At 61.6% G+C, this 56,385-nt stretch carries 55 protein-coding genes (2 of these 55 cut by a window edge); 27 read left to right on the top strand and 28 right to left on the bottom strand.

Going from position 1 to position 56,385, the window contains the following annotated elements:
* Positions 1-261: the 5' end (the start) of a TonB-dependent receptor gene (locus KW842_RS13150; RefSeq protein ID WP_218304547.1), read on the bottom strand. The gene continues 2,487 nt to the left of window position 1, outside the view; the window shows 261 of its 2,748 coding nt (coding positions 1-261); it begins with the start codon at positions 259-261; its stop codon lies off the left edge, out of view.
* A 240-nt stretch (positions 262-501) separates the two neighbouring features.
* Here KW842_RS13150 and KW842_RS13145 point away from each other — a divergent pair, with 240 nt between their 5' ends.
* From KW842_RS13145 to KW842_RS13135, 3 genes are read left to right on the top strand one after another with little or no spacing between them, the layout of a single operon-like run.
* Complete coding sequence (locus tag KW842_RS13145) at positions 502-1,269, top strand: DeoR family transcriptional regulator (RefSeq protein WP_218304546.1); 768 nt, start codon at positions 502-504, stop codon at positions 1,267-1,269.
* A gap of 4 nt (positions 1,270-1,273) precedes the next feature.
* Positions 1,274-2,371: an N-acetylglucosamine-6-phosphate deacetylase gene (nagA, locus tag KW842_RS13140; RefSeq protein ID WP_218304545.1), complete on the top strand. Its 1,098-nt coding sequence runs from the start codon at positions 1,274-1,276 to the stop codon at positions 2,369-2,371.
* Between the two features lie 11 nt (positions 2,372-2,382).
* Positions 2,383-4,173: an MFS transporter gene (locus KW842_RS13135; RefSeq protein ID WP_229223664.1), complete on the top strand. Its 1,791-nt coding sequence runs from the start codon at positions 2,383-2,385 to the stop codon at positions 4,171-4,173.
* Here the strand turns inward: KW842_RS13135 and KW842_RS13130 are convergent.
* Positions 4,170-4,958 carry an alpha/beta fold hydrolase gene (locus KW842_RS13130; RefSeq protein WP_229223663.1) on the bottom strand — a complete coding sequence of 263 codons (789 nt, stop codon included), beginning with the start codon at positions 4,956-4,958 and terminating at the stop codon, positions 4,170-4,172. The two genes, KW842_RS13135 and KW842_RS13130, sit on opposite strands and share 4 nt — an antisense overlap.
* A gap of 40 nt (positions 4,959-4,998) precedes the next feature.
* On the opposite strand from KW842_RS13130, the gene KW842_RS13125 reads away from it, so the two are divergent.
* Both KW842_RS13125 and KW842_RS13120 read left to right on the top strand, forming a co-directional pair.
* Complete coding sequence (locus tag KW842_RS13125) at positions 4,999-6,303, top strand: M24 family metallopeptidase (protein WP_218304544.1); 1,305 nt, start codon at positions 4,999-5,001, stop codon at positions 6,301-6,303.
* Between the two features lie 132 nt (positions 6,304-6,435).
* On the top strand, positions 6,436-6,927 hold the full coding sequence (locus tag KW842_RS13120; protein ID WP_218304543.1) for a phasin family protein: 492 nt from the start codon (positions 6,436-6,438) through the stop codon (positions 6,925-6,927).
* A 31-nt stretch (positions 6,928-6,958) separates the two neighbouring features.
* Here the strand turns inward: KW842_RS13120 and KW842_RS13115 are convergent, their stop codons facing one another.
* Positions 6,959-7,627 carry a glutathione S-transferase family protein gene (locus KW842_RS13115; protein WP_218304542.1) on the bottom strand — a complete coding sequence of 223 codons (669 nt, stop codon included), beginning with the start codon at positions 7,625-7,627 and terminating at the stop codon, positions 6,959-6,961.
* Positions 7,628-7,804: 177 nt separating this feature from the next.
* Between KW842_RS13115 and KW842_RS13110 the strand changes: the two genes are divergently transcribed.
* The 7 genes from KW842_RS13110 (at position 7,805) to KW842_RS13080 (ending at position 12,917) form a co-directional block, all read left to right on the top strand.
* Positions 7,805-8,590: a MipA/OmpV family protein gene (locus tag KW842_RS13110; protein ID WP_229223662.1), complete on the top strand. Its 786-nt coding sequence runs from the start codon at positions 7,805-7,807 to the stop codon at positions 8,588-8,590.
* Between the two features lie 42 nt (positions 8,591-8,632).
* Positions 8,633-9,481 carry a CPBP family intramembrane glutamic endopeptidase gene (locus KW842_RS13105; protein WP_218304541.1) on the top strand — a complete coding sequence of 283 codons (849 nt, stop codon included), beginning with the start codon at positions 8,633-8,635 and terminating at the stop codon, positions 9,479-9,481.
* The gene (locus tag KW842_RS13100; protein ID WP_373925178.1) at positions 9,474-11,345 is read left to right on the top strand and encodes an AI-2E family transporter; all 1,872 of its coding nucleotides are present in this window, start codon (positions 9,474-9,476) and stop codon (positions 11,343-11,345) included. The genes KW842_RS13105 and KW842_RS13100 overlap by 8 nt, the downstream gene beginning before the upstream one ends.
* Positions 11,346-11,353: 8 nt before the next feature.
* Positions 11,354-11,716: a lysozyme inhibitor LprI family protein gene (locus KW842_RS13095; protein WP_218304539.1), complete on the top strand. Its 363-nt coding sequence runs from the start codon at positions 11,354-11,356 to the stop codon at positions 11,714-11,716.
* Positions 11,716-12,246 carry a lipopolysaccharide transport periplasmic protein LptA gene (gene lptA, locus KW842_RS13090; RefSeq protein ID WP_218304538.1) on the top strand — a complete coding sequence of 177 codons (531 nt, stop codon included), beginning with the start codon at positions 11,716-11,718 and terminating at the stop codon, positions 12,244-12,246. The genes KW842_RS13095 and lptA overlap by 1 nt, the downstream gene beginning before the upstream one ends.
* Positions 12,247-12,315: 69 nt before the next feature.
* On the top strand, positions 12,316-12,609 hold the full coding sequence (locus KW842_RS13085; RefSeq protein ID WP_218304537.1) for a hypothetical protein: 294 nt from the start codon (positions 12,316-12,318) through the stop codon (positions 12,607-12,609).
* Positions 12,606-12,917, top strand: a complete 312-nt coding sequence (locus KW842_RS13080; protein WP_229223661.1) for a DUF3597 domain-containing protein — start codon at positions 12,606-12,608, stop codon at positions 12,915-12,917. The genes KW842_RS13085 and KW842_RS13080 overlap by 4 nt, the downstream gene beginning before the upstream one ends.
* A gap of 70 nt (positions 12,918-12,987) precedes the next feature.
* On the opposite strand, the gene phoR is transcribed toward KW842_RS13080, so the two are convergent.
* From phoR to pstS, 7 genes are all read right to left on the bottom strand, one after another.
* Positions 12,988-14,301 (bottom strand): phosphate regulon sensor histidine kinase PhoR, encoded by a 1,314-nt coding sequence (phoR, locus tag KW842_RS13075; protein ID WP_218304536.1) that lies wholly within the window; start codon positions 14,299-14,301, stop codon positions 12,988-12,990.
* 7 nt (positions 14,302-14,308) lie between these two features.
* Entirely contained in the window at positions 14,309-15,001 is a 693-nt protein-coding gene (locus tag KW842_RS13070) for a response regulator (RefSeq protein WP_218304535.1), read from the bottom strand.
* Between the two features lie 7 nt (positions 15,002-15,008).
* The gene (phoU, locus tag KW842_RS13065; protein WP_218304534.1) at positions 15,009-15,725 is read right to left on the bottom strand and encodes a phosphate signaling complex protein PhoU; all 717 of its coding nucleotides are present in this window, start codon (positions 15,723-15,725) and stop codon (positions 15,009-15,011) included.
* 37 nt (positions 15,726-15,762) lie between these two features.
* Positions 15,763-16,566: a phosphate ABC transporter ATP-binding protein PstB gene (pstB, locus tag KW842_RS13060; protein ID WP_229223660.1), complete on the bottom strand. Its 804-nt coding sequence runs from the start codon at positions 16,564-16,566 to the stop codon at positions 15,763-15,765.
* Positions 16,567-16,587: 21 nt separating this feature from the next.
* A complete protein-coding gene (gene pstA / locus KW842_RS13055; protein WP_218304533.1) occupies positions 16,588-17,460 on the bottom strand; it encodes a phosphate ABC transporter permease PstA in 873 nt (290 codons plus the stop codon).
* Entirely contained in the window at positions 17,460-18,458 is a 999-nt protein-coding gene (pstC, locus tag KW842_RS13050; protein WP_218304532.1) for a phosphate ABC transporter permease subunit PstC, read from the bottom strand. The genes pstA and pstC overlap by 1 nt, the downstream gene beginning before the upstream one ends.
* A gap of 149 nt (positions 18,459-18,607) precedes the next feature.
* Positions 18,608-19,654 (bottom strand): phosphate ABC transporter substrate-binding protein PstS, encoded by a 1,047-nt coding sequence (pstS, locus tag KW842_RS13045; RefSeq protein WP_218304531.1) that lies wholly within the window; start codon positions 19,652-19,654, stop codon positions 18,608-18,610.
* Positions 19,655-19,936: 282 nt separating this feature from the next.
* On the opposite strand from pstS, the gene ppk1 reads away from it, so the two are divergent.
* Positions 19,937-22,033: a polyphosphate kinase 1 gene (gene ppk1, locus KW842_RS13040; RefSeq protein ID WP_218304530.1), complete on the top strand. Its 2,097-nt coding sequence runs from the start codon at positions 19,937-19,939 to the stop codon at positions 22,031-22,033.
* Between the two features lie 36 nt (positions 22,034-22,069).
* Positions 22,070-22,537, top strand: a complete 468-nt coding sequence (locus KW842_RS13035; protein ID WP_218304529.1) for a histidine phosphatase family protein — start codon at positions 22,070-22,072, stop codon at positions 22,535-22,537.
* Between the two features lie 228 nt (positions 22,538-22,765).
* On the opposite strand, the gene KW842_RS13030 is transcribed toward KW842_RS13035, so the two are convergent.
* The 3 genes from KW842_RS13030 to KW842_RS13020 all read right to left on the bottom strand — a co-directional run bounded on the left by KW842_RS13030 (position 22,766) and on the right by KW842_RS13020 (position 26,785).
* Positions 22,766-23,875, bottom strand: coding sequence for a polyamine ABC transporter substrate-binding protein (locus KW842_RS13030; RefSeq protein ID WP_218304528.1), 1,110 nt, complete (start codon positions 23,873-23,875; stop codon positions 22,766-22,768).
* Between the two features lie 82 nt (positions 23,876-23,957).
* Positions 23,958-25,343, bottom strand: coding sequence for a flagellar filament capping protein FliD (gene fliD / locus KW842_RS13025; protein ID WP_218304527.1), 1,386 nt, complete (start codon positions 25,341-25,343; stop codon positions 23,958-23,960).
* A gap of 86 nt (positions 25,344-25,429) precedes the next feature.
* A complete protein-coding gene (locus KW842_RS13020) occupies positions 25,430-26,785 on the bottom strand; it encodes a CoA transferase (RefSeq protein WP_218304526.1) in 1,356 nt (451 codons plus the stop codon).
* A gap of 93 nt (positions 26,786-26,878) precedes the next feature.
* On the opposite strand from KW842_RS13020, the gene KW842_RS13015 reads away from it, so the two are divergent.
* Positions 26,879-28,102 carry a citrate synthase family protein gene (locus KW842_RS13015; RefSeq protein WP_218304525.1) on the top strand — a complete coding sequence of 408 codons (1,224 nt, stop codon included), beginning with the start codon at positions 26,879-26,881 and terminating at the stop codon, positions 28,100-28,102.
* Here KW842_RS13015 and KW842_RS13010 read toward each other — a convergent pair.
* The 3 genes from KW842_RS13010 to alr form a co-directional block, all read right to left on the bottom strand.
* Entirely contained in the window at positions 28,083-28,403 is a 321-nt protein-coding gene (locus tag KW842_RS13010; RefSeq protein WP_218304524.1) for a PilZ domain-containing protein, read from the bottom strand. The two genes, KW842_RS13015 and KW842_RS13010, sit on opposite strands and share 20 nt — an antisense overlap.
* Before the next feature lie 73 nt (positions 28,404-28,476).
* Positions 28,477-29,853: a DNA repair protein RadA gene (radA, locus tag KW842_RS13005; protein WP_218304523.1), complete on the bottom strand. Its 1,377-nt coding sequence runs from the start codon at positions 29,851-29,853 to the stop codon at positions 28,477-28,479.
* Positions 29,854-29,856: 3 nt separating this feature from the next.
* Positions 29,857-30,948 (bottom strand): alanine racemase, encoded by a 1,092-nt coding sequence (gene alr, locus KW842_RS13000; RefSeq protein ID WP_218304522.1) that lies wholly within the window; start codon positions 30,946-30,948, stop codon positions 29,857-29,859.
* A 132-nt stretch (positions 30,949-31,080) separates the two neighbouring features.
* Between alr and lplT the strand changes: the two genes are divergently transcribed.
* The gene (lplT, locus tag KW842_RS12995; RefSeq protein ID WP_218304521.1) at positions 31,081-32,343 is read left to right on the top strand and encodes a lysophospholipid transporter LplT; all 1,263 of its coding nucleotides are present in this window, start codon (positions 31,081-31,083) and stop codon (positions 32,341-32,343) included.
* 4 nt (positions 32,344-32,347) lie between these two features.
* On the opposite strand, the gene KW842_RS12990 is transcribed toward lplT, so the two are convergent.
* Genes KW842_RS12990 through tsaB form a run of 4 tightly spaced genes read right to left on the bottom strand, consistent with a single transcriptional unit; the run spans position 32,348 to position 35,508 of the window.
* Positions 32,348-33,286: a DUF1853 family protein gene (locus KW842_RS12990; protein ID WP_218304520.1), complete on the bottom strand. Its 939-nt coding sequence runs from the start codon at positions 33,284-33,286 to the stop codon at positions 32,348-32,350.
* Positions 33,279-34,349: a uracil-DNA glycosylase gene (locus KW842_RS27715; RefSeq protein ID WP_218304519.1), complete on the bottom strand. Its 1,071-nt coding sequence runs from the start codon at positions 34,347-34,349 to the stop codon at positions 33,279-33,281. Before KW842_RS27715 ends, KW842_RS12990 begins: the two co-directional genes overlap by 8 nt.
* Positions 34,346-34,819: a ribosomal protein S18-alanine N-acetyltransferase gene (rimI, locus tag KW842_RS12980; protein ID WP_218304518.1), complete on the bottom strand. Its 474-nt coding sequence runs from the start codon at positions 34,817-34,819 to the stop codon at positions 34,346-34,348. The genes KW842_RS27715 and rimI overlap by 4 nt, the downstream gene beginning before the upstream one ends.
* The gene (tsaB, locus tag KW842_RS12975; protein WP_218304517.1) at positions 34,816-35,508 is read right to left on the bottom strand and encodes a tRNA (adenosine(37)-N6)-threonylcarbamoyltransferase complex dimerization subunit type 1 TsaB; all 693 of its coding nucleotides are present in this window, start codon (positions 35,506-35,508) and stop codon (positions 34,816-34,818) included. The genes rimI and tsaB overlap by 4 nt, the downstream gene beginning before the upstream one ends.
* Positions 35,509-35,603: 95 nt before the next feature.
* On the opposite strand from tsaB, the gene KW842_RS12970 reads away from it, so the two are divergent.
* The gene (locus tag KW842_RS12970) at positions 35,604-36,029 is read left to right on the top strand and encodes a thioredoxin family protein (protein ID WP_218304516.1); all 426 of its coding nucleotides are present in this window, start codon (positions 35,604-35,606) and stop codon (positions 36,027-36,029) included.
* On the opposite strand, the gene KW842_RS12965 is transcribed toward KW842_RS12970, so the two are convergent.
* Together KW842_RS12965 and KW842_RS12960 are read right to left on the bottom strand one after the other, a co-directional pair.
* On the bottom strand, positions 36,024-38,297 hold the full coding sequence (locus KW842_RS12965) for a xanthine dehydrogenase family protein molybdopterin-binding subunit (RefSeq protein WP_218304515.1): 2,274 nt from the start codon (positions 38,295-38,297) through the stop codon (positions 36,024-36,026). The genes KW842_RS12970 and KW842_RS12965 overlap by 6 nt on opposite strands.
* 20 nt (positions 38,298-38,317) lie before the next feature.
* Complete coding sequence (locus KW842_RS12960) at positions 38,318-41,437, bottom strand: EAL domain-containing protein (RefSeq protein WP_218304514.1); 3,120 nt, start codon at positions 41,435-41,437, stop codon at positions 38,318-38,320.
* A gap of 157 nt (positions 41,438-41,594) precedes the next feature.
* Between KW842_RS12960 and KW842_RS12955 the strand changes: the two genes are divergently transcribed.
* Positions 41,595-42,104, top strand: a complete 510-nt coding sequence (locus KW842_RS12955; protein WP_218304513.1) for a DUF1993 family protein — start codon at positions 41,595-41,597, stop codon at positions 42,102-42,104.
* 9 nt (positions 42,105-42,113) lie between these two features.
* Here the strand turns inward: KW842_RS12955 and KW842_RS12950 are convergent, their stop codons facing one another.
* Positions 42,114-42,302, bottom strand: a complete 189-nt coding sequence (locus KW842_RS12950) for a DUF1289 domain-containing protein (protein ID WP_218304512.1) — start codon at positions 42,300-42,302, stop codon at positions 42,114-42,116.
* A complete protein-coding gene (locus tag KW842_RS12945) occupies positions 42,299-42,856 on the bottom strand; it encodes a DUF1415 domain-containing protein (protein ID WP_218304511.1) in 558 nt (185 codons plus the stop codon). The genes KW842_RS12950 and KW842_RS12945 overlap by 4 nt, the downstream gene beginning before the upstream one ends.
* A gap of 227 nt (positions 42,857-43,083) precedes the next feature.
* Here KW842_RS12945 and KW842_RS12940 point away from each other — a divergent pair, with 227 nt between their 5' ends.
* From KW842_RS12940 to KW842_RS12930, 3 genes are all read left to right on the top strand, one after another.
* A complete protein-coding gene (locus KW842_RS12940) occupies positions 43,084-44,472 on the top strand; it encodes a transglycosylase SLT domain-containing protein (RefSeq protein ID WP_218304510.1) in 1,389 nt (462 codons plus the stop codon).
* A gap of 185 nt (positions 44,473-44,657) precedes the next feature.
* Entirely contained in the window at positions 44,658-45,449 is a 792-nt protein-coding gene (gene fabI / locus KW842_RS12935) for an enoyl-ACP reductase FabI (RefSeq protein WP_218304509.1), read from the top strand.
* A gap of 361 nt (positions 45,450-45,810) precedes the next feature.
* Entirely contained in the window at positions 45,811-47,241 is a 1,431-nt protein-coding gene (locus tag KW842_RS12930; RefSeq protein ID WP_218304508.1) for a DEAD/DEAH box helicase, read from the top strand.
* A gap of 75 nt (positions 47,242-47,316) precedes the next feature.
* Here the strand turns inward: KW842_RS12930 and KW842_RS12925 are convergent, their stop codons facing one another.
* On the bottom strand, positions 47,317-48,300 hold the full coding sequence (locus KW842_RS12925) for an alpha/beta fold hydrolase (protein ID WP_218304507.1): 984 nt from the start codon (positions 48,298-48,300) through the stop codon (positions 47,317-47,319).
* A gap of 251 nt (positions 48,301-48,551) precedes the next feature.
* Here KW842_RS12925 and KW842_RS12920 point away from each other — a divergent pair, with 251 nt between their 5' ends.
* On the top strand, positions 48,552-50,654 hold the full coding sequence (locus tag KW842_RS12920) for a phosphocholine-specific phospholipase C (protein WP_218304506.1): 2,103 nt from the start codon (positions 48,552-48,554) through the stop codon (positions 50,652-50,654).
* Here KW842_RS12920 and KW842_RS12915 read toward each other — a convergent pair.
* Positions 50,629-51,669 (bottom strand): DUF5694 domain-containing protein, encoded by a 1,041-nt coding sequence (locus tag KW842_RS12915; RefSeq protein ID WP_229223683.1) that lies wholly within the window; start codon positions 51,667-51,669, stop codon positions 50,629-50,631. The two genes, KW842_RS12920 and KW842_RS12915, sit on opposite strands and share 26 nt — an antisense overlap.
* 214 nt (positions 51,670-51,883) lie before the next feature.
* Here KW842_RS12915 and KW842_RS12910 point away from each other — a divergent pair, with 214 nt between their 5' ends.
* The 5 genes from KW842_RS12910 (at position 51,884) to KW842_RS12890 (ending at position 55,047) form a co-directional block, all read left to right on the top strand.
* Entirely contained in the window at positions 51,884-52,459 is a 576-nt protein-coding gene (locus tag KW842_RS12910) for a hypothetical protein (protein ID WP_218304504.1), read from the top strand.
* Positions 52,460-52,542: 83 nt separating this feature from the next.
* A complete protein-coding gene (locus tag KW842_RS12905; RefSeq protein WP_218304503.1) occupies positions 52,543-53,100 on the top strand; it encodes an RNA polymerase sigma factor in 558 nt (185 codons plus the stop codon).
* Positions 53,101-53,114: 14 nt separating this feature from the next.
* A complete protein-coding gene (locus KW842_RS12900; RefSeq protein WP_373925177.1) occupies positions 53,115-53,471 on the top strand; it encodes a hypothetical protein in 357 nt (118 codons plus the stop codon).
* Positions 53,468-54,706 carry an MFS transporter gene (locus tag KW842_RS12895; RefSeq protein WP_218304502.1) on the top strand — a complete coding sequence of 413 codons (1,239 nt, stop codon included), beginning with the start codon at positions 53,468-53,470 and terminating at the stop codon, positions 54,704-54,706. The genes KW842_RS12900 and KW842_RS12895 overlap by 4 nt, the downstream gene beginning before the upstream one ends.
* 134 nt (positions 54,707-54,840) lie before the next feature.
* Positions 54,841-55,047 (top strand): hypothetical protein, encoded by a 207-nt coding sequence (locus KW842_RS12890; RefSeq protein WP_229223659.1) that lies wholly within the window; start codon positions 54,841-54,843, stop codon positions 55,045-55,047.
* Between the two features lie 71 nt (positions 55,048-55,118).
* On the opposite strand, the gene KW842_RS12885 is transcribed toward KW842_RS12890, so the two are convergent.
* Together KW842_RS12885 and KW842_RS12880 are read right to left on the bottom strand one after the other, a co-directional pair.
* Entirely contained in the window at positions 55,119-55,367 is a 249-nt protein-coding gene (locus KW842_RS12885; RefSeq protein WP_218304501.1) for a DUF3297 family protein, read from the bottom strand.
* Between the two features lie 12 nt (positions 55,368-55,379).
* A protein-coding gene (locus tag KW842_RS12880; RefSeq protein WP_218304500.1) for a cation:proton antiporter crosses the window boundary here: on the bottom strand, positions 55,380-56,385 show its 3' portion. The gene runs 200 nt beyond the window's last position; only the last 1,006 of its 1,206 coding nucleotides appear in the window; the start codon falls outside the window, past its right edge; its stop codon occupies positions 55,380-55,382.

Raw genomic sequence — 56,385 nt, 5'->3', positions numbered from 1 at the left:
GTGGGTCAGCGAATCGGCGACGTTATCGTCGGGGAAGCGCCCCAGCTCCGTGGCCGAAATTGAATCCTGAATCACATCCGCATTGCGCTTCAACTCAAGCGACTTGGCCAGCGCGGCACGCGCGCCGGTCACCACCACTTTCGGCGCTTCCACTTCCGACGGCGGCTCGGCCTGCGCAAACGCCGTGCCGCACACTGCCATTTCCACCGCTACCGCGATCAGGCTTCGACGCAATCCCTTTTCCATTCCGCTACCACTCATGGCAAATCTCCCTGGTTGTCCGTGTGTTGTTGTTACTTATGTTTAGGATAGTAATAAGCAAAGAATCAAAATACAAGAAACTTTCGATTGATTTCGTTTTGATGTTGTTTTTACGTTTTCTTTCGTTTCACCACGAAACATCTTTCTTTTTATTTCGAAAGAAAAATACCTGTAAAGCTTGCTTTCACTCACCCTGTGATCTGTTAAGCTGGCATTTTTGACATAACAACAGCACAAGCCATGCGACATACCAGTCAACGCCGCGCCGCGATTCTGCAGGCGCTCACCCAACACGGCTCGGTGCAGGTCAACGCGCTGGTGGAGCAGTTGGGCGTTTCCGCGGTGACCATCCGTTCCGACCTGAGCACCCTTGAATCCCAGGGACTTGCCACCCGCAGCCACGGCGGCGCCACGCTGGCGCGCACGCCGCCGCCTGAGCAGACCGTGCCGCAGAAGGACGCCATCAACCATGAGCAGAAGGAGCGCATCGGCGCGCACGCCGCGCGCATGGTGCAGCCGGGCGATAACATCATCATCGACTCCGGCACCACCACCATTTCGCTGGCGCGCCATCTGCGCGAGGCGCAAAGCGTGACGGTGATGACCAATGGCCTGAATATCGCCTGGGAGCTGGCCGACGCGCCGGGGGTGGACCTGATCCTGACCGGCGGCTTGCTGCGCAAGCAGTCGCTGTCGATCCAGGGTACGCAGGCCGAGGCTTGCTTACAGGCCTACAGCTTCGACAAACTGTTCCTTGGTGTCGATGGATTCGACTTGCAGTTCGGCGTGACCACCCACCACGAGGCAGAAGCCAGCCTGAATCACAAGATGGTGGAGCGCGCCAAGAAGATTATTGTGCTGGCCGACGCTTCCAAGTTTGGCCGCGTCAGCCTGCACCGCATCGTGCAGCTGGACCGCGTGGATACGGTGATCACCGATGCCGGCCTGAGTCCCGAATATCGCGACGGCCTGCTGGAAGCCGGCATCGAGCTGCTGATTGCGGAGTAACGCCGTGCTGAGTGGACGTATTCTGACCCCGAACGGCTGGATCAATGGCAGCATCGCCTTCGACCAGCGCATCCAGCATATTCGCGAAGACAATGGCGCGGACAGCACGCTGACCATCGTGCCCGGCTTTATCGACCTGCATGTGCATGGCGCCGCCGGCGTCGACATCATGCAGGGCGGCGACGCCGGCGCCACCGTGGCGCGTGCCCATGCGAAGCACGGCACCACCGCCATGCTGGGCACCACCATGACCGCCACCGACAATTCGATCCGCCGCGCGCTGCGCGGCCTGGCGCCGGTGATCGCGCAACGCCCGACCGGCGGCGCGCGCATGCTGGGCGTGCATCTGGAAGGTCCCTTCCTCAGCATTCACCGTCTGGGCGCGCAGCCTGCCGACGCGGTGGTCACCGGCAGCATGGACCTGGTGCGCAGCTATCACGAGCTGGCGCCGGTGCGGGCGATGACCATCGCCACCGAAGTTGCCGGCCATCTGGCGCTGATCCCGCAACTGAATGAACTCGGCATCCGCGTGCAGATCGGCCATAGCAACGGCACCTACGAAGACGGCGTAGCGGCACTGAAGGCTGGCGCAGCCGGCTTCACGCATCTGTACAACGGCATGACGGGACTGAATCATTACAAGCCGGGCATCGTTGGCGCGGCGCTGGCGCATGCCGAATATGCCGAGATCATTCCCGATTTGCAGCACGTCGCGCCGGGCGCGATACGCGCCGCGCTGCGCGCCATTCCGCGCCTGTATGGCGTGACCGACGCGACCTCCGCCACCGGCATGCCGGATGGCGAGTATGGGCTGGGTAGCCAGCGCGTCTACAAATGCCTGGGCTGCGTGCGGCTGGCAACCGGCTCCCTGGCCGGCAGCGTGCTGACCATGGATCAGGCCTTGCGCAATTTCGTCGATCTCGGACTGGACCTGGCCGATGCGTCGAATCGCCTGTCGCTGTACCCGGCCGATTATCTGGGCGAGGCCGAGCGCGGCCGCCTGGCGCATGGCGCATGGGCGGATATTGTGGTGCTGAATGCGGAATTACAACCGGTGGCTGTCTTCGTGGAGGGCGAAGCCATCAACTTATCGACCGACTAGACGGAGACTCAATGCAAGCTCGCGCCATGGGATATTTGTTGTTCATTGCCGGACTCGGTGGACTGCTTTACGGGATTGATGTCGGCATCATTGCCGGCGCGCTGCCGTATCTGGAGTCCACCGCTTCGGTGGCGTGGCGCTTGAGCGCACAGCAGCTGAGTTTTATCGTGGCGGCGGTTCTGCTGGGTTCCGTGCTGTCGTCGCTATTTGCCGGCGCACTGGCGGACTGGATCGGCCGGCGCTGGGCGATGATGCTGTCCGGCGTGCTGTTCACGCTAAGTATTCCGCTGATCGCGCTATCGGACGGCTATGTGCCGCTGCTGCTGGGCCGCTTGCTGCAAGGGGTCAGCGGCGGCCTGATCGGTGTGATCGTGCCGCTGTACCTGGCCGAGTGCCTGCACGCGCGCCAGCGCGGGCGTGGCGCGGCCTTGTTCCAACTGCTGCTGACGGTTGGCCTGGTGGCGGCTGCGCTGATTGGCCTGATGCAGGCGCACTCCGTCGAAACCGCGACCGTCGCCGCGCAGTCGCTGGGCGACGCCGAGCGCGCCGCAGCGGTGTTCACGGCCAAGGATCATGCATGGCGCAGCATCTTCTGGTGGTGCTTGACGCCGGGCGTGGTGTTCACCGCTGGCTGCCTGTTGCTGGCCGAGTCGCCGCGCTGGCTGGCGCAGCGTGGCCGCATCGAGGAAGCGCGCACCGCCCTGCTTCGCACCCGCCCGGCAGACGAAGCCGAAGCAGAGCTGCGCGAGATTCAGCAGGCGCTGGCGCCGGTCGCCGATACCGGCGCCGCCGCAACGCGCGAGCCGGCCGCAGATGCACTTCTCAGCCGCCGCTACGTGCTGCCCTTCCTGCTGGCCTGCCTGATCCTGGCGCTGAACCAGGCCACCGGCATCAACTCCGTACTGGCCTACGTGGTCAACATCCTCAACCAGGCCGGCCTGCCCGGCACCACCGCCAACGCTGGCGACGTGGTGCTGAAAGTGCTGAATGCGCTGATGACCGTGGTGGCCGTGATCCTGGTCGACCGCAAAGGCCGGAAATTCCTGCTGATGCTCGGCACCGCCGGCATCGTCACCGCGCTGGTGGCGGCCGGGCTGCTGTTCCGCAGCGCCGAAGCCGGCCAGCAAGACGTACGCCCAGCCTTGCAGGCGCGCATCCAGTCCGACAGCCTGGCGCTGCAACTCGACGCCGCCACACTGCAATCCTTCGGCACAGCAGCCAGCGCCGATGGCGCGCCAGTCCAGCTGACGGTGGCTTATTCCTACGGCCCGTTCACCAACGTGCAAACCCGCCGCAGCGACGATGCCGCTTTGCCAGTGCTGCGCATGAGCCGTGAAGATACGGTGCAGCCGGACAGCGTGATCGGGGTATTCTTCCGCAAACTGCATCTGAATCCCTTCGCCGATCCGGCCGAGGGCTTGAACGCGCCGCTGCATATCGAGCGCGCCGACCTGGCCGCCGTGCCATCGGCCGCGCATGGCTGGAAGGTAGCGCTGGCCATGTGCCTGTTCGTGGCGGGCTTCGCGGTGGGACCGGGTGTGTGCGTGTGGCTGGCGCTGTCGGAGCTGATGCCTACCCGCATCCGCTCCAACGGCATGAGCATTGCGCTGCTGATCAACCAGTTTGTCTCGACCATGATCGCCGCCACCTTCCTGCCGACGGTGGGCCAGTACGGCTATGCGACCATGTTCTTCTGGTGGGCCGGCGCCACGCTGCTCTACTTCCTCACCGCCGCCTTCCTGCTACCGGAAACCAAGGGCAAGACGCTGGAAGAAATCGAAGCGCATTTCGCTGGCCGTTAGGCCGGCGAGAGGCACGCCTCAAGGGTCAGTTCCAGCAATGGGAAGTGACCCGTTTCCACTTTAAAGAACGCCGCCTGCGGGAAAATCACTTCCCACACGGCGCGATCCTGCTCCGCGTCGATCATCGGATCGTAGGCGCCGAACAGCACCGACACCGGGCCTTCAAAAGCGCTGCGCACCGGCGTGTGATCCAGCGCCGAGAAATCGTCCGAGGTCGCCACCGAGGTCGGGCCATCGAAAGCGCCTGGTTGCTGGATCAACTCAGCAAACGAACGCGCTGCTTCTGGGCCGCCATGCGGTCCAAAGTACAGCTCTGTCACGTCCGGCAGCAACGATAGCGCGCCGAAGACATCCCAGAAGCGCGGACGGCCCGGATCGTCCTCGTACATCGCCAGCGCGGTGGCCAGCTTGCCGGCGTGCTGGTGGCCGGTATGCACGCGGAAGGCGCGCCGCGCCAGCCGCAGCGCCGCCTGCTCCGGATTGAAAGTAGGCCCCAGCAGCACGATGTTCTTGATCAGCTCCGGCACATGGCGCGCCAGATGCACTGCCAGGTGCGCGCCAAAGGAACTGGCCATCACCGTCAGCGGCTGGCCGGCGTCGGCTGCCACGCGGCGGAATTCGGTCAAGGTCGCTTCCTGCAAATCCAGGTAAGGCCGCGCCGCGCATGGCTTGGCCAGCGGCTGATGCCACCAGTGGACATGCGTTGCGTCCGGATAGCGTGCGCGCTCAAACACCGGACCAAGCGCCGGACCGCCGTGCAGATAAAAAACCGAAGGTGCTGCCATGTTCTCTCCTTTGCAAATGCAACAGCATTATAATCTGCTGATGAAAAAATTCCTCCTTGTCCTCTGGCTGATGCTGAGTGCAGCAGCCCATGCCCAGGTGCTGTCTGTGCGCGACCAGGCGACTGTCGTCAACCAGCTGCTGGCCGAGCGTTTCGATAGCGTGCTGCCGGCCGCCATGCAGCAGACCGGCATCGATATGTGGATCGTGGTCTCGCGCGAGTACAACGAGGACCCGGTCATCAAGACCATGCTGCCGGCGGAATGGCTGAACGCGCGCCGCCGCACCATCCTGGTGTTCTACCGCGACGCCAGCAGCGGCAAGGTCGAACGGCTGGCGGTGGCGCGCTACAACGTCGGCAACAGCATCAAGGCGGCGTGGGACATGAAGAAGTTCCCGAAACAGTGGGACGCGCTGGCCGACATCGTCAAAACCCGCAACCCGGCCAAAATCGGTCTGAATACCTCCACCCACTTCGGCCACGCCGACGGCATCGACCATACCGACTACAACGAGTTGCTGGCCGCGCTGCCGGCGCCATTCAAGAACCGCGTGGTGTCCGCCGAGCCGCTGGCCATCCGCTGGCTGGAAACGCGCAGCGCGCGCGAGATGCAGATCTACCCGCAACTGGTCAACGCCACCCACAAGATTATCGAGGAAGGTTTTTCCGAGCGCGTGATCACGCCCGGCATCACCACTACCCAGGATGTGGTGTGGTGGTTCCGCCAGAAGATCCGTGATCTCGGCTACGATACCTGGTTCCATCCAACGGTGGAAATCCAGCGTCAGGATACGGAGCGCGCTAATCCGGACGTGATCACGCCCGGCGATCTGCTGCACGTCGATATCGGCATCAGCTACCTGCGCCTGAATACCGATATCCAGCAGCACGCCTATGTGCTGAAACCCGGCGAAAGCAGCGCCCCGGCCGCGCTGAACCAGGCCTTCGCCAGCGCCAACCGCCTGCAAGACATCCTGACCGCCAACTTCAAGCAGGGACGTAGCGGCAACGAAGTACTGGCGGCATCGTTGAAGCAGGCCATCGCCGAAGGCATCCGCCCGACCATCTACACCCATCCGATTGGCTACCACGGCCATGCGGCCGGTCCGGCTATCGGCATGTGGGATGCACAAGGCGGCGTACCTGGCACCGGCGACGAGCTACTGCGCCACAAAACCGCCTATTCGATCGAACTCAACGCGGCCAGCGAAATTCCCGGTTGGCGCGAGCCGGTGCGCATCATGCTGGAAGAGGATGCCTACTTTGATGAAAGCGGCGTACGCTACATCGACGGTCGCCAGAAACAGCTGCTGCTCCTGCCACGGCGCACGCCTTCTATTGAGTAGGAAGAACAAATAGTTCCGACAAGCTCGGGAGTGCCATAAAGCGGCGACATTTGCGATGATATGGGGCGGACGTCAGGCCAAAACGTCCGCCCCTCTCCTTTTTTGGCCCCTTATCCCAACAGGAGCACGCTCATGAACACGTTTGTGGAAACGCTGACCCCGGCAGCCCGAAATCATGCGGAAACCCGCATCGACTATTACACCGACCTGACGCAAGCAGTGCTGCAATCGCTGCGCCAGTTGACCGAGCTGAATGTGCAATTCAGCCGCGACTTGCTGGACGACTCGTCCGCCTCGCTACGCTACAACCTGCTGACGCCGCCGTCGGAACGCCAGGCGGAGAACACGCCACAGCAGGCGGGCGCGCTGCTGCAACGGCTGCAGGCCTACCATCAGCAACTGGCCAAGGTGGCGACCGAATTCCAGTCCGAGATCAACAAGGTGGCGCAGGAGCATGTGCCCGAAGCGACCCGCACCGCCACCGAACTGGCCGACGCAGGCCGCAAGGCAGCGGGCCAGCACTTCAGCGATGAAGCCAGCCGCTTTGCCAATGTCGCCGCGCAAAACCAGGCCTTCCCGCAAGCTGCCTCGGTGCAGAGCGGCGACGAAGGCAACAAGAACTGATTACAGCGCCATGGTGCCGCCAGGTGCGGCACTACGCTGACAGGAAGCGGTCGGGAATATCCTGCGCAAACGGATACATCGAGAAATACGGCTTGGCCTCTTCCAGCACCTGCTGCACCGATGGCCGAGTCACCAGCCGCTCAAAGTAGCTCTGCAGGTGGTGATACTCTTCCGGGAACGGCAGCAAAGTGGCGGCATAGAACAGCGCCGGTGCGGCTGCGCAGTCGGCCATGCTGAAAGCTTCGCCGCACAGCCAGCTGCGCGTGGCCATGCGCTTCTCGATCATTTTGTAGGCCGTCTTCAGCTTGGTGCGTTCCTTGGTCTGATCGCAGCTCAGCCCGGTCAGATGCGCGCTGACAATGGTTTGCACCGGTCCTTGCACATAATTATCAAAGAAACGGTCCCACAGCCGCACATCGAGCGCGGCGTCCCAGTCAGCCGGGATCATCGGCTGCGCGCCTGGATAGTGGCGGTCCAGGTATTCGATGATGATGGAGGTTTCCGGCACGTCTCGCCGCTGTGCCTGGTCGCGCAGCACCGGGAATTTGCACAGCGGCCAGATCGCTTCCAGCTCCGCGCGGTCGGCGTCATCGCCGAGATTGATGATGCGCTTGTCGAAATCGACACCGTTCTCGTATAGCGCAATCAGCACCTTGTGACAGAACGAAGCCAGCGGGTGGTAATACAAGGTCAGGGACATGGCAACTCCAAGTGGCGTGTGACGATACCAAAGATTTCAGCACATGATACTTCAGCGGCAACGATGGCGTCATAAGGTATTTAAAGAGAAACTTCCGCGCGTCTAAAGCCGGGCAATCACGCACCGGCGGACCACTGAACGGGACCTATAACGATGACTATGCGCCACGCCATTACCTTGACCCTCCTCTCCCTATGCGCCTTCAGCGCCAAGAGCTTTGCCGAAGAAGCCGCGCCGGCCAACACCTCCGCCGCCAAAGGCGACAGCATGATGGCCGGCATCGGCCTGGCTTATGTGCCGGAATACGCCGGCGCCGACAAGAGCCGCGTGCTGCCGCTGCCCTTCCTGGAAAAGACCTATAGCAATGGCGTGTTCCTCAGCACCCGCCGCGGCCTGGGCTACGAAACGGCGCTCGGCGATTTCCATGTCAGCGCCGCGCTGGGCTATGACGGTGGCCGCGAGGACCACAAGAAAAGCTATCTTTCAGGCTCCGATGATCTGCGCGGCATGGGCAAGATCAGCGGTTCAGCACTGGCAGTGCTGAGCGTTGGCTACAAAGTGGGCAGCGTCGGCCTCAATCTGACCACCAAGCAAAACCTGTCGCACCGGGAATACGGCAACACCTATACCCTGGGCATGGAGACGCCGATTTACACCACGGCCAGTGACCAGTTCGGCTTTGGCGCGTCGGCCGAATTCGCGGACCGCAAACATATGCAAACCTATTTCGGCGTGACCGCGCAACAAGTTGCCGGCACAGGCAACCGTTACGGGCTGTACACGCCGAAAGCAGGTTTCACCAACGTGTCGGCCGGCGTCAACTGGACCCACGTCATCGACAGCAACTGGGCGGTGCGCAGCGCGGTGGGTGTCAACCGCTTGACCGGAGATGCGGCTGACAGCCCGCTGACCAAGCGCAAGACGACGCCGGTATTGATGACCGCGCTGGTCTATAAATTCTAAGCGGCCATGGGGTATCATTGCTAAAAATCAACGATTGAGTCAATGATACTTTCTGCTTTCCTCTTCCTCGCGTTTGCCATCGGCGCTGCCTGGGTCCGGCCATGGTGGTGGCTGACGTTGTTTGCCATGGCGTCGGCCTGGGGGCTGGCCGGCGGCGTGCTGGCGCCGGTGGCGATCGTTGCGTTGGCAGCGCTGACGGCGGCAGCCTATGGTTGCGCATCGGCGCCGCATCGCTGGCAGCGGCTGGTGTGTGGATTGCTCGCCGGCCTGCTATCCTTGGCGCTGGCCATGCACAAGCTGCCGGGCTTTCATAATCCGCTGCTGCTCGACCGCGTCGTGCTGTCGGCGGGGGCCGCGCCGTTCACCCAGTACGCCAATTTCGACAAAGGTGCAGTCGGGCTGATTCTGCTGGCCCTGCTGTGCCGCCGCGTGACCTCCTGGAGCGAACTCGGCGCCGTGCTGCGCCGGACCGCGCCGGTGCTGGCGCTCACGCTGCTGGCCACGCTGGGCTTTGCGGTGGCGGCTGGCGTGGTTGGCGTTGACTTCAAGCTATCATCGCAGACTGCCAGCTTCATCGCGGTCAACCTGTTGTTCACGGTGATCGCAGAGGAAGCATTCTTCCGTGGCTTCCTGCAAGCGCGGCTGGCCTTGGCGCTGTCGCGTTTTTCCTGGGGAGCGGGTCTGGCCATGGCCGTTTCGGCGCTGCTGTTTGGCGCCGCGCACCTCGGCGGCGGAGTGCTGTATGGCATACTCGCCACCATCGCCGGCTTCGGCTACGCCTGGGCCTACCAGCGCACGCAACGCATCGAGGCCGCCATCCTGGTCCACATCGCATTGAATGCGGTCCATTTTATTGCTTTCACTTATCCAGCCAGGTTACCCGGTGTCTGACTCTCTCGCCTCCCGCAATTTGCCCAGCGCCGTCGCCGGCCTGGTCGGCACCGCTACGGTGCTCGCCCTGCTCTACTTCGGCCGCGATGTGCTGATTCCGATCACGCTGGCCTTCATTTTCAGTTTCCTGATCGCGCCGTTTGTGCGCGCGCTGCGCCACCTTGGGCTGGGACAGACGATGTCGGTGTGCACCGGGGTGCTGGTCGTGACCGTGACCTTGCTGGCGGTTGGCGCTGTGATCGTGCAGCAGGTCGGCATGATGGGCGCCAGCTTGCCGCAGTACCAGGACACCATTGCCAGCAAGGTCGAGAAACTTGACGAGCTGACGCGCGGCACGCTGGGCAGCCTGGGTGGCCCGGCTGGCCAATTGATCGAACACTTCACGCAGGATGCGCCAGGTGGCGCGCAGCCGGTGCTGCAAAGCGATGGCAGCGTCAAGACGCCTGTGCTGGTCGAAATCCACGAGCCAGCGCTGAAGCCTTTCCAGTTGCTCGGCAAAATCGTCGCCTCGGTGTGGCCGCCGCTGGAAACGGCCGGCATTGTGTTTGTGGTGCTGATCTTTGTATTGCTGGAGCATGAATCGCTGCGCGACCGTTTCATTCGCCTGGCCGGTGGCGGCGATTTGCGCGCCACCACCATCGCCGTCAACGACGCCGGCGAGCGCCTGTCGCGCTTCTTTATCTCGCAGTTTTTGGTGAATATCGCCACCGGCCTGGCGGTATGGCTGGGCCTCAGCCTGATCGGGCTCGGCCAGGCACTGCTGTGGGGCACGATGACCGCCGTGCTGCGCTTCATTCCCTACGTCGGCGTGTGGATGGCGGCATTCTGCGCCACGCTGCTGGCGGCCGCCATCGATCCCGGCTGGTCGATGGCCTTGATGACGCTCGGCCTGTTCCTGGCGGTCGAGATCATTGTTGCGCAAACCATCGAACCCAAGCTGTACGGGCATACCACCGGGCTGTCGCCGCTGTCGGTGGTAGTGTCGGCAATTTTCTGGAGCTGGATCTGGGGACCGGTCGGACTGGTGCTGTCGACGCCGCTGACCCTGTGCCTGGTGGTGGCGGGCCGCTACATCCGCGCCCTGAAGGTGCTGGAAATTATGTTCGGCGAACTGCCGGCGCTGACCATGCCGCAGAATTTCTACCAGCGCGCACTATCAGGCGACGCCCACGAAATCATCACCAGCGCCAAGCGCTATATGCAGCATAAATCGCTGGCCGAATATTGCGACGGCGTGCTGCTGCCGGCGCTGCACCTGGCCGCGTTCGATCTGAAAGACCGTTCCATCACGCCGGATGAGCAGGAGAAGGTCAGCACTTCGATCATTGCGGTGATCGAAGCGCTGAGCGGCAATCCGAAGTGGTGGAAGAAGCGCAAGCGCAGCTCGGTACTGGCCGACGGCGGCATCGGCCGCCAGCTGCGCGAGCGGCGCATCTCTGACACCGGCGAATGGCAAGGTTCGCTGGACGTGCCGGCGGGCAGCCTGGTGCTCAGCATCGGCCTGGGCTCGCAGTACGCGGAGCTGGCGACCGAGCTGCTGGTGCGCGTGCTGCGCGAGCAGAAAATCGATGCGCGCAGCATGAGCTTTGAAGACCTCGACCAGCCGGCGCCGGCGGAAGCCTCGCCGGACCTGGTGGCGATTGTCTGCCTGGTCAGCGTCGATCCGCTAAACGATTGCGAACTGATGACGCAAACGCTGGAGCGCATGCGCAATGAACTGCCCCACTGCAAGCAGTTCGCCTTGCTGCTGCCTAGCCCGTTTGAAAATCCGGACTTGAAAACCTGTGTCTTCCCCAGCGCGGACCATGTGGCGCGCTCGTTTGACGACGTGCTGCACAGCTGCCAGCGGGCCATGAAAGGATGAAGCACCTTATGAAATTCCTGATTTCCCTGCTGCTGGCGGCCAGCGCCAGCAGTGTCTATGCACTCGATTGCAAGACCGCCTCCGCCACGCCCGAGCTTAACGAATGCGCTGCGATAGAGCAGAAAAAGGTCGAGGACCAGCTGAACCAGATCTACCAGCGCAGCATCAAAGCCATTGATGAGCCGGACACCAAAAAGGCGCTGATCGCAGCCCAGCGCGCCTGGATCAAATTCCGCGAGGCTGACTGCAAAGCGGTCTACGAGCGATACAAGCAAGGCACTGCCCGCACCATGATGTTTATCGGCTGCATGCGCGGCCACGCGGAAAACCGCATCAAGGATCTGGCGGACTTTCAATACGGAGGGAGCTGATGAAGACTTTGCTCACGCTGGCCGCGCTGTGCCTGCCGCTCTGTGCTTCGGCCGAAAGAGCGGACCGGTATGAAAAGACCGTGATTACATATGATGGCGACATGACCCACGACACCATCAAAGGCATCAGCCACTTTAACGATAACGTGGTGCTGACCAAGGGCAGTTTGCGCATCGCATCGGATACGCTGGTGGTGAGCGAATCGCCGGACGGCTCGCACACCTACATCGTGACCGGTTTGCCAGGCCACGTGGCCAAGTTCAAGCAGAAGCTGGATTCGCCGGACGACAAGTGGATCGATGGCGAAGGCAAAGTCATCACCTACCGCGAAAAGGAAGATGACCTGACCATCGATGGCAACGCCATGGTCAAAGTTTCCGAACACGGCAACGTCAGCGAGGAAGCGAACAGCGCCAGTATCATCTATGACGTGCGTACTGAGCAGTTTTTTGCCAAGAGCGCCAATAACACGACCAAGGTGCGTTCGATGCTGACCATCTCGCCCCGCAAAGACCCGTTGAGCAAATAGGGTTAGGCTGCGTACAGACCTGCGTCGGGCGGCACGTTAGTTTCTTGCTATACACAACAGGGAGCTAATATGTCCGTTATTACTGAACACACCATCAGCCAATTGTTCTTGCTCAGCAATGCCGAGCAGCGGGCAGACATCGTGAATCGCCTGCTGGCCAATGTCAGTCATGAGATGGTGGTATCGCTGGCGGCCAGCATTGGCGACTTCGGCGACGACCAGCATCCGCGCGTGACGCCGGAGCAGACTGAACAAATCACCGCAGCACAGATGGAAGAAATCGCCGCCACTGCGGAGCAGCACACGCCAGGCGTGGTGGAAAAGGTGACCGCCCACTTCAACGAAGCATTGGCGCGCGCTTGAAGCAGCCCATCGGCATGCTGGGCAATATCGTCCACAAGGCTTCCTCACCGGATCGCAACGTTGAGAAGGTGCTGGATGAGAAAGCCCGGCAAAGCGGCCTGCCGTTCAGCTGGCGCAGCTCCGTAGTCGATCTGCTGAATCTGCTGGCGCTGGACAGCAGCCTGCCGTCGCGCAAAGTGCTGGCGCGGGAGCTGTATTATGCCGGCGACACTGGCAGCCCGGCCATGATGAACGTCTGGCTGCATCGCCAGATCATGACCAAGCTGGCCCAATACGGCAACAAAGTCCCCGCCGATCTCAAAGACTAGCAGCTTTGTATTATCTCAACACGGCGTAGCAGCGCACGACCTAAACAGCGGATCATCGCAGCTTTTCCAGTCAGTTCAGCGCCAGTTCGGGCTGCTGTTGCACAACGGCAGTCTTCGGCAGGCAGACGATAAAGGTGCTGCCCTTGCCTGCTTCCGATTTGATTTGCAGCGTGCCGCCGTGACGCAGCAGCACGTGCTTGACGATGGCCAGCCCCAGCCCCGTACCCTGCGTCTCGCGCGAACGGCTCTTGTCGACGCGGTAGAAACGCTCGGTCAGGCGCGAGATATGTTCCGGGCTGATGCCGATGCCGGTGTCTTCCACCTTGAACTTGACGCCGCCATCGAACTCGCGCCACGCCAGGTGGATCTTGCCGCCAGCAGGTGTATAGCGCACCGCATTCGATGCCAGATTGCCGAACGCACTGTGCAGTTCCTCATACGAACCCATCACATTCGGTCCCTCGATCGACATGGTCACCTCATGCTTGCCGGCCGACAGCGCTTTCGCATCGCGCTGCACCTGCTCCATCAGCTTGGCGACATCCACCGGCTCCGGCCGCATCGGATAATCCACCGATTCCAGGCGCGACAAGGTCAGCATATCCTCGATCAAATGCTGCATACGGTGGCCCTGCTCCGTCATCAGCTTCAGGTGCGCGGCGCGGGTGGCTGCATCCAGCCCCTCCTGCGCGGCGATTTCCAGGAAACCGACGATCACCGTCAGCGGCGTGCGCAGCTCGTGCGAGGCATTGGCGATGAAGTCGCGGCGCATTTCCTCGATGCGCTCCGTCTCGGTCGCGTCGTGCGTGACCAGAATCTGGCGGCGGTTCTCAAACGGGATGATATGCACGATCAGCTTGCGCTCGCGGAAGCTGATCGTCAGCGGCTGCTCGTAGCGCCCCAGGATGATGTAATCCATGAAGTCCGGATTGCGCACCAGGTTGGTCACGCGCATGCCCTTGTCACGCTCGTTGCTCAGGCCCAGATGCTGCTCGGCGGCAGGATTGCACCACTCCAGGAACAGCACATCGTCCATGATGGCGACACCGTCCGGCAGCAAATGCATCGCCTGGCGGAAGCGCGCCAGCCATTCGGTCAGCTCGGCCTGGTTTTTTTCGTCCTCGCGGCGCATGCGGTACAGGCGCGAGAAAATATTGGTCCACTCGCCCCAGCCATCCGGCAGCTTGGCGCTTTGCGGATCGTCCATCCAGTTGCTCAACTGGTACAGATAAGACAGCTGCGTGAACACCAGCGCCATCATGCAGATCAGCGCCAGTATCAGGCCGGTGAGCCAGCCCGCGATCCAGCCCGCCAGCGCGCAGCCCGCCAATATCAAGGCTGTGCGCAGTGCCGCAGGCACCCAGAACACCAGTTTTGGATTCATTTAAAACTCAGCTTTTTTCCGAAAGCATATAGCCTACACTACGCACGGTCTTGATCAGGTGTTCAGCCTCTTTCAAGGCTTTACGCAGACGCAGCACGTGCACGTCGACGGTACGCTCTTCGATCACCACATGATCGCCCCACACCTTGTCCAGCAGCTGGCTGCGCGAGAATACCCGTTCCGGATGCGCCAGCAGGAATTTCAGCAACTTGTATTCGGCATGGCCGATATCGATCTTCTGCTCGTCCATCGACACCGTGCAGCTGACCGGGTCCAGCATAATGTTGGCCGCGCGCATGGTCGACTGCGAATGCTCCGGCGCCTTGCGGCGCAATAGTGCTTTGGCGCGCGCCAGCAGCTCGCGCGGCGAAAACGGCTTGGTGATGTAATCGTCGGCGCCGCTGTTCAGGCCGGCCAGCTTGTCCTCTTCCATGCTCTTGGCGGTCAGCATGATCACCGGGATGTCGCTGAACTGGCGGTCGGAACGGATGCGCGCCAGCAGTCGCAGGCCGGTCGAATCCGGCAGCATCCAGTCCAGCAGGATCAGCTGCGGGGTGCGGGTCTGGATAAAGTCCCAGGCCTCCCCCGCGCTTTGCACGGCGCAGCAGTTCCAGCCCGCCTCGCGCAGCGAAAACGTCACCAGCTCGATAATCGCCGGTTCGTCTTCTACTATCAGTACAGTCGTTTTATCAGATGCCATGTAAATTTTATTTGTTAGCCTGCTCAGGCTCGTCCTCAGGGAGCGGCGCCAGCTTGGTGTGGCGGATGTCCTTGCCTTCCACCACATAGATGACGTATTCCGCGATGTTCTTGGCATGGTCGCCGATGCGCTCGATCGCCTTGGCCACCCACAGGGTGTCCAGCGCGGCCGAAATGGTGCGCGGGTCTTCCATCATGAAGGTGATCAGGTTGCGCATGATGGAACGGAATTCATGGTCGATCACCGCATCCTGGGCGATCAGTTGCAGCGCCTGCTTGCCGTCGTTGCGGGCGAAAGCGTCCAGCGCGTCGTGCAGCAGGTCGCTGGTATTGTTGGCGATGCCGCGCACCATTTCGTAATGGTTGACGGTCACCGCGCCGCGCGCGTGCAGCTGCTTGGCGGTACGGGCAATCTTGGTAGCCTCATCGCCGATGCGCTCCAGGTCGGTGATGACCTTGATGGTCGCCATGATGGTACGCAAGTCGTTGGCGGCCGGCTGGCGGCGCACGATCAGGTGGCTGCACTGGTCGTCCAGCTGCACTTCCAGCTGGTTGACGGCGTCGTCTTCACGCATCACGCGGTCGGCGCGCTCGGAATTACCGATGCGGAAGCAAGTCATGGCGTCGAGGAATTGGGTCTCGACGATGCCGCCCATCAGCAGCACTTTGCTGCGAATGGCTTCCAGTTCGTTGTCGTACTGCTTGGATGAATGCTCACCGATCATGCTGCTCTCCAATTGCGAATTGATATTATAAGGTTGATCAGCCGAAACGTCCGGTGATGTAATCCTGGGTTTCCTTGCGGGCCGGATTCATGAAGATCTGGTCGGTTTCCCCGAACTCCACCAGCTCGCCCAGATACATATATGCGGTGTAGTCCGAGCAGCGCGCGGCCTGCTGCATATTGTGGGTCACGATGGCGATGGTGTAGTCCTGCTTCAGCTCGGAGATCAGTTCTTCCACTTTCGAGGTCGAGATCGGGTCCAGCGCCGAGGTCGGCTCATCCAGCAGCAGCACGTCAGGCTTGACGGCGACGCCACGGGCGATGCACAGACGCTGCTGCTGGCCGCCGGACAGCGACAGGCCGCTCTTGCTCAGCTTATCCTTGACTTCGGTCCACAGCGCGGCCTTCTTCAGCGCCCATTCGACGCGCTCGTCCATTTCGCCTTTCGACAGGTCTTCATACAGGCGCACGCCGAAAGCGATGTTGTCGTAGATCGACATCGGGAACGGGGTCGGCTTCTGGAACACCATGCCGACCTTGGCGCGCAGCATGTTCAAATCCTGGCCTTGCTCCAGGATGTTACGGCCGCGGTACATGATCGAACCTTCGGCGCGCTGGCCTGGGTACAGGTCGTACATGCGGTTCAGCGTGCGCAGCAGCGTCGACTTGCCGCAGCCCGATGGGCCGATAAAGGCGGTCACCTGCTTCTCATGCACGTCCAGGCTGACATTGTGCAGGCTCTGGGTCTTACCGTAGAAGAAATTCAGGCCCGAAATCTCAATGGTCTTGCGCTTGCCGTTGTTCATGGTGGCGAGGTTTTCTTGGCTCAGTTGCGTATTCATGGATGGATTCGCTTTTATCAATTAGTTCGGGGCTTTTTGGGAAAACACGGTGCGAGCGATGATGTTCAGCGCCAGCACGCTAAAGGTCACCAGCAGCGCGCCGCCCCAGGCGAGTTCACGCCAGTTATCGTAAGGGCTCATGGCGAAGCCGTAGATCACCACCGGCAGGTTGGCCATCGGCGCATTCATGTCGCTGCTGAAGAACTGGTTGTTCAGCGCGGTGAACAGCAGCGGCGCGGTTTCGCCGGAAACGCGGGCCACGGCCAGCAGCACGCCGGTGATCACGCCGGCCTTGACGGCGCGCAGGCGCACCATCATCGCCACTTTCCAGCGCGGCGCGCCCAGCGCAAACGCGGCTTCCAGCAGGCTGTTCGGCACCAGGCGCAGCATATTGTCGGTGGTGCGCACCACCACCGGGATGGCGATCAGCGCCAGCGCGATCGAACCGGCGTAGCCCGAGTAGTGCTTGGTGGTGGCCACGTACATGGCCCAGACGAACATGCCGATCACGATCGACGGCGCCGACAGCATGATGTCGGTGACGAAGCGGGTGATGGCGGCAACCTTGTTTTCCTCGCCGTACTCGGCCAGATACATGCCGGCCAGGATGCCGATCGGGGTCGAGATCAGCGTCGACAGCGAGACGATCATGAAGCTGCCGAAAATGGCATTCCACAGGCCGCCACCTTCGCTACCCGGCGCCGGCGTGGTCTGCGTGAACATATTGATGCTCAGCGCGCCGAAGCCTTTGATCAGCAGCGTGGCCAGAATCCAGGCCAGCGCGATCAGGCCGACCGACATCGCCAGCACCGACAGCGCGATGCCGATACGGTGCATCAGCAAGCGTTTGCGATAAACCGGGTTCATCGCGGCTTTTTCCAGAGTTGCGCTCATTATTTGACGCCTTCCTTGCGAGACATGCCAGCCAGCATCAGCTTGGCGGCGGACAGAACGATAAAGGTGATCACGAACAGGATCAGCGCCAGTGCGAACAGCGACGAGGTGTGCAGCGCGGTATCCGATTCGGCGAATTCATTGGCCAAGGTCGAGGCAATCGAGTTACCCGCCGCGAACAGCGACCAGGACAGCTTGTTGGCGTTGCCGATGACGAAGGTCACCGCCATGGTCTCGCCCAGCGCGCGGCCCAGGCCCAGCATGACGCCGCCGACCACGCCGGTCTTGGTATAAGGCAGCACGATCTTACGCACCACTTCCCAGCGGGTGCAGCCCAGGCCGTAGGCCGACTCTTTCAGCACCGCAGGGACAATTTCAAACACATCGCGCATCACCGAAGAGATGAACGGGATGATCATCACCGCCAGGATCAGCGCGGCGGTAATCAGGCCCAGGCCCATGGTCGGGCCGCTGAAGAACTGGCCGATCACCGGCAGCTGGCCCAGCGTGGCTTTCAGGAAGGGCTGGACGTAATCGCCGAACAGCGGCGCAAACACGAACAAGCCCCACATGCCGTAGATGATGGACGGGATGCCGGCCAGCAGCTCCACCGCCGTGCCCAGCGGGCGGCGCAGCGAAGCCGGGCAGATTTCGGTCAGGAACAGCGCGATACCGAACGAGATCGGGAACGCGATCAGCAGCGCGATGCCGGAAGTGGCCAGCGTGCCGACGATGGCGATCATTGCGCCATACTGGTCATTGACCGGGTCCCACTCCACCGTGGTGATGAATTTCGGACCAAACTCCTTGAAGGCAGGCCAGGCGCCGACCATCAGCGAGAAGATAATCCCCAGCAGCACCGCCAGCACGGACAGCGCGAAGATCATGGTGGTTTTGTGGAAGAAGAAATCCTGGATGCGCTGCTTGCGCATGGTGCGCAGCATAGCCTGCGTTGCAGCCTGCTCCGCAGCAGTCATTTGTGCGGTATTTGTATGCATGGCCGGCTCTTGTTTGGATAGTGGCGTGGAAGTGATATCTGCGCTCATATTTTTTCTCGGTGGATGTAAGCTAGCCTGCGGCGTCCGACTGGGCACCGCAGGCTAACCCCCTCGCCGCTGCAACTGGGGCGGCGAAGGGACAGTCCGGATTAGTAGATTGCTTTGCCCGAAGCGTCTTTCAGGTTAGCTTTCCAGGAATCCTGAACCAGCTTGACCACGTTGGCAGGCATAGGAACGTAGTCCAGTTCCACCGCAGCGGCGCCGCCGTTTTTGAAGGCCCAGTCGAAGAACTTGACGACTTCCTTGCCTTTGTTGGCATCAGCCTGCACTTTGTGCAGCAGGATGAAGGACACGCCGGTGATAGGCCACGAGTTTTTGCCTGGCTGGTCGGTCAGTACCACGCCGAAGCCTGGGGTTTTCGCCCATTCTGCGTTCGAAGCAGCGGCTTTGAAGAACTCGTCGTCAGGCTGCAGGAAGTTGCCATCCTTGTTTTTCAGCTGGGTGTGCGACATTTTGTTCTTTTTCGAGAACGCCCACTCGACGTAGCCGATCGAACCTTTGATACGCTGCACGTTGGCTGCAACACCTTCGTTGCCTTTACCGCCGACGCCAACCACCCATTTCACTGCGGTGGCTGCACCGATCTTGGTCTTGAATTCAGGGCTGGTTTTCGACAGGAAGTCGGTGAACAGGAACGAGGTGCCCGAACCGTCAGCGCGGTGTACCACGGTGATTTCGTCGGCTGGCAGTTTCACGCCTGGGTTCAGGGCGGCGATTGCCTGATCATTCCACTTGGTGATCTTGCCCAGGTAGATGTCAGCCACTACCGGGCCGGTCAGTTTCAGTTGGCCTGGGGTGATGCCGTCCAGGTTAACCACGGTCACAACGCCGCCCATGATGGCTGGGAACTGCATCAGGCCTTCTGCGTCCAGGTCAGCGGCGCTCATCGGTGCATCCGATGCGCCGAAGTCGACGGTCTTGGCTTTGATCTGCTTGATGCCAGCGCCCGAACCGACGGACTGGTAGTTCAGGCCGTTGCCGGTAGCGGCTTTGTACGACTCAGCCCACTTAGCGTAGATTGGGTATGGGAAGGTCGCGCCGGCGCCGGTCATATCGGCGGCGTGAGCAGCCGACGAGAAAGCCATTACAGCTGCTGCGCCAACCACCAGGGAAGAGATCAATTGTTTCAGTCGCATTTCAAGTCCTTTGTTATGACAGGTTAGGATGCTGCGCAGTCTAACGGGCCAATATGACAGCTTTATGACATGGTCAAAATATTTCAAAAATAGTTAACCACCCTCTGCCGCCCTATGAAACAAAGCCAAGTTGCCACGCTATATTACCTCCGCTTGTCATAAATGGCCGTCATTTATGACAGGGCTTGTCACAAAGCCGTCATATTTCTTCTTTACACTGTTGCAATCATTCTTGGCTTAAACAAGCTAGAATGGAAACAACTGCAAAGTGAACTAAAAGACATGAAGCCTGACTTGCATGCGGACGTAAACAAGAACTCGGCCTTCCTGGACCGGGAGCTGTCCCAACTGATGTTCAACCGCCGCGTATTGGCGCAGGCGGAAGACAAGAGCATTCCCTTATTAGAGCGGCTGCGCTATCTGTGCATTGCCAGCAGCAACCTCGACGAATTCTTTGAAGTGCGCGTGGCCAGCCTGCTGGCGGCCGGCGCGGCCGACGGTTCGCTGGCCACCCACCCTGCCCTGGTGGCCACGCTGTCGCGCATCAGCAATGAGTGCCATTTGCTGGTGGCGCATCAATATGAAATCCTGAACAATGAAATCCTGCCGGAGATGGCCGCCAACGGCATCCATCTGGTGCGCCACAACGAGCGCAACGACGCGCAGCGCGCCTGGGTCAAGGAATACTTCGACACCGAAGTGCGGCCGCTGCTGACGCCGATTGGCCTGGACCCGGCCCACCCGTTCCCGCAGGTGGTTAATAAGAGCCTCAATTTCATCGTCCAGCTGGGCGGCAAGGATGCGTTCGGGCGCGGCACCGGCATCGCCATCGTCAAGGCGCCGCGCGTGCTGCCGCGCGTGATCCGCCTGCCGGACGAGTTGTCGAGCAACGGCGGCATTTCCTTCTGCCTGCTGTCCTCGGTGATCCATGCGCATATCTCGGACCTGTTTGCCGGCCGCGAGGTGATCGGCTACTCGCAGTTCCGCGTCACCCGCGACAGCGATCTGTGGGTAGATGAGGACGAGGTCAAGAACCTGCGCCAGGCGCTCAAGGGCGAGCTGGTCGGCCGCCAGTTCGGCGCCTCGGTGCGGCTGGAAGTGGCCAAGAACTGTCCGCCGGAACTGTCGCAATTCCTGCTCGACCAGTTCGGCCTGCACCAGAGCCGGCTGTACGCGGTCAACGGTCCGGTCAACCTGGTGCGCCTGAACGAGATCATGGATTATGTGCACAATCCGGAGCTGCGCTTCACGCCGTTCTTCCCCGGTCTGGCGCACAAGCCCGGCAACCAGGACATCTTCGCCGCGCTGCGCAAGAACGACATCCTGCTGCACCACCCCTACCAGTCGTTCCAGACGGTGATCGACTTCATCCGCAGCGCCGCGCTGGACCCGAACGTGGTGGCGATCAAGCAGACGATTTACCGCACCGGCATGAATTCCGACCTGATGGAATCGCTGATTGCCGCCGCCAGGGCCGGCAAGGAAGTCACCGTCATCGTCGAGCTGAAGGCGCGCTTCGACGAAGAAGCCAATATCAACTGGGCCGACAAGCTGGAACAGGCAGGCGCGCAGGTGGTGTACGGCGTGGTCGGCCTGAAGACCCACGCCAAGGTGGCGCTGGTGATACGCCGCGAGGACAACAAGCTGCGCTACTACGCCCACCTCGGCACCGGCAATTACCATCCGACCACCACCAAGTTCTATACCGACTTTGGCCTGCTGACCTGCCATCCGGGCATCAGCCAGGAAGTCAACGAGGTGTTCATCCACCTGACTTCGCTGACCAAGCCGCACCGGCTGACGCATCTTTGGCTGGCGCCGTTCGCGCTGCAGAACGAAATCATCAAGGCGATCCGCAATGAAGCGCGTATCGCGCGCGCCGGCCGTCCGGGAAGGATTATTGTTAAGATCAATGCGCTGGTGGACGAGTCGGTGATACGCGCGCTATACGCGGCGTCCAAGGACGGCGTCAAGATCGACCTGATCGTACGCGGCGCCTGCATGCTCAAGCCGGGCGTGCCAGGACTGTCGGAAAACATCAAGGTGCGTTCGGTGATCGGCCGCTTCCTGGAGCACAGCCGCATCTACTACTTCCGCAACGACCTGGCGCACGACACCTATCTGGCCAGCGCCGACTGGATGAGCCGCAACCTGTTCCGCCGTATCGAAGTCGCCTTCCCGATTCTGGACAAGGCGCTGAAACGCCGGGTGATGGCCGAAGGCCTGACGCCGTACTTGAAGGACAATACCAACGCCTGGGAACTGGAGCCGGACGGCCACTACCAGCGGCGCCGGGCGCGCGGCAAGCAAGTCAGCTACAGCGCCCAGCAGCATCTGATGGAAACGCTGGGCACGCCCAACGCGCACCTGGGGGATTGACGGGATCTGTTTGCATTCATCACTGGGGAGAAAAGCATGGATCTCATTTTATGGCGGCACGCCGAGGCCGAAGATGCGCCTCCCGGCATGACCGATCTGGAGCGGGCACTGACCAGCAAGGGCCAGAAGCAGGCGCGCCGCATGGGGCAATGGCTGAACTCGCAATTACCGGACAGCTGCAAGATTCTGTCCAGCCCCGCCGTGCGGACACTGCAAACGGTGGAAGCGCTGGGCCGCAAATTCAAAATCCACACCGACCTGGCGCCGGGCGCCGACCCGGCCGACATCCTCAAGGCAGTCAACTGGCCGGGCAACAAGGATTCAGTGCTGGTGGTCGGCCATCAACCGACCTTGGGCCAGGTGGCGTCGCTGCTGCTGGCAGGTGATGATCTGGAATGGGATATCCGCAAGGCCAGCGCCTGGTGGTTTGCGCAGCGCGAGCCGGGTGTTCCGCAGAGTGTGTATCTCAAGGCGGTGATGTCCGCCGACCTGGTGGTGAAATAGCTTGTAAAGCGATGGCCTTCTGCTAGAGTTTAGTTGTATCAACTGTATCAACTAGAGGGAGGCCATCATGATGTTCACCTTGCTCACCATGGGGATTTTCGGCGGGATGATTGCCCTGGTTGCTTACGAACTGCTCCAGGAAATGCGCGGCAGTAAGCAAAAACTGATGGACCGCTACCACGACTAGCGTGGCAGCAGAAGCTCCCGCGCGTGCGGGAGCAATGACCGTCAAACGCCGGTCTTGAACTTGGTGTAAATGCGCGTGATATTGCGGCGGATGTCCGCCGGCACCGCCTCCGGTGGCGTCATGCGCTTCTTATCTTCTTCCGACAAAAACACCGTCTTGTTGTTAGCGATATCTTTGCGCACATGCTTGACGCTGGCCGCGTTCGGGTTGGCGTAGAACACCTTGTTGGTCAGGCTCGCATGCACTTCCGGACGCATGATGTAGTTGATCCACAGGTGCGCGTTGTTCGGGTGCGGCGCATCGGCCGGAATCGCCATGGTGTCGAACACCAGCGCAGCGGTGGTCTTCGGCACCAGCACTTCGATCACATTGCCGTTCTTGGCGTCGACCGCGCGCTGACGGGCGATGTTGATGTCGCCGGACCAGCCCAGCGCCACGCACACCGCGCCATTCGCCAGATCATTGATGTAGCCGGACGAGCTGAACAGCGTCACATACGGACGGATGGCTTGCAGCACCTTGCCGGCTTCGGTGTAGTCGGCGGCGCTCTTCGAGTACGCTGGCTTGCCCGCATAGATCAGCGCGGCCGGCAGCACTTCCGATGGAGAATCCAGGAACGACACGCCGCACGATTTCAGCTTGGACGCGTATTTCGGATTGAAGATCAGCTCCCAGGCATTGTCCGGCATCGGCATGCCGCCCAGCGCGGCCTTGACCTTGTTCACATTGATGCCGACGGTGGTATAGCCCCACATCCAATCGACCAGGTAGTCATTGCCCGGATCGATATTGGCCAGCTTGGCCTGGATAGCCGGGTCGAGGTTTTTCAGGTTAGGCAGCTTGGACTTGTCCAGCTTGCGCAGCTGCTTGGCATCGATCTGCAAGCGCGCCCATTGCGCGGTCGGCACCACGATGTCGTAGCCGGACTTGCCGGCCACCAGCTTGGAGTTCAGGATTTCGTTGTTATCGAACAGGTCATAACGGACTTTGATACCGGTTTCTTTTTCAAAGTTCTTAACCGTATCCTCGGCGATATAGTCCGACCAGTTATAGATATTGAGGACTTTCTCCTCTTGCGCACCAGCCACCTGCACGGCGCCTACCATCAAACCAGCAGCCAACAGCGCCGCACCAACGAACTTCCCTGCCATAACACCTCCGAGAGTGGATTCATACACAAGCCGTGATGATCGGGCATACCTCGCCCGGATGCAAGGAATTCGTTGAGAAATCTCAGCCCAGCATATCGAACAAGGTGCCCGTGCCTTTGCCGCCGAGGCCGTTGAGGGCGCTGCCGGCGCCGGTCTGGGCTTGCGCGGTGTACAACGCCGCCAGGGCGTTGGCCTGGGCGGTCAGCGCCTTGGTCATCGAGGCTTTCTTGCTGGTCAGGCTGGTGATTTCATTGGTGGTCAGCGAGGTTTGCTTGCTCAGCACGCTGTTGGTCGAGGTCAGCGACGACGCCTTGGCCGATAGCAGGTCCGCAAGGCCGCGCTTGTCTTCGGTGGTGAACAGCTTGGCCACGGACGACGAATCGGCGGTCAGCGCGGCTTGCAGCTTTTTATCGTCCACCTTCAGGTTGCCATCCTTGTCCTGGCTCAGGCCGATGGCCGCCAGCTTGGTGACCGACACCGTGCCGCCACCGGTCTTGAACAGCATGCTCATCTGGTTGATCGCCTGATTCAGCGCGGTATCCGACTTCAGGTCGCCTTTTTGCAGCTTCAGCATCTTGGCGTTGAGGTCGTTGTACGCGGAGACAAAGGCCTTCAGGTTATCGCCGATCTGGCTCGACGACTGGGTAATCGTGACGTCGCTCTTGCCTGCTGCCACCAGGTTCAGGGTAGCGCCGCCGATGGCGCTGTCCTTGATGCTATTGCTGGCACTCTTGATTTCCTTGCCGTCGACCAGCAGGATCGCATCCTGTGCGGCCGTCGATTGCTTGAGCTTTTGTGTGCCGGCCGTATCATAAGCCAGCAAATTCTTCAGCGTGGCGTCGCCACTGACGCTGATGCGCATGCTGTTGTTCGCGCCCGGCTGGCCGGCGATCGACAGCGAATACTTGCCGTTATCGCCCTTGACCACGGACACATCGACGCCCGCCGCCTTGAATGCGGCCGCAATGCCTTCCGGCGTGTTGTTGCTGCTGTCGATGGTGACGCTCTTGCTGCTGGCCGTGCCGTTGGTCGTGAAAGCCTTGCCGTCGCTGCTGCCAAAATCGATCTTGACGGTGGTGGTAGCGCCGCTGCCGACCTTGCCGTCGGTGCCGGCGGCGAATTCCTCGCTGGTCAGGAACTGCCCTTGGGCCAGTTGCTTGACATCGATCGCGTAAGTACCAGCCTTGGCGGCGCCGGTCGAGGCAGCGGTCAGCACCGTCTTGGCCGAACTGGCGGCGCTGGTGCTCAGGCCGTTGCCGCTCAGGCTGGCGGCGATTTGCTGAAAATTCGCCAGGGCGCTTTGCAGTTGTCCCAGTGCCGACAGCTTGGTCTGGTCCTTGGTAATGGACGCGTTGAGCTTGGCAGCCGCATTTGCCTGCGGGGCCATGGTTTGCTGGATGCGATTGTAGACATCCGTGGAAACGCCCGCGCTGGTTGAGCCGGTCGTAGAGCTGATGCTGGTAGCCATAGTATGAGATTCCGCCATGTTGGTGGTTACATAGTATGCAACATGGACGCTTGTGCCAATGCGGTGAATAAAAGGGGATTTTACCTCTATTCTCCCGGCCAGCGCGCGGGAGAAGCACCGAGACTGGATGCTGGACGATCCCAGGCCATGGCCACGCCCGCAATCGCGACCGGGGGACGGTAACGTCGCGCCGGCCCCCATGCGGTCTGCTCCAGCTCAGCCGCGAAGTCGGATGCTGCTATTGGCGCCAGCCCGCCTTGCGCCTGCGGCGGCGCATCAGTGAGCAGCTTTGCCGTACGCGCCAGCGATAGCCTGGCTTGCGCACCGCGCTCGCCGGCCAGCCGGGCGATCAGCCCACGCACGACGGCAGCCGCCATCAGGTAACCGGTGGCGTGGTCCAGTGCCTGTACCGGCAATGGTGTCGGCTGGCCGGCGCCCTGCATGTGCATGCCGTGTTGCGCGATGCCGCAGCTCATCTGCACCAGACTATCAAAGCCGCGCTGGCCGGCCAGTGGGCCGCTCCAGCCATAGGCGTCCAGTGCGACATCGATCAGGCCCGGATTCCGCTGGCGGCGGAATGCTACGCCATAGCCCAGGCGGTCCAGTGCCCCGGGACGATAGCCATGCACCAGCACATCGGCCTGCGCCAGCAGGCTGTCGAACACGGCGCGATCGGCAGGCTGCATCAGGTCCAGCCGCGCGCAACGCTTGCCGAGCGTGACTTCCGGAATCACGCCAGGCTCGTTCCAGTGCGGTGGATCGATGCGCAGCACGTCGGCGCCATAGCCGGCCAGGAAACGCGTTGCCACCGGCCCAGCGAGCACGCGCGTCAGGTCAAGTACTTTCAGCCCGGCCAGCGGCCGCTGCGGCGCCCAATCCCACGCCCGCGCTACTCCCGCAGCGCCCGGCGCAAACGCCATCAGCGGTTCGGCGGCAACAGCGCGTCCCTGCGGATGCGCCTGCCACTCGGCGATCGACCGCATCATGGCCGCGCAGCCGCCCTGCCCGACCACCGCTGTTTCCAGCTCCTGCCCGCGCCAGCCGGACACCGCTGCCGCCACCGCCTCGCGCGACACCGCACAGCCCAACACCGCCAGCGCGGCGTCACGATGGTGCGGCGCATTGGTATGCAGGCGTATCCAGCCGTCTGCCGTGGCGTAGTCGCCCGCCACCGCGTCCCACAACGGCGGCCGCTCCCAGCCGACCGGATGCAGCGACCAGCTGAACCACATCGACGCCAGCCGGCGGTCCACCGTCACATGCGCCGGCGCGGCGCCCTGCGCGAGCAGCAACTCGCGTACCGCCAGCGCCGCCGCGCCGACTGATGCCGCCGCCAGGTCGGTCACCGGGAAAGAGGACGGCAAGGCGCCCTCGCCCACCTGCGTTAGCGCGTCCAGCGACGATGCTGGCAAGGCCAGCGCAGACCACACTGCATCCAACATAACGGCTCCAGATAAGATAAGCTAGCTCGCAGCGTAGGACTGCCGGTCCGTGCGCGTCAATCTTGACTTGAAGTGTCAACATAGGAAGTGGAAATGGTCTGGATGACCGCTGCCGAAGCCCTGGACGTGCTGAACGTCCGCCCGCAAACGCTGTATGCCAACGTCAGCCGTGGCAAAATCCGCGCGCGGCCGGATGACGCCGATCCGCGCCGCAGCGTCTACCATCGCGACGACGTGCTGCGCATGGCCCGCCGCGCCAACGGGCGACGCAAAGTGGAAGCGGTTAGCGCACAGGCGATGCAGTATGGCGATCCGGTGCTGCCGTCCGCCATTTCCACCACGCTCGACGGATGCCTGTTCTATCGGGGGCATGACGCCGCCACGCTGGCCGACCACGCCAGCCTGGAGGATATTGCCGCTTTGCTGTGGGAATGCACGCCAGAAGAAGCCGCGACCATGTGGCCCACCGGCGCCAACTCCGCCACGGCCACCGCGCCATCGGCTACTACACCGTCGGCGGCTGCGCAATTGGCCGCAGCGCCACCAGGCGGTGCACTGGCTGCCGCCCTGCTCGCGCTGGCCCGGCGCAGCGCAAGCGACCCGCCATCGCTGGGCCGCCATGGTCCCGAACTGCGCGCCGAAGCAGCTAGCGTGCTGCTGACGCTGGTGGACGCGGTCACAGGCGCCGCTGGCGAGAGCCACGGACCGATCAGCTTGCGCCTCGCCCGCGCCTGGCGGGCAGAACGCCACGAAGACCTGATGCGCCGCGCGCTGGTGCTGATCGCCGATCACGAACTGAATGCCTCCACCTTTGCCACCCGCGTCGCCATCTCAACCGGCGCATCGCTGGCAGCCGGCGTACTTGCCGGCTGCACTACGCTGACCGGCCCGCTGCACGGCGGCGCGGCGGGGGCGTTCGGCCAGTTAATCACGCAAGCGCAAACCCACGGCGCCGAAGCCGCAACACGCACCTGGCTGGCCAGCAAGCGCCCGCTGCCCGCGTTCGGCCACCCGCTCTACCCGGACGGCGATCCGCGCGCAAAAGCGCTGCTAAAAAACCTACCGAAAGTTCAACCACATGAAGAACTCGCTGTGGCAGCCGAACAACAGGCGGGGGAACTACCCAGCATCGACTATGCCCTCTCCGTGCTGACCGCTGCCTGCGGCCTGCCCAAAGACGCTCCGTTTGTATTGTTTGCTGTAGGCCGCTGCATCGGCTGGCTGGCACACGCCCTGGAGCAAGTGCAAGCCAGCCGCCTGATCAGGCCACGGGCCCGCTACACCGGGCCCGCACCGATCACCGCAGGAATTTATTGATAGTAGCCATGGTGGCCATATCGGGATTCATGAACTGAAATCCGATTTTGAAGTGGTCACCGCTGAAAATGCAGTAGTTCACACGCGAGCGGCAGCTTAATACCTGCGCTTTGCCTTCGACAAACAGCTCGAACGACACCATGCCGATGTCGCCTGCCGCCAGCTTGTGATCAAACGTGAGCGACAAACCACTACCGCTGATATCGAGCGTGCGCCCCTGCTTGGGCGGCATGCCATCCATCACCACGACTGCCTTGGAGCGCACGATCTTACGCGCGCCTGACCTTTGATCGACTAACACTTTCCCATCCTTTAGTTACGTAATTGTTACGCAATTAGCTACATTGACTATTACAACACGTAACAATACAACGTTATTGGATTTCGCGCAGCTTATTGAATGCATCATCGATGCGATCAACAGCAATAATTGTCATTCCTTCCATGGGCTGCTTAGGCGCGTTAGCGGTCGGTATCATCGCCATCGAGAAGCCCAGCTTGGCCGCCTCGCGCAGACGCTCCTGGCCACGCGGCGCCGGCCGGATTTCGCCGGCCAGGCCCACTTCGCCAAACACCACGAAACCACGCGGCAGCGCCTTGTTGCGCATCGACGAATTAATCGCCAACAGCACCGCCAGATCGACCGCGGGCTCGCTGATCTTCACGCCACCGACCGCGTTGATGAACACGTCCTGGTCGAAGGCCGCGATGCCGGCGTGACGATGCAACACCGCCAGCAGCATCGCCAGCCTATTCTGCTCCAGGCCCACCGACAGGCGGCGCGCGTTAGGCAGATGGCTGGCGTCCACCAGCGCCTGGATTTCCACCAGCAGCGGCCGCGTGCCCTCCTGCGTCACCATCACACAGGAACCTGGCACCTGGTTGTCATGCTGCGACAGGAACAGTGCCGACGGATTCGATACGCCCTTCAGCCCCTTCTCGGTCATGGCAAACACGCCCAGTTCATTGACCGCGCCGAAACGGTTCTTGATCGCCCGCACCAGGCGGAAACTGGAATGGCTGTCGCCCTCGAAATACAGCACGGTGTCGACAATGTGCTCCAGTACGCGCGGACCGGCCAGCGCCCCCTCCTTGGTGACGTGGCCGACCAGGATGATGGTCACGCCGGTCTGCTTTGCCACGCGCGTCAGTTGCGCCGCGCACTCGCGCACCTGCGCCACCGAACCGGGCGCCGAACTCAGCGCGTCCGAATACACAGTCTGAATCGAATCAATCACCGCCACTTCCGGCTTCAAGTCGGCCAGCGTGCCGAGGATTTTCTCCAGCTGGATTTCGGCCTGCAACTTCAGATCGCGCGCATCGACCTGCAGGCGCTTGGCGCGCAAGGCGATCTGCGCGCCCGACTCCTCGCCCGACACATACAGCACCTTCTTCAGGTGCGACACATTGGCCAGCGCCTGCAACAGCAGCGTCGATTTGCCGATGCCGGGGTCGCCGCCAATCAGCACCACGCCGCCCGCCACCAGGCCGCCGCCCAGCACGCGGTCGAATTCCTCGATGCCGGTGCCGAAGCGCGGCACGTCGATCGCGTCGATATCCGCCAGCGACAGCACCGGCGCCGTCTGCGCCAGCGCCATATGCGCCGGCTGCGAGTAGCGGTTATTGCCGCCCGCCTCGATCAGCGTCTCCACCATGGTGTTCCATTGCTGGCACGCGGCGCACTGGCCGGTCCACTTGGTGGCGGTGGCGCCGCATTCGTTGCAGGTGTAATTGGTCTTTGCCTTGGCCATGCGTCAGCCCTCCACCACCGGCACGCGCGGCGCCAGCGCACACATCAGCTCGTAGCCGATGGTGCCGGCCGCTTGCGCCACCTCGTCAATCGGCAAACCCTTGCCCCACAGTATCACCTTGCTGCCAATGCGCGCTTGCGGCAGATCAGTCAGGTCAACCGTCAGCATGTCCATCGACACCCGCCCGACCAAACGGGTACGCACACCGTCCACCAGCACCGGCGTGCCCAGGGGCGCCACGCGCGGATAGCCATCGGCATAGCCGCACGCCACCACGCCGATGCGCATCGGCTGCCCGGCCTGGAAACGGCTGCCGTAGCCCACCGCCTCGCCGGCGGCGATCTCCTGCACGCCGATGATTTCGCTGCTCAGCGTCATGGTCGGCTGCAAGCCAAATGCTTCGGCGCTGCCGCCGCCCGGCGTGCCGCCGTACAGCATGATGCCGGGTCGTACCCAGTCATTGCGCAGTCCCTGATGCAGCAGCACCCCGGCCGAATTCGACAGGCTGCGCGGGCCAGGCAGCCCGGCCGCACCCAGCTCGAAGCGGCGGATCTGCTCGGCAATCGGCAGCAGCGGGTGGTCGACATCATCGGCATTGGCGAAGTGCGTCATCAGGGTGATGCTGCCAACGCAGGAAATCGCGCTGAGGCGCGCGTGCGCGGCGGCAAAAGCATCCGGCGTAAAACCCAGCCGGTTCATGCCGGTGTTCATCTTCAGGTGCAGGTCGAAACGGATGCCGCGCGCGCTCAGCTGCGCCGCCACCGCTTCCAGCCATTCCAGCTGCTCATTGCAATGCACGGCGGCCTGGATGTCGTAGCCGGCCATGGTGTGCAAATCGGACAAACTGAAGAAACCTTCCAATAATAGTATCGGCTTCTTCCAGCCCAGTTCACGCAGCTTGACCGCGTTGTCGACTTCAATCAGCGCCAGGCCGTCGGCGTCGGCAAAACCGCGCATCGCACGTTCCAGGCCATGACCGTAACCATTCGCCTTCAGTACGCCCCACGCTCGGGCGCCGGGTGATCTGGACTTGGCAAGCGCCAAGTTTTGCTTCATGGAATCAACGTGAATAGTTGCTAATATCGGCCGAGGCATACGTCTCATTTCAGCGAAATAAATGAAGGCGCTATTTTACCGCCTGGTGGCTGCGCTGCACTGCTCAATTCTTGGGGATACGATCAAAGCATGGTATAAAGCAAGCCAGATAAGTTTTCAGGCTATCCCAGAATGAATCGTGGTTTCTATACCATCATGGCAGCGCAGTTCTTTTCGTCCCTGGCGGATAATGCGTTGCTCTTTGTTGCCATCGATCTGCTCATCAATATGCAATCGCCAGGATGGATCACGCCACTCCTGAAGCTGTCATTTACCCTCTTTTATGTCCTGTTAGCAGCATTTGTCGGCGCCTTCGCTGACTCTATGCCTAAAGGCAAGGTCATGTTCATTTCCAACCTGATCAAGGTTGGCGGCTGCCTGCTGATTTTTGCGCATGTCCACCCATTGCTGGCCTACGCCATCGTCGGTTTTGGCGCGGCCGTGTATTCGCCCGCCAAATACGGCATCCTGACCGAGCTGCTGCCGCCTGAAAAACTGGTTGCCGCCAACGGCTGGGTGGAAGGCCTGACCGTGCTGTCGATTATCTTCGGCACCGTGATGGGCGGCGCGCTGGTTGGCGACCGTCTTTCTTCCGTCCTGCTGGGCTTCGACATGCCGCTGATCGACACCGGCATTGAAACCCCTACCCAGGCTGCGCTGTGCGTGGTGGTCGGCATCTACATGCTGGCGGCGCTGTTCAATACGCGCATTCCGGATACCGGCTGCGTCTACGGCCACCAGGAGCGCAATCCGATCAAGCTGATCGCCGATTTCTCCAACTGCTTCAGCATGCTGTGGAAAGACAAGCTGGGCCAGATTTCGCTGGGCGTGACCACCTTGTTCTGGGGCGCGGCGCAAACGCTGCAATTCATCGTGCTGGAATGGGCCAACCGCAAGCTGCACCTGACTTACGAACAATCGACCAGCCTGGTGGGTGTGGTAGCGATTGGCGTGGCGGTCGGCGCGATTATTTCGGCACGCAGCATCACACTGCGCAAGTCGCTGACGGTCATCCCGGTCGGCATCGCCATGGGTGTCATCGTGATGCTGATGACGCTGGTGAATTCGGTAACGCTGGCCTATCCCCTGCTGATCCTGGTCGGCCTGCTCGGCGGCTTCTTCCTGGTGCCGATGAACGCCTTGCTGCAACACCGCGGCCACGTGCTGATGAGCGCTGGCCATTCGATCGCGGTGCAGAACTTCAATGAGAACCTGTCGATTCTGACCATGCTGGCGGTGTACTCGCTGATGCTGCGCATGCACCTGAACCTGGACATCATCATTCTGCTGTTCGGCCTGTTCCTGGCTGGCACCATGTTGTACATCCTGCGCCGCCACAAGCAAAACCAGCGCGAGTTCGATTCAGTCGCGCTGATCGGCGAAGCCAAACACTAAGTCTTTACGCCGGCAGCGCCCCGTCCTGGCGGCGCTGCGCGGCTTGCTCCCGCCAGCCATCCGGAACCACGAAGCCCCTGCTCTGCTCCACCAGCCATGCTCCGTTTTTCTGTAGCGCCGCAATCATCACCGGCGACGTCTGCCCGCGCAGCGCTTCCAGCAGCGACGCGCGGCCCATTCCCTCGCCTGCCGCCAGCCTGAGCGGCGCCAGCCATTGCAGGCGCGGCATGATGGCGTAGTCGCCTTCCGTCAGGCTGGCGGCGGCCTGCGCCTGCGTCATCCAGAAGCCATGGCAATGCTGCTGCGAGATGCCCGGCATCAGCGGTACGCCGTCCGGATAGAACAGCCAGCCCTTGACCAGTGCCTGCGCGCGGACGATGGGCTGCGGCACAAGCGCCTGCGCGGCCGGATGCTGCGACAGTGACAGCTGCTTGTCGAATATCTTGCGCATCTTGACGCCCAGCGTGTCGGCCAGATTGGGGCCGATCAGGCCATTGAAGCCGTCGGCATTGTCCAGCAGGTAGAACTTGGTGGCGAATTCGATATGGACCAATTGCTCGCCTTCGCGCAGCAGGAAATCGAATTCGCCGATGGTATCGGTGCGGCCGGCGCGGACTTGCAGGCCGTGTGCATACAGTCGGCCATGCTCGGCAAAGTAGAAGGCCAGCAGTTTTTCAGCGTACAGGCCGAGGCGCGAGTAGTGCTTGTCGCCGAGCGCCGCTTGCAGTGGCGAGGGGTCGCGCTGCAAGGCGGCCAGCCAGTCGGCGATAGCCGGCGACATCGGGCCCAGCGAGGCAATGCGGCCCTGCCAGTGCGGCGCGTCGGGGTCCAGCAGATCCGGCGCGTCCAGCAACCAGGCCAGCGCGCGCACATGGGGATGGGTCAGGTGCGGCCAGCGGCTTTCAAACAGGGCTTGATAGCCGCCGGGCAGCGGCTCAGGCATGGCTGGCTTTCGCCAGGCACAGGTCGGCCCAGGCTTTGGCTTTGTCTTCCGGCTTGGCCAGCAGGTCGTCCGGGTGGTAGGTGGCGACCACTGGCAGCTTGTTGGCGCCGTAATGCATCACCTTGCCGCGCGCGGCGGGGCCCATCATCAGGCCCCGGGCGGCGAACTGGCCGAAGGTGATGGCCATGGTGGCGCCGCTCAGCGCCAGTTCGCGCTCCAGGAATGGACGGCAGGCGATGACTTCTTCGCCGGCCGGATGGCGTTCTGGCGGGCGGCATTTGACCACGTTGGTGATGTAGACGTCGGACTCCGGCTTCAGCTCGATGGCTTTCAGCATATTGTTCAGCAGCTGGCCGGCTTCGCCGCTGACGGCTTGTGCGTCTTGCTCGTCCTGTTGCGACGGTACGCCTGCCAAGGCGATCCAGCGGGCGTTTTCCGCACCACGGCCGTTGACGGCGGCACGGCGGGTTTCGCACAGCGTGCAGCGGGTGCACGAGGATACGGCAGCTTGCAGCGCTGGCCAATCCATCTCGGCGATGGCCTCCTCGCTGACTGGCAGTGCGCGGGTTGGCGCGGCGGCTGGCGGCATTGGCGCGTCATCGAACCAGGAGGTGTCTTCATCGGCTGGCTCGACATCGGCGGGAATGGCTCCGCGTGGCGCAGGGCGCGATGGTGCTGACGCTTGTGCTGGGCGCTGCGCCGGGGCTGGCGCTGGGCGCGGCACGGGGGCTGCGGTAGGCGCTGGCATGGGGGCATCGTCAAACCATGCAGTCGATGCCTCGTCCGGCGCAGCAACCGGTGCGGCCACGGGCGACGGCGCTGGACGCACCGGCGCGGCTGGGGCGACTGCGGGCGCTGCCGGCTGTGCCGGCTCTGCGGCGGCGGGTTGCGGCGCTACAGCGACCGGCGCGGCAGGCGCCTCATCCGCCAGCACCTCGCCATCGGCCAGCGCCTGCACGGCTGCGGCAAAACCATCCTCCTGCGGAGCGTCGCGCAATTTCCATTGCACGCCTATCCCCATCTCCTGCAGGAAAGCGTTGCTGCGTACCGACGACTGACTCATAAACCGAACCGCATAACGATCGCGTCCTCGCGTTGCTGGTTGGCGGCCGGGTAGTACCCTTTGCGCCGGCCAATCTGTTTAAATCCATAGCGCTCATAAATATGCAGCGCGCGCGTGTTCGATGGCCGGACTTCCAGCAGCACCGACTCCATGCCCAACCCGCGTGCACAGGCCACCGACTGATTCAGCAAGAACCGCCCCAAGCCCTGCCCCTGCTTCTCCGCCGCCACCGCGACATTCAGCAGGTGCGCCTCATCGACTATCGCCATCAGCAAAAAATAGCCGAGCAGCGTGCCATCGGGTTCGCGCAGCACCCAGGCCTGATATGCGCTATTGAGCGAATCGGTAAAATTGGCCATGCTCCAGGGATGCGGATACACACTCTGCTCCAGCGCGTACACCTCCTGCAGATCCGAGGCTTGCATCGGTTCGTAATTGAGCCGGGCCAGATCCCACACCGGCGCCGTCATGCGCCGCCTTCCTTGGATGCGGCCATATCGCGGCGCTCCGCCTGCGTGTAAGCCACCTTGTTGCGCAGATACAGCGGCTGCGCCTCAGCCGCCGTCACCGTGCGGCCGGCCGTGAAGGCGGTCGCCGCCAGCTGGGCAAGCTGCTCCGCGTGCGGCATGATCTCGGCAAAGCCGCCGGCCGGGAAAGCATCCGCATAAGCCGACAGGCCATTCCCGCACAACACCGGCGCACCTTGCGGCTTGACGTCAGCAGGCGCCGTCAGCACCGGCGGCAGTACCGCTACCGGTACGCCATTTTCAAAGCGATACTGCGCCCAATAGACTTCGCCCATGCGCGCATCCAGCACCACCAGCACCTCATTGGCGCCGTGCTGCTGGTGACAAGCCAGCGCCATCGCGTCCAGCGTCACCACCGGCACCGCCGGCAGCTTGCCGCCAAACGCCAGGCCCTGAGCAACGCCGCAAGCCGTGCGCACGCCGGTGAACGAACCCGGACCGGAGCCGAAGGCTACCGCGTCGCAATCCGCCAGCGCGATGCCGGCTTCGGCCAGCAACTCCTGGATCATCGGCAAAATGGACTGGGAATGGGTACGCACGCCGCTGGACTGACGGCTAATGACGGCATCGCCCCGCAGCAGAGCGCAGGAGGCGGTTTCGGACGAGGTTTCAATGGCAAGAATAATAGGCATCCCGTATTTTACCCCGAGGCGCTAACAGGCGCGACCCCGCGCGGAGGGGTAGAATACGCGCTTTGGCGCTGAGCGCGCTATTTGCACATGACATTATGGCTAGTCTGACCCTGAATTCCGACAACCGTGACGAGCTGGCCGCCGCCCTGGCCGGCGAGCGCTGGATCGTCGCCTGCCTGTGCGCCGCCTGGTGCGGCACCTGCGCATCCTACCGCGCCACTTTTGACGACGTGGCCGGCCGCCATCCGGATAAATGCTTCGTCTGGATCGACATTGAAGACCAGGCCGACATCGTCGGCGACCTGGACGTGGAAAATTTCCCTACCCTGCTGATCCAGCATCACGACACGGTGGCGTTCTTCGGCACCATGCTGCCGGACGCCGGCATCGCGCACCGCCTGGTGCAATCGACCACCGCGCAAAGCGACGAAGAGCTGCAACGGCTCACCAGCAACAACGCCGAGCGCGCCGGATGGCAGCGCAACTGCAACCTGCGTACCCTGCTGCGCGACGCGTTATAAGGTCAATGGCAGGCTGCGCAGGCGCTTGCCGGTCAGCTTGAAGACAGCGTTGGCGACGGCTGGCGCGATTGGCGGCGTGGCGGGCTCCCCCATGCCTTCCGGATGCGCGCTGCTGGCCATGATGATGGTCTCCACTTCCGGCGCCTGATTCAGCCGCACCACCGGATAGTCGTGGAAGTTGCTTTGCTCGACCTTGCCATCCTTGATGGTGGCCGCGCCAAACAGCGCCGCCGACAGCCCGAAAATCACGCCAGATTCCACCTGCTGCGCAATGATGTTGGGATTCACCGCCAACCCGCAATCAACCGCACACACCACGCGATGCACACGGATCTCCGTGCCCTCCACTGACACCTCCGCCACCTGCGCGACGATGGTCCCGAACGACTGATGCAGCGCCACGCCATGCGCGCGTCCCGCCGGCGCTCCGCCGGCCTTGTCCACCGCCGTATTCAGCACCGCCAGGTGGCGCGGATGCTGGCGTAGCAGTTCACGGCGGAAGGCCACACTATCCTTGCCCGCCGCATGCGCCAGTTCATCGATAAAGCTCTCCTTGAAGAAGGCATTATGCGAGTGACCGACCGAACGCCAGTACCCCAACGGCACCGCGCTATCCACGATCACATGGCGGATGCGCTGGTTGGCGAAGTGATACTGCATATCGAATTCGCCTTCGGCCGTGGTCTTATCCGGACCTCCGGCGGGCAAGCCGAGATTCCGCTTGAAGAACTGGTGCGAAATCGAACCGCTGGCCGATTTGTTATCGTAGCCCAGCACATTGCCCGCAGCATCCAGCGTGGCACTGAAGCGCGCCAGTGCAGCAGGCCGATATACGTCGTGGGTGGTGTCGTCCTCACGCGACCAGATCATCTGCACCGGATGGCCATCCGCCTGGCGGGCAATCGCCACCGCCTGCGCCACCATATCGACATCCAGCCGGCGTCCGAAGCCGCCGCCCAGCATGGTCACCTGCAGTTCGACATCCCGCGCGGACACGCCGCCCGCCTTGGCCGCCGCATCCACCGCAAAACCAGGCGACTGGGTAGGCGCCCACACACGCACCTTGCCATCCTTGACCTGGGCGGTGCAATTGACCGGCTCCATGGCCGCATGCGCCAGGAATGGCGCGCGGTATTCCGCCTTGACGGTTTTGGCGACGCCGGCACTGCGGCCGTCCACCGCGTCCATATCACCAGCTTTGTAGTAGGCGTAGCCATCTTCGCGATCCAGCCTGGCCGCGAAATCGGCGTAGATGGCGTCATTCGACAAGCCGGCCAGCGGGCCGTTCTGCCATTGAATCTCCAGCGCCAGCGCGGCCTGCTTCGCTTGCCAGTAGCTGCGCGCGATCACCGCCACGCCGGCGCCCGCACCGGTCTTTTCAGGCAATGCCGCCGAATAGTCCACCACCTTCAGCACGCCCGGCATCTTCAGCGCCGCCGCGCTGTTCACGCTGGCAACCGTGCCACCGATCACCGGCGACATGCGCACCGCCGCATACACCATCCCCGGCGGACGCACGTCGATGCCGAAGATGGCACTGCCATTGACTTTGGACGGTGTGTCGCGACGTGGCTGCGGCCGCCCGATCAGTTTGAATTCATGCGGTACTTTAAGGCGCACTTCTCCTGGCTGCGCATCAACCGCGCGCGCTGCCAGCGCGCCGTAAGCCAGGTGCCGGCCATCGGCATGCAGCACCTGGCCATTCTCGGTACGGCAATCCTCGACGCGCGCGCGCCACTCTGCCGCTGCCGCCGCAACCAGCATGGCGCGCGCGGTGGCGCCAGCTTCGCGCATCGGCTCCCACGCGTCTTTCACACTCGACGAGCCGCCAGTGATAATCAGCCCAAGCTCGCGCGCGACCTTGCCGACGATCCAGCTGACCGTGCTTTTCAAACGGCCGGTATCATCCGGATGGAACGGCAGCCCGTCCTTGAGCATGGCGATATTGCCGAAAATTTTATCGATGGGCGCCTGCACCACCTGCACGGCGGACAGCGGCACGTCCATCTCTTCCGCCACCAGCATCGGCAAGGCGGTGTACACGCCCTGCCCCATTTCGCTGCGCGGCACGGCGACCGTCACCGTGCCGTCCGGGCCCACGCCCACCCAGCCATTCAGCGCGACGCTGTCACCGCTCAATGGCAGTGGCTGCGATGAATTCAGGCGCTGGCGCGGCGGCGCCACACCCCAGCCAACCACCAAGGCACCTGTCACCGCGAGGCCGCCCAAGATAAAGCGGCGGCGCGATTTGCTCTTCGCTCCCTGCATACACGTCTCCTGCGATTTTTTTATTTTTGCCAGCGTGTGAGCATATCATCAGCGGCCAGCGGACGGCTGTAGAAGTAGCCCTGCGCCAGATTACATCCATGGCGCAGCAGGAAGGCCGCCTGTTCTTCGGTTTCCACGCCTTCCGCGATCACCGACAGGTTCATGCTCTTGCCCAGCTGGATGATCGCGATGGCAATCGCCTCGTCATTAACATCGGTGGAGATGTCCTTGATGAAGGAACGGTCGATCTTCAGCGTCTGCACCGGCAGCTGCTTCAGGTAGGCCAGCGACGAATAGCCGGTGCCGAAATCGTCAATCGCCAGCGCCACGCCGATCGAGTGCAAATCGTTGATGAAGACCATGGCGTCGCCGGTGTTCATAATCACCGACTCGGTCACTTCCAGTTGCAGGCGCTGCGGCTCCAGGCCGGTGTCGCGCAGGATGTCGGCCACCATATTGACGATCGAACCGCGCTCGAACTGCTTGGCCGACAGATTGACCGCGATCTTCGGCACATGCAGGCCGGCGTCCTGCCAGCGCACCATCTGGCGGCAGGCTTCGTGCAGCACCCACTTGCCCAGCTGGTTGATGAAGCCCGTATCTTCGGCCAGCGGTATGAAGCGGATCGGAGGGATCAGGCCCAGCTCCGGGTGGTTCCAGCGCACCAGCGCCTCCACGCCAACCAGGCGGCCGGTATCGATTTCCACCTGCGGCTGGTAGTTAAGGAAGATTTCGTCCTTCTCGATCGAACGGCGCAGATATGTCTCCAGGCGCAGGCGCTCAACGCCCTCGCCCATCATGAACGGCGCATAGAAGCTGAAGCCATTGCGGCCGCGCGCCTTGGCCTGGTACATGGCCACGTCGGCATTGCGTATCAACATATTCAGGTCGGTCGCATCATCCGGGAACAGGCTGATGCCGACGCTGCACGTCACGAACAATTCGTGGCCAGCCACCATGAACGGCTGCTCGAACATCTGCACCAGCTTCTCGGCCACCAGGCTGGCGCCGTACTGGTTGTCGATATCTTCCAGCAGTACGATGAATTCATCGCCACCGAGGCGCGCCAGCGTGTCGCCTTCGCGCAGGCGGTCCAGCAGCGCCTGCGCCACCTGCTTGAGCAGTTCATCGCCAATGTGGTGGCCCAGCGTGTCATTGACGTTCTTGAAGCGGTCCAGATCGATGAACAGCAGCGCCAGCTGCTCGCCATCACGCGAGGCACGCTGCAAGGCGTGCTGCAAGCGGTCATTGAACAGCAGCCGGTTCGGCAGCGCGGTCAGCGGATCGTGGTGCGCCAGGTGATCCAGCTTTTCCTGCGATTCCTTGACCTTGGTGATGTCGCTGAACACGCCGACATAGTGGGTGGCGTTGCCGCGCGGGTCGCGCACCGCGCTGACGGTCAGGAACTCCAGATACAGTTCGCCATTCTTGCGGACGCTCCACAGCTCGCCGCGCCAGAAACCCTTCTCCAGCTGCTCCTGCCACATCTCTTCATAGAAGGATAGTTCGTGGCGGCCGGAGCGCGTCAGCGTGCGGTCCTTGCCCAGCGCTTCCGCCTCTGTGTAACCAGTGATTTGCGTGAAAGCCGGGTTGACGGCGACGATGGTGCCATGCGCGTCCTGCACCACCACGCCATCGGCGATGTGCTCGATCACGGTCGCGGACAGGCGCAGCTTTTCTTCCGCTTCCTTGCGCTCGGTGATATCCGCAAACACCCAGATGCTGCCTTCGTTGGCGCGGGTCTGATCCAGCGCGTAGCCGCTGACCAGGCACCAGAATATCGAGCCGTCCTTGCGCCGGTACTGGCGCTCCTCATTGAAGTAATCTCCGTGCGACAGCGACGGATACTGGCGCGCACCGGACGATTCAAAGTCGAACGAATCGCGGAACATGATCGAGGTTGAAGCGCCGCTCATTTCGCCCGGCCCGTAGCCGAACAGCTCCTCGCAGCGGCGGTTGACCGAGACGATGGCGCGCTGGCGCACAAACATCACGCCAAACATCACGTTGTCCAGAATCGCGCTCTGTTCGGCCAGCAGCGCTTCGATGCGCATTTCATTGTGCTTGCGCTGGCTGATGTCGGAGATGATGCCGTCTACCCATGGCGCATTGCGGTCGCCGTCCGGCGGCTGCGGCTGGCCGTTTTCCTGTACCCAGCGCTCTGCGCCGCTGGCATCCTGAATGCGGTACTCGATTTCGTAGGGCTGGCCGTCGCGGATCGCCTGCGTCACCATGCGGCGCTGCTTCTTGCGGTCTTCCGGCGCGATCAGATTGGTCCATGCATGGGTAGTGCCGCGCATGAACTGCGCCGCCGAATAGCCGGAAATATCTGCGATCGCGTCGGAGACGAATTCGATTGGGCCGTCGGGACGGAAGCGGAACACCGCACCCGGCACCTGCGTGACAATGGTGCGGAAGCGCTCCTCGCGCTGGCCGATGTCCTCAAACAAGCGCTTGATTGCCATCCGCATCTGCTCCAGCTGCTGCGCCAGCCGGCCCAGTTCATCAGAACCGGTGACATCCAGCCGCGTCTCGAAGTCGCCGTGCGACAGGCGGTCGGAGAAGCGCATCAGCTTGCGCAGCGGCTTGATCAGGCGGGAATTCAGGAACAGCACGATCAGCGCCAGCGACACCATCAGCTGCGCCGCCAGCACGAAGACATAGGACAGCTGCTTCTCGCGCAGCTCCTGCTGGCTGCGCGCATCGTCCATTTCGACCATGATGCGGCCGATCCGCTCACCGCGCACCAGGATTTCGCGCTCGGCGCGATAAACGTTACCACTCGCGACGCGCGGCGAGCGCACATGCATGAATTGGGTATCCGCCTGGCCGACCACCTGCACCTGCAGCACGGAGCGGTCGCGCATCACCGACTCGACCAGCGAGTGGGCCGACTCGGCATTCATATTCCACAGGGATTCCTGCATGCCCAGCGCCAGAATGTCGGCATTGCGCTGTAGCGATTCGTTGAGGACCACGCGCGCCGATTGCTGTTCGTGCACGCCGATCAGCAGGTAGCTGCCGATGATAGCCGGTATCACCAGTCCGCCAAACACGACCAGTAATAAAGCCCCGTAAATGGACAGACCGTACAGCGCACTGAGGCGGGTGCGTAGTTGTTGATAAAGCGCGCTAGTCATGCACCGGCACTGCCGTAGTAATTAATTTGCATCATCGGTCTGAGATTGTTACTTAATTGGAATTATGCACGGAAAAAAGGTTAAAAAGTCGCCAATCAGCAAAAAACCCACAGGCGCGTTATGATCGCGGCTCATTTTCCCCACATAGGAATTCGCCATGACCACTTTCTCGATGTACTCCGCCTCTATTCCTGTGTTTAAGCAGATCCTGAACAGCCTGCATGCCATCCTGGAAAAAGCCGAGGCGCACGCCACGGACAAGAAGATTGACCCGGCCGCGCTGCTGAACTACCGGCTGTTCCCGGACATGCTGCCATTCACCCGCCAGATCCAGATCGCCTGCGATTTCGCCAAAGGCGCGGCCGCACGCCTGGGCGGCCTGGAAGTGCCGTCGTATGAAGACAAGGAAGTGACGTTTGCCGATCTGAAGGCGCGCATCGTCAAGACGCTGGCCTATATCGACAGCGTGCCGCAAGCGCAGATCGAAGGCAGCGAAGGCCGCGCCATCACCACCGGCAGCGGCGAGAAGACCAAGCACTTCGTGGGCCAGACCTATCTGTTCCATTACGCGCTGCCGCATTTCTATTTCCACGCCACCACCGCCTACGACATCCTGCGTCACAATGGCCTGGAAATCGGCAAGAAAGATTTTATCGGTTCGTACTGATAGCTTGCATCAGGTATTCCGGCGCGGGTAGCCCTGCGCCAGGATGCGCTGCCAGACCACTTCTTTTTGCTCGGGCGTCATCGACACCCAATGCGCCACCTCGACCACCGTGCGGCCGCAGCCGCGGCAGATTTCATCAAAGGTGGTCGAGCACACCGCCACGCACGGCGTGTCCGGGCGGATCGGTAAATCGCTCATGGTTTTTCCATCAACTTCGCCCAGCCAGCATGGCCCAGTTTCTCCAGCGTCTCGATATTCTTATCGAAAATATCAGACGCCTCCGGGAATGCCTCGACCGCGCGGTCAATGCTGTCCTCGCGCAGCAGGTGCAAGGTCGGATACGGCGAACGGTTGGTGAAGTTGCTGATGTCGTTCTCGTCAGTCTCAGCAAACTGGTAGTGCGGATGGAAGCTGGCCACCTGCAGGAAACCATCCAGGCCCAGATCTTCCAGCGCGGCGTCGGCCACGTCGAGGAATTCGTTGTAGTCGAAGAAATCGGTCAGCACATTGGGATGGATCAGCAGCGTGGTGTCGATCTTGTCCGGATCGGTGTCGGCCAGGTGCTGCAACTCTTCCATCAGCTTTTCCAGCAACTCTTCCGGCGTTTCCGCCTCGCTGACCACGTAGCGCACCTGTTTTTTCACATGCACCGACTTGGCGAACGGACACAGGTTCAGGCCGATCACGGCTTTTTCCAGCCAGTGGACGGTGTCGGCGATGACCACGTCGCGGTCGATGGCGGGACTACTCATAATGCGATTCCTCAAAACTTCTACAAAAAGAGAATTGTACGCACTCTTGGCCGCATCGCCTACTTACGGCTATTTGCAGCGATCTCGCCTTTATTTAACCGGAATTGTTGCATATAAGAATTTGTAATATGGCCGACATATTTCTTGACTCCCCCCGGTGACCTTCGTACACTCCACGTTTATTCATAGTCCACGCGATGTTTCTTTTCGCCAACTCACGGAAAACTATGCAAGCACGAATTCCGAAATCTATCGCCCTGGCCACCCTGGTAGCGCTGCTCGCGCCCGCGCTGGCCCTGGCCTACGATGACGCCTCGGACCTGCCGCCGGTCTCCACCGCGCTGTCCCCGCTGCCGAAACCTCACCTGCCAGACTTCACCTCCCCCCTGAAACTTGCCAAACCGGCCAAACTGGCCGAAGAAGATGCTTTCCGCGAGAGGGATGTCTGGGGCCGCATCCGCAGTGGCTACGCCATTCCGGATGTCAGTAATGACCTGGTCGCCAAGCACGTCAACTGGTACGCCACCCGTCCGGACTACATCGCCCGCACCACCGCGCGCGCCTCGCTGTACCTGTTCCATGTGGTGTCCGAGCTGGAAAAGCGTGGCATGCCGACCGAACTGGCGCTGCTGCCTTTCATTGAATCCGCCTTCAACCCGAACGCCCTGTCCAGCGCCAACGCCGCCGGCATGTGGCAGTTTGTGCCGGGCACCGGCCGCGACTTCAACCTGAAGCAGGACGCCTTCAAGGACGAGCGCCGCGGCATCCTGGCTTCGACCGACGCCGCGCTGACCTATTTGCAGCGCCTGTACGATATGTTTGGCGACTGGCAACTGGCGCTGGCCGCATATAACTGGGGCGAAGGCTCGGTGCAGAAAGCCATCAAGCGCAACCAGGCAGCCGGCAAGCCGACCGACTTCGAAAGCCTGGCCGACCTGATGCCGGCCGAAACCCGCAACTACGTGCCCAAGCTACAAGCGGTCAAGAACATCGTCGCCAATCCACAGCAGTTCGGCCTGAATCTGCCGCTGATCGACAACACGCCTTATTTCACCGCAGTCGACAAGACCAGCGATATCGACCTGACCGTCGCCGCCCACCTGGCCGAGCTGTCGGTGGACGAGTTCAAGGCGCTGAATCCGCAATTCAAGCGCCCGGTCATCGTCGGCGGCGAGGACACCAAAATCCTGCTGCCGAAGGAAAATGCAGAGAAATTCCACCTGAACCTGTCGCAGTGGACCAAGGAGTTGTCGAACTGGAGCACGCACAAGATCACCAGCGCACGCGAATCGATCCGCTCGCTGGCCTCGCGTTTCCACACCTCGCCCGAGGTGATCCGCCAGGCCAACAACATCCCGCAAAACTCGGTGCTGAAGGCCGGTTCGACCATCCTGGTGCCGAAGATTTCCGCCTCGGCCGGCAGCAATATCGGCGCCGACGTGGCTGACAACGCCACCGTTGCCTATGAAACCGAGCGCGCCGACGGCAAGTCTGCCAAGGGCTACAAATTGGCAAAAGCCAGCAAATCGACCAAAGCGCCACCGGTATCGCTGGTCAAGGCGCGCGTCTCGCGCGACGCCGCCGGCAAGAGCAAGAAACAACGCAAAGCCAACTAAAACACCGTCCAGGCCCGCTACGGCGGGCCTGCGGCCGTGATTCAGGTGTTGCGGATGCGGCTTACACGTCCTACAATCTTGGTCTTGCGTGTCGAGCAAGTCTCGCACCCTAAAAAACAACCCCACTGACGTCGCCAGCCCGCTCCCCGAGCTAGCTTGAGCACGCAGTTGCAATCGGAGTCCCTATGGCGTTCTTGCAAGGCAAAAAAATCCTCATCACTGGTTTGCTGTCGAACCGTTCCATCGCTTACGGTATCGCCAAAGCTTGCCATCGCGAAGGCGCCGAACTGGCGTTCACCTACGTTGGCGAACGTTTCAAAGACCGCATCACCGAATTCGCCGCCGAATTCGACAGCACGCTGGTATATGACTGCGACGTCTCCAGCGACGAACAAATCGAAGCGCTGTTTGCTGACCTCGGCAAAAGCTGGTCGCAACTGGACGGCCTGGTGCACGCGATCGGCTTTGCGCCGCGCGAAGCCATCGCCGGCGAGTTCCTGGACGGCCTGACCCGCGAAAACTTCCGCATCGCCCACGATATTTCGGCCTACAGCTTCCCGGCCATGGCCAAGGCCGCGCTGCCGCTGCTGAAAAACGGCTCGTCGGTGCTGACCCTGTCCTACCTGGGCGCCATCCGCGCTATTCCTTACTACAACACCATGGGCCTGGCCAAAGCCTCGCTGGAAGCATCGGTCCGCTACCTGGCGGAAAACCTGGGCAAGCTGGGCATCCGTTCGAACGGCATCTCGGCCGGCCCGATCAAGACCCTGGCCGCTTCCGGCATCAAGGATTTCGGCAAGCTGCTGGGCTTCGCCTCGTCGCACGCACCGCTGCGCCGCAACGTCACCATCGAAGAAGTCGGCAACACCGCCGCCTTCCTGCTGTCGGACCTGGCGTCTGGCATCACCGGTGAAATCACCTACGTTGACGGCGGCTTCTCGCACGTCATGGGCCTGAACGCGGAAGACTACCAATAAGTCACACGCTGCAAGCGCCAATCAAACGCCCTACGGGGCGTTTTTTTCGCGTGCTGTACAAGCCAGGCAAACTAGGGCATAATAACGGCCTTGCGCTAGAGTCCATGTATCGAAGCATAGCAAATCGATACCGACTATTCAGCCAGTGATATTTTTAGCAGCTTCGCAAGCCTCACAGCGGCATCATCTGGATGCCCTTATAAAGCCCTCCCGCCTCTGGTGTCGCTCTTTGACACCGTCCCGGCGCAAAGCTTTTGTGCCGAAATTTCTTTCGATTTTGATTGAGTCATTTCGTTTTGGTAGGCGTTGCTATTTCGCGTTCCGTTTTTAACGTGAACGCAGATTTTTACGAAAGAAAAGCATGACATTTGAAGCACTAGGTCTCAACACGTCCATCATCAAAGCCCTGACCGACGCTGGCTACACCGCGCCAACCCCGGTTCAGCAGCAGGCTGTCCCTGCAGCGATCGCAGGCAAGGACTTGTTGGTATCGTCCCAGACCGGTTCCGGCAAGACTGCAGCCTTCATGCTGCCGTCGCTGCACCGCCTGGCCGCGATCGAACCGGCAGCGGCCGGCAAGACGCCTAATCAAGAAATGCAATCCGCCCGTGCCCGCAACGAGCGCCCACGTTTCAAAGCTGCACAGCCAAAAATGCTGGTGTTGACCCCAACCCGCGAACTGGCCCTGCAAGTCACCACCAATACCGACAAATACAGCGTCAACCTGCGCCGCATCAAAGCCGTGTCGATCCTGGGCGGTATGCCTTACCCTAAGCAGATGCAACTGCTGGCCAAGAATCCTGAGATCCTGGTTGCCACCCCTGGCCGCCTGATCGACCACATGGAATCGGGCAAAATCGACTTCTCGCAACTGGAAATCCTGGTGCTGGACGAAGCCGACCGCATGCTGGACATGGGCTTCATCGACGACATCGAAAAAATCGTCGCTGCTACCCCGGACAACCGCCAGACCATGCTGTTCTCGGCCACGCTGGACGGCGTCGTCGGCAACATGGCGCGCCGCATCACCAAAGATCCGCAAGTGATCCAGATCATGAGCGCCGCCAACAAGCATGAGAACATCACCCAGCGCGTACACTTCGTCGACGACCTGTCGCACAAGAACCGCCTGCTGGACCACCTGCTGCGCGACGAATCGCTGGACCAGGCTGTGGTCTTCACCGCCACCAAGCGTGACGCCGACACCATCGCCGACCGCCTGAACATCGCCGGCTTCTCGGCCGCCGCGCTGCACGGCGACATGCACCAGGGCGCACGTAACCGCACGCTGGACAGCCTGCGTCGCGGCTCGGTGAAGATCCTGATCGCCACCGACGTTGCCGCCCGCGGTATCGACGTACCGACCATCACCCACGTGTTCAACTACGACCTGCCGAAATTCCCGGAAGACTACGTGCACCGTATCGGCCGCACCGGCCGCGCCGGCCGCAATGGTCACGCGATCTCGCTGGTGAACCACGCTGAAGGCATGAACGTCAAGCGCATCGAACGCTTCACCAAGCAGCTGATTCCGGTGAACGTGGTCGAGGGCTACGAGCCGAAGAAAACCGGTTCGGCGCCACGCTCGTCGCGTCCAGGCGGCTGGAAGCCAGGTGACAACCGTGGCGGCGCCAAGCCAGGCCAGCGTTCGTTCAGCAAGCCAGGCAGCAGCTCTGGCGCACCACGCCGTGACGGCGTCAGCGGTTCCAACGAAGGCTACAAGGGTCCAGGCTTCAAAGCCAACAACCCGTACAACAGCGACCGTCCACGTCGCAGCTACGGCGACCGTTAATCCGGTTCCGCTGTAAATGAAACGGCCGCCAGAGCAATCTGGCGGCCGTTTTTTATTTGCAGCCGAGCCCGCATATCAATTCAGCAAGCGGTTCAAGCCTGGCGTGGTGGCGCGTTGCTCGACGCGCTCGACCGCCTCCAGCAGTACGCCTGGTGACACGTGCTGGATCATATGGCCGGCGCCGGCCAGGACCGTCAAGTCGCCATTCTGCAGTTCCTGGTCAAGCTGCACCGAGTTATCTTCGGCGCTGACGACTTTATCATCCTCTCCCACCACAACCGACACCGGCATCTGCAGCTCAGGGTAGTGCTGGCGCAACGCTGCCGCGCTGGGAATCATCATCGCGGTTTCGGCGGCTTCGGCACGGAGTTGCTTGGGCCGTAGTGCCATCCATGGCGACATCAGCTTGAAACTATCGGGCACCGTGGCCGGCGTAAACGCCAGCTTGACCGCTGCAGGCCACATCAACCGCCCGATCAGCGGCGACAAGGTGTAGCTCAGAATATCGCCGAGCAGCGGAATGGCCGGCGTCGCGCTCAACACATCCAGCCTGACGCTCGGATAATAGTAGCCGGACGCGAGCACCAGCCCGCTCACAAGTTGCGGCTGCTGAATAGCCAGCGAGATCGCCACCAGCGTCCCCCAGGAGTGTCCCAATACCACTGCCTGCCGCACGTCAAGTTGTTCGAGCGCAGCGGCAAGCAGCTCGGCTTGCGCCGCCGGGGTCCACAGCGTCGTTCGCGGACGATCACTGTAGCCGAAACCGGGACGGTCGAACGCGATCACGCGGTGATTCTCCGCCAGTTGATCAAATAGTCCGGCGTGCAGGAAATCTTCCGCCAACACGCCATTGCCATGCAGCAGAACCACCGTCGGCCCCTGTCCTTTGCTGAAATAATGCAAGCGCACGCCATCAACCGTGATGAATTCCCCGCTCGGCGGATGATCGCGCTCCGCTTGTGCGGTCTTGTAGCGCACCACCAGCCAGGATGCGGCCAGCACCGCTGCACCTGCCGCCAGGCCGATCCTGGTCCGGTCACTTTTCTTGCTGATATTCATGTCTGCTCCCTCTGTCCATAACGGTATAGGAGCATCATGCCATTCCGATTGCTGCGCTGCGGTAGGACTGCGACAGCACACCGCGTAGGACACGGTATCGTCCGGTGCACAACGGCATACCCCGCTGAGCGGCTTGCTGCAGCTGCAACTGGACTACCAAATCGCCGCCAAAGAGCAGCGCTAGCCGGCGCCATCGGCCTGTCACATTCTGCCGTTATGATCGACACTTTAGCCATTTACCTCCTGCCAGCATGCCGATCAACCGTCGTCAATTTCTCCGCTATACAGGCGCTGCCCCCGCCCTGTTCCCGAACCTGATCCGCGACGCGCTGGCGGTGCCCGCCAACAATCGCACCGGCACGCTGGCCGATGTCGAGCATGTGGTCATCTTCATGCAGGAAAACCGCTCGTTCGACCATTACTTCGGCACGCTGTCAGGCGTGCGCGGCTTTGATGATCCGCGCGCCATTCGTTTGCCGACCGGGCTGCCAGTCTGGCATCAGCCGAACGGCGCTGGCGGCTACGTGCTGCCGTTCCATTTCGATGCCAAGAACACCAGCGCGCTATCGCTCGGCACCGACCACACATGGAAGGGATCGCAAGCCACCTGGCAAGGCTGGGACGCATGGGTGCCGAAAAAGACCGCGCAGTCCATGGGCTATTTCGATCGCGGCGACCTGCCCTTCTACTACGCGCTGGCGGATGCGTTCACCATCTGCGACGCCTATCACTGCTCGGTATTCGGCGCGACCGATCCGAATCGCCTGTATGCGCTGACCGGCAGCAACCAGGGCTGGATCGGCACCATGGGCAAGTTGTACAACATGGATGCGGGTGGCTTCTTTAATGGCGATCCGGCACTGGACAACGTCACCCCCGAAGTCAACGCCACCGCCCCCAACTGGCGCACCTATGCCGAGGTGCTGGAGGCCAACCAGGTCAGCTGGAAGGTTTACCAGGAATGGGACAACTACGGCGACAACTACCTCGCCTACTTCCGCAATTACCGCGTCAACGCGGACGGCAGCCGACTCTCGCCAGAAGAACCGCTGTACCGCAAGGCGCGCACGCTGGCGCCAGGTTCGCATGCCGGCAATGCTCGTGGCAGCACTGCGGACTGGCTGATCAAGGATTTCGCGGAGGACGTGCGCAACAACCGCCTGCCGCAAGTATCGTGGATCTGCGCGCCTAACGACTACACCGAACATTCGCCCGCCTCACCCAACGCCGGCGAGCAAATCACCGCGCGCCTGCTGGCCGCACTGGTCGCCAATCCGGATGTCTGGTCCAAGACCGTGCTGCTGTTGATGTACGATGAAAACGATGGCTTCTTCGACCACGTCCCGTCTGATCTCGCACCGCTCAACCCATCAATGGGCAAGACTACGCTGGCCGAGATCGGCACGCATGAGACGTACCAGGGCGAGCCGGTCGGCCTGGGGCCACGCGTACCGATGTTAGTGATCTCGCCATGGAGCCGTGGCGGCCGAGTATGCTCACAACTGTTCGACCATACGTCGCAGTTGCGCTTTCTTGAAGAGTGGCTGGTGCAGGGTCTGGGCAAGCCGCGCACCGCCGTCACCTGCAATTTGATTTCGCCATGGCGGCGCGCAATCTGCGGCGACCTTACTTCCGCCCTCGACTTCAGCGCGCCCAATCACAGTTGGCCAGCCAGCGTACCGCCGACTGCAGCCTATACGCGAGTCTCCGGCAAGCCTTATCCGCAGCCACCGGCCGCGCAGACACTGCCCCGCCAGGAGCCAGGCGCGCGCGTGGCATGCCCGCTGCCATACGAGTTATCGGCAAGCGGCGAGTTGGCTGGCGAGCGCCAATTTGAACTCAACTTCATCAACAGCGGCAAGGCCGGCGCCGCCTTCATCGTCTATTCCAGCCTGCGCGCCGATGGGCCGTGGTACTACACCGTCGAAGCCGGCCAGCGCATCGAGCACGAAGCCTGGCGCTGGCCTGGCGATGCCTACGACCTGAGCGCACACGGCGCCAACGGCTTCCTGCGCCAGTTCAAAGGCCGGCTGACCGTCACCGCAGCCCGGCCGGAAGTGCAGACACGCTACGACAGCGGCAACATCACCCTGCTGCTCTCCAACCGTGATGGCCGCGAAGCATGCCGCTTTACCGTCACCGACAATGCTTACGGCGCCGCTGTTGCGACACACACGGTGGCAGCGGGCCAGGTCGCGACGGTCTTCTGCGATCTATCGCGCAATTTTGGCTGGTACGACGTGAGCATCACCTGCGACGCCGATCCGCAATGGCTGCGGCGCGCGGCTGGCCACGTGGAAACCGGCCGCGCCAGCAGCACCGATCCGCTTATCGGAGCACGTCCACCGCGCTAACGATATCGACGCCCTGCAACTGCCCGAGCCAGGCGTCGAACCACGACTTGTGGGCAGAGCCGACAATCGTCAACACGCGCGCGCCCGGACGCTCACGGAAAGTCTCGCGGATATTCGCGACCATGCGCAGGTTGCGGATCTCCCAGCCTGCCACCCACATCTGCGGATAATTTTCCGGCGACTTGCCACGCATGGCGGTCAGCACATTGGCGTCCGCATCCACGGCCAGTGAGGCAGGATCATTAATGGCGCGGTACAGCGGCAGCAGATCGGGCGCCAGTTTCAGCGCGTCCTGCTGCTTGCGCAGCGCCTTCGTCTCCGCGCTTCCGGCCGCCCAGGCGCCTTCGATCGAACGGACGAAGGCTTTGATGTCCGGCACATCGATGCGGTCGCCGGTGTGATTATCGACCGCATGCACGCGTTGCAGCCCCAGTCGTGCCGCCAGCACTGCGGCGATTTGATAGCTCTCATTATTGGTGCCGGCGATGCGCTGCAACCTGGCGACCAGTGCATCGTCCAGCGTATCTCCGGCGCGGCGCTCGGCTTGTGGCAATTGCAGCCACTGAACGTAAGCGGAAGTCGGCTCGTTCGCCGCCAACAAGACTGCGGCAAAGCGGCGCCGCTGTGCGGCGTCAGGCTGTGCTGGCCAAGTTTTCAGCGTTTGATCGGCTTCGGCAAGGGCGGCGGTCAGGGCCAGGCCAGTGGCCGCCTTTGCCGCATCGGTCGACGGACAGTAATTCTTGCCATACTTTGCGGGCTGACGCGCAGCGAGATCGCAATCTTCGCCCGGTTCATCTTCAACCGTGATGATGTCCGGCTTGAATGCCGCCAGTTTATCCAGCACGCCATCGAGCGCTGCCGGATTGAAGCTCTTCGGCATATTGCTCAAATGCGCAGTGCCCAACACCAGCACCTGCGAACGCGGCCCGACCATATCCCGGTCCAAGGTCGCAAGATGCCCCTGCGCTTGCGCGGCAAATGGCAAGCCAAGCATGACCGCCCACATCCAATGCATTTTTCTCACACTATCCCCATTAGATCATTAACCAGGCCTCAGTTTAAAAAATAAGAAATGCCGAGCTAAGCAGTTTTAGACAGAACGCCAATTTCGCCCCCTGGAACGTCAAAATCCCTGACTGGACCAAACGTGAACCTTTCTTTCTGCTCACAACGGTGGTCAAATTGTGGAAAATTTATTTTACGTAGTCTTCAAAAGTGGAGCAGATAGCATGTTTCGATTCATCGCTAAGATCTTTACGGTTGCTGTCATTTCAGGGAGTGCGACGGCAGGCCAAGTACCAAATGTTGCCCTCGAATATTTCAGATCTTTCGCAAAATTACAGGTGGAAGAAAAGAAGGGTTCCAACGATGCCGTGCAATCCGAGGAGTATGCGCGATGGTTCTTTCAAGGTTTTACGCACACCAAGGGGGGGATTTATACAAGATCGGACCTGGCTCGGGATGCCTACACGAAGGGGCAACTTTATTGGCGAGACCACCCTTCCGAGCGCGACAAGGTTTTTGCTGGATATGGCTACTCAGCCATTGAACAAGACGGTGTCTTCTCCCGTGGATTCGAAAAAAGTGATTTCAAGCCAAATGACTTGAGCACCGGTTTTTGGTGGATGACAACTTTAGGTGATGTGGCATGGCGAGATGTTGGCATTGAACCGCCGAGTTTGTCGCCAATTCGTTTGCACATCGTTGGATACCTTAGCCCTGAAGGACAGTTTGGCCATCTGGGAGCGTATAAACACGAAGTGCTGGTTACATCAGCCGTGCTCAAGGATGGCGTACTTCCCTAAGTGTAGCGGCATCCACGCCTGCAATAAGTGCTCAGGTCATCAGCGCATTACAATATAGTGAATTCTGGATCGTCTTCCAGTCTATGACCGCACCGATAATAACAACTGAGCAAGATCAAGCCATTACTGCAACGGTGCTCAAGGAGCGCTCGCGCCTGTGGAATTTCATCCGCCGGCGCGTGGCCGACCAGACCGACGCCGACGATATCCTGCAAGACGTGTTCTACGAGTTCACCCAGGCCTATCACCTGCCCGAGCCGATCGAGCAGGCCAGCGCCTGGCTGTTCCGCGTCGCCCGCAACCGCATCATCGACCGCTTCCGCAAGAAGAAGGAAGTGGCGCTGGAAGACCTGGGCGCCAATGATGACGATGAGGATTGCCGCCTTGACCTGATGCTGCCCTCGCCCGACGCCGGCCCGGAAGCCGCCTACACCCGCGCCATGCTGCTGGAAGAACTCCAGCTCGCACTGGAAGACTTGCCTGCCAACCAGCGCGACGTGTTCATCGCACATGAGCTGGAAGGCGTCAGTTTCAAGGAGATGGCCGCGCAGACCGGCGTCTCGATCAACACTTTATTGGCTCGCAAACGCTATGCCGTGCTTTTCCTGCGCCAGCGACTGCAAGCCCTGTATGTAGAATGAAAGGAAACACCAAAATGCGCCGCGAAAATATGAGCTACAAGAAATTCAAACTGATCAAAGGCCTGTGGATATTGACCGGCGCCGCCGCGCTCGGCGCCATCGTGATGTGGCTGTGGAACTGCCTGATCCCGACCATCTTCCCTGGCGCCAATGCCGTCAATTATTGGCAGGCGCTGGGATTGCTGCTACTCTGCCGCATCCTGTTTGGCGGTTTCCGCGGCCATCATCGCGACTGGCATGAAAAACGCGAGCATTGGCAGCGCTGGCAAGCCATGACGCCGGAAGAGCGCACCCAGTTCTTCAAGCAACGCGAACAGTTCTTCCAGCACCGCGCGCCATTCTGCCGCCCAGAAAAGAAAGACCAGGAATGAAGAAAACCCCTGCGCCGCCATTCAGCGGCTATCAGAAAACCGTGGTGGCGATGCTGGCTTTCCTGCAGTTCGCCGTCATTCTCGATTTCATGATCATGTCGCCGCTGGGCGCGCTGATCATGCCGGACCTGAAGATCGGCCCGGCGCAATTCGGCCTGGTGGTGTCGGCCTATGCGTTCAGCGCCGGCGCGTCCGGCCTCCTGACCGCCGGCTTTGCCGACCGCTACGACCGCAAGAAACTGCTGCTGTTCTTCTACACCGGCTTCATCCTCGGCACCGTCTGGTGCGGCCTGGCGCAAAGCTTTGAATCGCTGCTGGCGGCGCGTGTGTTCACCGGCCTGTTCGGCGGCGTGATCGGCTCCGTAGTGCTGGCAATCTCCACCGACCTGTTCCCGCCGGCGATGCGCGGCCGCGTCATGGGCCTGATCCAGACCGCCTTCGCAGCTAGCCAGGTGCTGGGCCTGCCGGTTGGCATCTACCTGTCCAACCAGTGGAACTGGCATGTACCGTTCATGGCGATGGCCGCCTTCGGCCTGCTCGGCGGCCTGCTGGTGGCGTGGAAAATGCAGCCGGTGAATGCGCACCTGGGCCAGCCGCAGGAGCACAGCCCGTTCATGCACCTGTATCACACGCTGACAGAAAAGCGCTACCTGCTGGCGTTCTGCATCACCGCCCTGCTGACCACAGGCGGCTTCATGCTGATGCCGTTCAGCAGCGCCTATATCGTCAACAACATGGGCATCGACTTGCATCACCTGCCGACCGTGTATCTGGTCACCGGCGTGTGCACCATCTTCATCGGACCGATGATAGGCCGCGCGGCCGACGCCTTCGGCAAGTTCCGCGTGTTCCTGTTCGGCACCGCGCTGTCGATTGCGATGGTGCTGATTTACACGCACCTGGGCCGGATTCCGCTGTGGATGCTGGTGCTGGTCAATTCGGTCATGTTCGTCGGCATTTTCTCGCGCATGATCCCGTTCCAGGCGATTTCGTCGACGGTGCCGGCGGCTACGCAGCGCGGCTCGTACAACGCCATCAGCGCATCGATCCAGCAGCTGGCCGGTGGCCTGGCGTCGGTGGCGGCCGGGCATATCGTTACGCAGGGCGCAGACGGGCATCTACAGCATTTCGACACGGTCGGATATGTAGTGGTGGCCACCTCCGTGGTGGCCGGCGTGCTGCTGTGGCGCTTGCAGCGCGACTTGCCAGGTGCGGTGCGGCCACAGGCGGCTTGACCATCCAGCTGATAGGCGTTGTAAATTGTTTTCGAATGTTGAGAAAAAATAATTAATTGCCACAGGGCATTATTCCGAATTATAATATTAACAGCAGGAAACAACTTACTAACCAACTATCCAGGAGAAAGTGCATGAACTCGAGAAATATGGATGCCGCATGTCTGCGCGCGCTGCGCCGGCGCGGTCATTCCGACGCCAGTATCGCTGCCATGACGCCAGAAGAAGCGTTTTGTGAATACTGCGCCTACCACGGGATCATGAACCTCTCTCCGTCCACGCTGAATATGCTGGACAAGCTGCGTGGCGAAGCCGCAGTCGCACCACGCCAGGCCGCCTGAACTTCCGGACCGCATATGAAAAAAGCCACGTGAGCAATGCGCACGTGGCTTTTTTGTTGGGTCCTTCTTGATTAACGGTAGAACGGCTCGACCGTGCCTTTCAGCTTGATCAGCATCGGATTGCCTTTGCGATCCAGTGCTTTGCCGGCTGGAACCTTGATCCAGCCTTCGCTGATGCAGTATTCATCCACATCATTGCGTTCTTTGCCGTTGAAATTGATGCCGATATCGTGTTCAAACACAGCGGCAACGTGGAATTTGCTGCGCGGATCGATCGACAGATGATCCGGCAGTGGTGGGCGTTGAGTAGTATCGTTCATCCCGGCATTATATCAGCTGGTTTTAAAGATCAGTTGCGCCACGCGCTGTAATTTCGGCGCGACCATCGGCACGGTCAGCATGGTGCTGCCGATGGCCATCAGCAGCAGCGCCGTGAACGTCTCGCTGGTGATGATCTGCTTATCCAGCAGGATGTTGACGAAAATAATCATGATCAGCGCCTTGGTCTGCAACAGCCAGCCGATGATCGACGCTTCGCCCGGTCCCCACTTGAGGATCTTGCCAGCCAGGTGCACGCCCGCCAGCTTGCCCGTCACCGACGCCACCAGCAGTCCTGCCGCCACCAGGAACACCGCCGAGCCGCCCATCGCCCAGTTGGTGCGCAGCCCGGTGCTGAGGAAGAAGACCGGCATCACCGCCATCAATATATTGGCGCGCAGGAAGTCCATCTTTTCCTGGTTGAACCATTCAGCGTCCATGACCGCGCCCGCCAGGAAGGCGCCGACCATGTAGTGCATACCGGCCCAGTCGGCCGCAAACGCGCACACCGCCAGCCAGATGAAGGACACATACCAGCGGTCGCGCTCTTCGATGCGCACCATCAGCATGCGGAACAGCTTGGTGACGATGGCGAACGCTACCAGGAAACCAGCCTGGCGGCCGACCCGGTCCCAATCCAGCAGGATTACCGCCAGCACGCCCCAGATCGCGATATCGTCCAGGCTGGCGTAGCGCAGGATGCGCTGGCCGATCGGCTGGCGCAGCACTTCCAGCTTTTCCATCAGCAAAATGAGGATGGGCAGCGCGGTCACCGCGCACGACATGCCGACACCCAGCACAAACTGCCAGTCCTGCGCCTTCGGCCCCATCCAGCCGGAATAGCCGACCAGCGCCAGCGCGGCGATGCAACCGAACAGCAACGGCGTGCCCAGCGCCAGGCCGGCGGTGATGGTGCTTTCACGGCGATGCTCCCAGGCTTTTTTCAAGTCCAGCTCGATGCCGGCGATCATCACAAAAATCATCACCGCCCACCAGGCGATGCCGTTCAGCGACTGCACT

This window comes from Duganella sp. sic0402 (assembly GCF_019219065.1).
GTDB lineage: Bacteria > Pseudomonadota > Gammaproteobacteria > Burkholderiales > Burkholderiaceae_D > Rugamonas.
Note: the sequence above shows the minus strand (reverse complement) of the source record. Positions and strands in the feature narration are given on the sequence as shown.

What these genes read in the sequence shown, in the direction of transcription:
- KW842_RS13145 (WP_218304546.1), top strand. Translation starts at nt 502, where the DNA reads ATGCGACATACCAGTCAACGCCGCGCCGCGATTCTGCAGGCGCTCACC.
- KW842_RS13135 (WP_229223664.1), top strand. Translation starts at nt 2,383, where the DNA reads ATGCAAGCTCGCGCCATGGGATATTTGTTGTTCATTGCCGGACTCGGT.
- KW842_RS13130 (WP_229223663.1), bottom strand. Translation starts at nt 4,958, where the DNA reads ATGGCAGCACCTTCGGTTTTTTATCTGCACGGCGGTCCGGCGCTTGGT.
- KW842_RS13125 (WP_218304544.1), top strand. Translation starts at nt 4,999, where the DNA reads ATGAAAAAATTCCTCCTTGTCCTCTGGCTGATGCTGAGTGCAGCAGCC.
- KW842_RS13120 (WP_218304543.1), top strand. Translation starts at nt 6,436, where the DNA reads ATGAACACGTTTGTGGAAACGCTGACCCCGGCAGCCCGAAATCATGCG.
- KW842_RS13115 (WP_218304542.1), bottom strand. Translation starts at nt 7,627, where the DNA reads ATGTCCCTGACCTTGTATTACCACCCGCTGGCTTCGTTCTGTCACAAG.
- KW842_RS13105 (WP_218304541.1), top strand. Translation starts at nt 8,633, where the DNA reads ATGATACTTTCTGCTTTCCTCTTCCTCGCGTTTGCCATCGGCGCTGCC.
- KW842_RS13095 (WP_218304539.1), top strand. Translation starts at nt 11,354, where the DNA reads ATGAAATTCCTGATTTCCCTGCTGCTGGCGGCCAGCGCCAGCAGTGTC.
- lptA (WP_218304538.1), top strand. Translation starts at nt 11,716, where the DNA reads ATGAAGACTTTGCTCACGCTGGCCGCGCTGTGCCTGCCGCTCTGTGCT.
- KW842_RS13085 (WP_218304537.1), top strand. Translation starts at nt 12,316, where the DNA reads ATGTCCGTTATTACTGAACACACCATCAGCCAATTGTTCTTGCTCAGC.
- phoR (WP_218304536.1), bottom strand. Translation starts at nt 14,301, where the DNA reads ATGAATCCAAAACTGGTGTTCTGGGTGCCTGCGGCACTGCGCACAGCC.
- KW842_RS13070 (WP_218304535.1), bottom strand. Translation starts at nt 15,001, where the DNA reads ATGGCATCTGATAAAACGACTGTACTGATAGTAGAAGACGAACCGGCG.
- phoU (WP_218304534.1), bottom strand. Translation starts at nt 15,725, where the DNA reads ATGATCGGTGAGCATTCATCCAAGCAGTACGACAACGAACTGGAAGCC.
- pstB (WP_229223660.1), bottom strand. Translation starts at nt 16,566, where the DNA reads ATGAATACGCAACTGAGCCAAGAAAACCTCGCCACCATGAACAACGGC.
- pstA (WP_218304533.1), bottom strand. Translation starts at nt 17,460, where the DNA reads ATGAGCGCAACTCTGGAAAAAGCCGCGATGAACCCGGTTTATCGCAAA.
- pstC (WP_218304532.1), bottom strand. Translation starts at nt 18,458, where the DNA reads ATGCATACAAATACCGCACAAATGACTGCTGCGGAGCAGGCTGCAACG.
- pstS (WP_218304531.1), bottom strand. Translation starts at nt 19,654, where the DNA reads ATGCGACTGAAACAATTGATCTCTTCCCTGGTGGTTGGCGCAGCAGCT.
- ppk1 (WP_218304530.1), top strand. Translation starts at nt 19,937, where the DNA reads ATGAAGCCTGACTTGCATGCGGACGTAAACAAGAACTCGGCCTTCCTG.
- KW842_RS13035 (WP_218304529.1), top strand. Translation starts at nt 22,070, where the DNA reads ATGGATCTCATTTTATGGCGGCACGCCGAGGCCGAAGATGCGCCTCCC.
- KW842_RS13030 (WP_218304528.1), bottom strand. Translation starts at nt 23,875, where the DNA reads ATGGCAGGGAAGTTCGTTGGTGCGGCGCTGTTGGCTGCTGGTTTGATG.
- fliD (WP_218304527.1), bottom strand. Translation starts at nt 25,343, where the DNA reads ATGGCTACCAGCATCAGCTCTACGACCGGCTCAACCAGCGCGGGCGTT.
- KW842_RS13020 (WP_218304526.1), bottom strand. Translation starts at nt 26,785, where the DNA reads ATGTTGGATGCAGTGTGGTCTGCGCTGGCCTTGCCAGCATCGTCGCTG.
- KW842_RS13015 (WP_218304525.1), top strand. Translation starts at nt 26,879, where the DNA reads ATGGTCTGGATGACCGCTGCCGAAGCCCTGGACGTGCTGAACGTCCGC.
- radA (WP_218304523.1), bottom strand. Translation starts at nt 29,853, where the DNA reads ATGGCCAAGGCAAAGACCAATTACACCTGCAACGAATGCGGCGCCACC.
- alr (WP_218304522.1), bottom strand. Translation starts at nt 30,948, where the DNA reads ATGCCTCGGCCGATATTAGCAACTATTCACGTTGATTCCATGAAGCAA.
- lplT (WP_218304521.1), top strand. Translation starts at nt 31,081, where the DNA reads ATGAATCGTGGTTTCTATACCATCATGGCAGCGCAGTTCTTTTCGTCC.
- KW842_RS12990 (WP_218304520.1), bottom strand. Translation starts at nt 33,286, where the DNA reads ATGCCTGAGCCGCTGCCCGGCGGCTATCAAGCCCTGTTTGAAAGCCGC.
- KW842_RS27715 (WP_218304519.1), bottom strand. Translation starts at nt 34,349, where the DNA reads ATGAGTCAGTCGTCGGTACGCAGCAACGCTTTCCTGCAGGAGATGGGG.
- rimI (WP_218304518.1), bottom strand. Translation starts at nt 34,819, where the DNA reads ATGACGGCGCCGGTGTGGGATCTGGCCCGGCTCAATTACGAACCGATG.
- tsaB (WP_218304517.1), bottom strand. Translation starts at nt 35,508, where the DNA reads ATGCCTATTATTCTTGCCATTGAAACCTCGTCCGAAACCGCCTCCTGC.
- KW842_RS12970 (WP_218304516.1), top strand. Translation starts at nt 35,604, where the DNA reads ATGGCTAGTCTGACCCTGAATTCCGACAACCGTGACGAGCTGGCCGCC.
- KW842_RS12965 (WP_218304515.1), bottom strand. Translation starts at nt 38,297, where the DNA reads ATGCAGGGAGCGAAGAGCAAATCGCGCCGCCGCTTTATCTTGGGCGGC.
- KW842_RS12960 (WP_218304514.1), bottom strand. Translation starts at nt 41,437, where the DNA reads ATGACTAGCGCGCTTTATCAACAACTACGCACCCGCCTCAGTGCGCTG.
- KW842_RS12955 (WP_218304513.1), top strand. Translation starts at nt 41,595, where the DNA reads ATGACCACTTTCTCGATGTACTCCGCCTCTATTCCTGTGTTTAAGCAG.
- KW842_RS12950 (WP_218304512.1), bottom strand. Translation starts at nt 42,302, where the DNA reads ATGAGCGATTTACCGATCCGCCCGGACACGCCGTGCGTGGCGGTGTGC.
- KW842_RS12945 (WP_218304511.1), bottom strand. Translation starts at nt 42,856, where the DNA reads ATGAGTAGTCCCGCCATCGACCGCGACGTGGTCATCGCCGACACCGTC.
- KW842_RS12940 (WP_218304510.1), top strand. Translation starts at nt 43,084, where the DNA reads ATGCAAGCACGAATTCCGAAATCTATCGCCCTGGCCACCCTGGTAGCG.
- fabI (WP_218304509.1), top strand. Translation starts at nt 44,658, where the DNA reads ATGGCGTTCTTGCAAGGCAAAAAAATCCTCATCACTGGTTTGCTGTCG.
- KW842_RS12930 (WP_218304508.1), top strand. Translation starts at nt 45,811, where the DNA reads ATGACATTTGAAGCACTAGGTCTCAACACGTCCATCATCAAAGCCCTG.
- KW842_RS12925 (WP_218304507.1), bottom strand. Translation starts at nt 48,300, where the DNA reads ATGAATATCAGCAAGAAAAGTGACCGGACCAGGATCGGCCTGGCGGCA.
- KW842_RS12920 (WP_218304506.1), top strand. Translation starts at nt 48,552, where the DNA reads ATGCCGATCAACCGTCGTCAATTTCTCCGCTATACAGGCGCTGCCCCC.
- KW842_RS12915 (WP_229223683.1), bottom strand. Translation starts at nt 51,669, where the DNA reads ATGCATTGGATGTGGGCGGTCATGCTTGGCTTGCCATTTGCCGCGCAA.
- KW842_RS12910 (WP_218304504.1), top strand. Translation starts at nt 51,884, where the DNA reads ATGTTTCGATTCATCGCTAAGATCTTTACGGTTGCTGTCATTTCAGGG.
- KW842_RS12905 (WP_218304503.1), top strand. Translation starts at nt 52,543, where the DNA reads ATGACCGCACCGATAATAACAACTGAGCAAGATCAAGCCATTACTGCA.
- KW842_RS12900 (WP_373925177.1), top strand. Translation starts at nt 53,115, where the DNA reads ATGCGCCGCGAAAATATGAGCTACAAGAAATTCAAACTGATCAAAGGC.
- KW842_RS12895 (WP_218304502.1), top strand. Translation starts at nt 53,468, where the DNA reads ATGAAGAAAACCCCTGCGCCGCCATTCAGCGGCTATCAGAAAACCGTG.
- KW842_RS12890 (WP_229223659.1), top strand. Translation starts at nt 54,841, where the DNA reads ATGAACTCGAGAAATATGGATGCCGCATGTCTGCGCGCGCTGCGCCGG.
- KW842_RS12885 (WP_218304501.1), bottom strand. Translation starts at nt 55,367, where the DNA reads ATGAACGATACTACTCAACGCCCACCACTGCCGGATCATCTGTCGATC.